This is a genomic window from Lentzea sp. NPDC004782 (genome assembly GCF_040609115.1).
Lineage (GTDB): Bacteria > Actinomycetota > Actinomycetes > Mycobacteriales > Pseudonocardiaceae > Lentzea.
In genome coordinates this window covers 14619-55354 of sequence record NZ_JBEXJN010000061.1, presented here as the reverse complement: position 1 = coordinate 55354, position 40736 = coordinate 14619, and the positions used below count along the sequence as shown (strand labels likewise).

The 40736-nt window shown below is 69.5% G+C and carries 35 protein-coding genes and 1 riboswitch; of the genes, 15 read left to right on the top strand and 20 right to left on the bottom strand.

Features of this window, described 5'->3' with window-relative positions:
* Positions 1–119: 119 nt before the first annotated feature.
* Together ABZV40_RS38210 and ABZV40_RS38205 are read right to left on the bottom strand one after the other, a co-directional pair.
* Positions 120–515: a subtilase-type protease inhibitor gene (locus tag ABZV40_RS38210; RefSeq protein WP_355453431.1), complete on the bottom strand. Its 396-nt coding sequence runs from the start codon at positions 513–515 to the stop codon at positions 120–122.
* A 113-nt stretch (positions 516–628) separates the two neighbouring features.
* A complete protein-coding gene (locus ABZV40_RS38205; RefSeq protein ID WP_355453428.1) occupies positions 629–1450 on the bottom strand; it encodes a MerR family transcriptional regulator in 822 nt (273 codons plus the stop codon).
* A 101-nt stretch (positions 1451–1551) separates the two neighbouring features.
* On the opposite strand from ABZV40_RS38205, the gene ABZV40_RS38200 reads away from it, so the two are divergent.
* The 3 genes from ABZV40_RS38200 (at position 1552) to ABZV40_RS38190 (ending at position 3469) form a co-directional block, all read left to right on the top strand.
* Complete coding sequence (locus ABZV40_RS38200) at positions 1552–2475, top strand: anti-sigma factor RsbA family regulatory protein (RefSeq protein WP_355453425.1); 924 nt, start codon at positions 1552–1554, stop codon at positions 2473–2475.
* Between the two features lie 138 nt (positions 2476–2613).
* Complete coding sequence (locus ABZV40_RS38195) at positions 2614–3039, top strand: DUF742 domain-containing protein (protein ID WP_355453422.1); 426 nt, start codon at positions 2614–2616, stop codon at positions 3037–3039.
* Positions 3040–3106: 67 nt separating this feature from the next.
* Positions 3107–3469 (top strand): lipopolysaccharide assembly protein LapA domain-containing protein, encoded by a 363-nt coding sequence (locus ABZV40_RS38190; protein WP_355453440.1) that lies wholly within the window; start codon positions 3107–3109, stop codon positions 3467–3469.
* Here ABZV40_RS38190 and ABZV40_RS38185 read toward each other — a convergent pair.
* Positions 3423–6047: a LuxR C-terminal-related transcriptional regulator gene (locus ABZV40_RS38185; RefSeq protein WP_355453419.1), complete on the bottom strand. Its 2625-nt coding sequence runs from the start codon at positions 6045–6047 to the stop codon at positions 3423–3425. The two genes, ABZV40_RS38190 and ABZV40_RS38185, sit on opposite strands and share 47 nt — an antisense overlap.
* A gap of 281 nt (positions 6048–6328) precedes the next feature.
* Between ABZV40_RS38185 and ABZV40_RS38180 the strand changes: the two genes are divergently transcribed.
* Together ABZV40_RS38180 and ABZV40_RS38175 are read left to right on the top strand one after the other, a co-directional pair.
* On the top strand, positions 6329–8911 hold the full coding sequence (locus ABZV40_RS38180) for an AAA family ATPase (protein ID WP_355453416.1): 2583 nt from the start codon (positions 6329–6331) through the stop codon (positions 8909–8911).
* A gap of 34 nt (positions 8912–8945) precedes the next feature.
* Positions 8946–9449, top strand: coding sequence for an EF-hand domain-containing protein (locus ABZV40_RS38175; protein ID WP_355453413.1), 504 nt, complete (start codon positions 8946–8948; stop codon positions 9447–9449).
* Between the two features lie 472 nt (positions 9450–9921).
* Here the strand turns inward: ABZV40_RS38175 and ABZV40_RS38170 are convergent, their stop codons facing one another.
* From ABZV40_RS38170 to ABZV40_RS38160, 3 genes are read right to left on the bottom strand one after another with little or no spacing between them, the layout of a single operon-like run.
* Positions 9922–10476 carry a hypothetical protein gene (locus ABZV40_RS38170; RefSeq protein WP_355453410.1) on the bottom strand — a complete coding sequence of 185 codons (555 nt, stop codon included), beginning with the start codon at positions 10474–10476 and terminating at the stop codon, positions 9922–9924.
* 10 nt (positions 10477–10486) lie between these two features.
* Positions 10487–11035, bottom strand: coding sequence for a GTP cyclohydrolase I FolE (gene folE, locus ABZV40_RS38165; protein ID WP_355453407.1), 549 nt, complete (start codon positions 11033–11035; stop codon positions 10487–10489).
* Complete coding sequence (locus tag ABZV40_RS38160; protein WP_355453404.1) at positions 11032–11412, bottom strand: DoxX family membrane protein; 381 nt, start codon at positions 11410–11412, stop codon at positions 11032–11034. Before ABZV40_RS38160 ends, folE begins: the two co-directional genes overlap by 4 nt.
* 78 nt (positions 11413–11490) lie before the next feature.
* Between ABZV40_RS38160 and ABZV40_RS38155 the strand changes: the two genes are divergently transcribed.
* Positions 11491–12144 (top strand): helix-turn-helix domain-containing protein, encoded by a 654-nt coding sequence (locus ABZV40_RS38155; RefSeq protein WP_355453401.1) that lies wholly within the window; start codon positions 11491–11493, stop codon positions 12142–12144.
* A 171-nt stretch (positions 12145–12315) separates the two neighbouring features.
* On the opposite strand, the gene cobN is transcribed toward ABZV40_RS38155, so the two are convergent.
* Positions 12316–15879: a cobaltochelatase subunit CobN gene (gene cobN, locus ABZV40_RS38150; protein ID WP_355453398.1), complete on the bottom strand. Its 3564-nt coding sequence runs from the start codon at positions 15877–15879 to the stop codon at positions 12316–12318.
* A 34-nt stretch (positions 15880–15913) separates the two neighbouring features.
* A riboswitch (cobalamin riboswitch) is annotated at positions 15914–16046 on the bottom strand.
* 8 nt (positions 16047–16054) lie between these two features.
* Between cobN and ABZV40_RS38145 the strand changes: the two genes are divergently transcribed.
* The 3 genes from ABZV40_RS38145 (at position 16055) to cobJ (ending at position 19549) form a co-directional block, all read left to right on the top strand.
* Positions 16055–17137: a hypothetical protein gene (locus ABZV40_RS38145; protein ID WP_355453395.1), complete on the top strand. Its 1083-nt coding sequence runs from the start codon at positions 16055–16057 to the stop codon at positions 17135–17137.
* Between the two features lie 331 nt (positions 17138–17468).
* Positions 17469–18089 carry a precorrin-8X methylmutase gene (locus tag ABZV40_RS38140; protein ID WP_355453392.1) on the top strand — a complete coding sequence of 207 codons (621 nt, stop codon included), beginning with the start codon at positions 17469–17471 and terminating at the stop codon, positions 18087–18089.
* A complete protein-coding gene (gene cobJ / locus ABZV40_RS38135) occupies positions 18086–19549 on the top strand; it encodes a precorrin-3B C(17)-methyltransferase (RefSeq protein ID WP_355453390.1) in 1464 nt (487 codons plus the stop codon). Before ABZV40_RS38140 ends, cobJ begins: the two co-directional genes overlap by 4 nt.
* On the opposite strand, the gene ABZV40_RS38130 is transcribed toward cobJ, so the two are convergent.
* Complete coding sequence (locus ABZV40_RS38130) at positions 19524–20705, bottom strand: MFS transporter (protein WP_355453387.1); 1182 nt, start codon at positions 20703–20705, stop codon at positions 19524–19526. The two genes, cobJ and ABZV40_RS38130, sit on opposite strands and share 26 nt — an antisense overlap.
* A gap of 448 nt (positions 20706–21153) precedes the next feature.
* Between ABZV40_RS38130 and ABZV40_RS38125 the strand changes: the two genes are divergently transcribed.
* The 3 genes from ABZV40_RS38125 to ABZV40_RS38115 all read left to right on the top strand — a co-directional run bounded on the left by ABZV40_RS38125 (position 21154) and on the right by ABZV40_RS38115 (position 26629).
* Positions 21154–22092, top strand: coding sequence for a LysR family transcriptional regulator (locus tag ABZV40_RS38125; RefSeq protein ID WP_355453384.1), 939 nt, complete (start codon positions 21154–21156; stop codon positions 22090–22092).
* Between the two features lie 149 nt (positions 22093–22241).
* Complete coding sequence (locus ABZV40_RS38120; protein WP_355453381.1) at positions 22242–24542, top strand: LuxR C-terminal-related transcriptional regulator; 2301 nt, start codon at positions 22242–22244, stop codon at positions 24540–24542.
* Complete coding sequence (locus ABZV40_RS38115) at positions 24542–26629, top strand: AAA family ATPase (protein WP_355453378.1); 2088 nt, start codon at positions 24542–24544, stop codon at positions 26627–26629. Before ABZV40_RS38120 ends, ABZV40_RS38115 begins: the two co-directional genes overlap by 1 nt.
* A gap of 13 nt (positions 26630–26642) precedes the next feature.
* Here the strand turns inward: ABZV40_RS38115 and ABZV40_RS38110 are convergent, their stop codons facing one another.
* The gene (locus ABZV40_RS38110) at positions 26643–26810 is read right to left on the bottom strand and encodes a hypothetical protein (RefSeq protein ID WP_355453375.1); all 168 of its coding nucleotides are present in this window, start codon (positions 26808–26810) and stop codon (positions 26643–26645) included.
* 310 nt (positions 26811–27120) lie between these two features.
* Positions 27121–27291 carry a hypothetical protein gene (locus ABZV40_RS38105; RefSeq protein WP_355453372.1) on the bottom strand — a complete coding sequence of 57 codons (171 nt, stop codon included), beginning with the start codon at positions 27289–27291 and terminating at the stop codon, positions 27121–27123.
* A gap of 246 nt (positions 27292–27537) precedes the next feature.
* On the opposite strand from ABZV40_RS38105, the gene ABZV40_RS38100 reads away from it, so the two are divergent.
* Entirely contained in the window at positions 27538–27882 is a 345-nt protein-coding gene (locus ABZV40_RS38100; protein WP_355453369.1) for a hypothetical protein, read from the top strand.
* Between the two features lie 16 nt (positions 27883–27898).
* On the opposite strand, the gene ABZV40_RS38095 is transcribed toward ABZV40_RS38100, so the two are convergent.
* Genes ABZV40_RS38095 through ABZV40_RS38070 form a run of 6 tightly spaced genes read right to left on the bottom strand, consistent with a single transcriptional unit; the run spans position 27899 to position 35377 of the window.
* Complete coding sequence (locus ABZV40_RS38095) at positions 27899–28606, bottom strand: cobalt-precorrin-6A reductase (protein WP_355453366.1); 708 nt, start codon at positions 28604–28606, stop codon at positions 27899–27901.
* Entirely contained in the window at positions 28603–29343 is a 741-nt protein-coding gene (gene cobM / locus ABZV40_RS38090) for a precorrin-4 C(11)-methyltransferase (protein WP_355453363.1), read from the bottom strand. The genes ABZV40_RS38095 and cobM overlap by 4 nt, the downstream gene beginning before the upstream one ends.
* Positions 29340–30485 carry a precorrin-6y C5,15-methyltransferase (decarboxylating) subunit CbiE gene (gene cbiE, locus ABZV40_RS38085; protein ID WP_355453360.1) on the bottom strand — a complete coding sequence of 382 codons (1146 nt, stop codon included), beginning with the start codon at positions 30483–30485 and terminating at the stop codon, positions 29340–29342. Before cbiE ends, cobM begins: the two co-directional genes overlap by 4 nt.
* Positions 30466–30846 (bottom strand): PPOX class F420-dependent oxidoreductase, encoded by a 381-nt coding sequence (locus ABZV40_RS38080; RefSeq protein ID WP_355453357.1) that lies wholly within the window; start codon positions 30844–30846, stop codon positions 30466–30468. Before ABZV40_RS38080 ends, cbiE begins: the two co-directional genes overlap by 20 nt.
* 8 nt (positions 30847–30854) lie before the next feature.
* Positions 30855–33071, bottom strand: a complete 2217-nt coding sequence (locus ABZV40_RS38075) for a P-loop NTPase fold protein (protein WP_355453354.1) — start codon at positions 33069–33071, stop codon at positions 30855–30857.
* Positions 33072–33103: 32 nt separating this feature from the next.
* Positions 33104–35377 carry a chitobiase/beta-hexosaminidase C-terminal domain-containing protein gene (locus tag ABZV40_RS38070; protein ID WP_355453437.1) on the bottom strand — a complete coding sequence of 758 codons (2274 nt, stop codon included), beginning with the start codon at positions 35375–35377 and terminating at the stop codon, positions 33104–33106.
* Positions 35378–35500: 123 nt separating this feature from the next.
* Between ABZV40_RS38070 and ABZV40_RS38065 the strand changes: the two genes are divergently transcribed.
* A complete protein-coding gene (locus ABZV40_RS38065) occupies positions 35501–36316 on the top strand; it encodes a helix-turn-helix transcriptional regulator (protein ID WP_355453351.1) in 816 nt (271 codons plus the stop codon).
* Between the two features lie 56 nt (positions 36317–36372).
* Positions 36373–36471 carry a DUF397 domain-containing protein gene (locus ABZV40_RS38060; protein ID WP_355453434.1) on the top strand — a complete coding sequence of 33 codons (99 nt, stop codon included), beginning with the start codon at positions 36373–36375 and terminating at the stop codon, positions 36469–36471.
* Here ABZV40_RS38060 and ABZV40_RS38055 read toward each other — a convergent pair.
* From ABZV40_RS38055 to ABZV40_RS38040, 4 genes are read right to left on the bottom strand one after another with little or no spacing between them, the layout of a single operon-like run.
* Complete coding sequence (locus tag ABZV40_RS38055) at positions 36449–38113, bottom strand: aminotransferase class V-fold PLP-dependent enzyme (protein ID WP_355453348.1); 1665 nt, start codon at positions 38111–38113, stop codon at positions 36449–36451. The genes ABZV40_RS38060 and ABZV40_RS38055 overlap by 23 nt on opposite strands.
* Position 38114: 1 nt before the next feature.
* Positions 38115–38879, bottom strand: a complete 765-nt coding sequence (locus ABZV40_RS38050) for an amino acid ABC transporter ATP-binding protein (RefSeq protein ID WP_355453345.1) — start codon at positions 38877–38879, stop codon at positions 38115–38117.
* On the bottom strand, positions 38860–39663 hold the full coding sequence (locus ABZV40_RS38045; protein ID WP_355453342.1) for an amino acid ABC transporter permease: 804 nt from the start codon (positions 39661–39663) through the stop codon (positions 38860–38862). The genes ABZV40_RS38050 and ABZV40_RS38045 overlap by 20 nt, the downstream gene beginning before the upstream one ends.
* Positions 39653–40555: an ABC transporter substrate-binding protein gene (locus tag ABZV40_RS38040; RefSeq protein WP_355453339.1), complete on the bottom strand. Its 903-nt coding sequence runs from the start codon at positions 40553–40555 to the stop codon at positions 39653–39655. Before ABZV40_RS38040 ends, ABZV40_RS38045 begins: the two co-directional genes overlap by 11 nt.
* Between the last annotated feature and the right edge of the window lie 181 nt (positions 40556–40736).

The window sequence follows — 40736 nt, the reverse complement described above, 5'->3', positions numbered from 1 at the left end:
GGGCGACACGCCCCCCCCCCTACCCCCCCGCCCGGCCGTCGTGCCCATCCCTCGATCAAGGGCGCCTACATCCACCTGGAGTGGATGAAGGCGCCCTTCATCGACCTCGGGCGCGGGCGCTAGGGAAGCTCGGGGACGAACACCGATCCGGTCGCGCGGATCAGCTCGCACGTGTTCGGGAACGTGTGCTCGTACGAGATCTGACGGCCCCGCCAGGTGCCCGTCGCCGTCACGGTGACGGGCTGGTAGATGTCGGTGCACAACAGCGTCGGCTCGCCGGGCAGCGCCGTGAGGTCGCCGTGGGCGGCCTCGATCTCGGCGCACGCGGCGTCGGGGTTCGGGTGGTCACCGCCGTCCGGGTCGCACGTGAGCGTGTGCACGGTCGCGGGGGCCTGACCCTCCGGGGTGACGGTCGTGGTCAGCTCGCCTTCGGCCGCCGCGGCGGTCCCGGCCAGCGGGAACGCGAGGCCGGCACAGGCGAGTGCGGACAGGATCACGATTCGCTTGCTGTTCATGCCTTTCGGCTTCCCCCGCACCCCGGAGAGCCAACATATTCCGGGCCGCGTGACCACCGCCCACCCCCGCGGTCAAGTCCACATCGGACGGACGGTGGCCCCTCAGTGCCGGTCTACGGCCTGGTGATCTCCAGCTGCAGCTCGGTCACCCAGTCGGCGGGGTCACCGTGGCCGTAGTTGAGGTACACCTCGCGGGCGAACCCGTGCTGCTGGTACCCGTGCGCCTCGATCCACGCCGCGACGGCCTGGTAGGTGGCGTGGACGTCGTCCATCGGCCCGCGGTGCACGATCGTCGCCGCCTCGGCCAGCGCCGGCAGGTCCACGACCTCGAAGTCGTAGGAGTCCGACGGCTCGACCGACACCGTCACGCCGGCCTGCACGAGCACCTGGTCGCCCTCGGCCGGCTCGTAGGTGGCGATCCCGTAGCCGGTGATCTCCACCCCGGCGCGCTCCATTCGCGCGAGCAGTTCCGGGTACAAAGGCTGGATGACCGGACCGATGTCCTCCGGCCCGTAAGAAGCCGCAGTCGCGGTCAGACGAGCAATTCGGGCAGTGGGAACAGGCTTCACAACGATCTCGTCGGTGGGCATGGCGCCTTCCCTTTCAATGGCGCGGAGACGTGCCTCGACGCGGCGCAACCGCGACTCGTCCGCAAGAATCTGCTGCCGCAGCTCGGCGCGCCGGAACGTTAGCATTCCGTGCAGCTGCTCGGCGGAAACCTTTTCGTCGAGCACGATTCCCACCTGGTCGAGCGTGAGACCGAGGTCCTTCAGCGCGACCAGCCGGTTGAGCCGCTGCAGTTGCGCGGCGGTGTAGAAGCGGTAGCCCGACGACGGGTCCACGTGGGCCGGCGGGAGCAACCCGACCGCGTCGTAGTGGCGCAGCATCCGCACCGACACGCGCCCCAGATGGGCGAAGTCTCCGATGGTGAACATGACTGCTCCTGTGTAGGGGCTGACACGGTGTGAGGGTCAAGAAATGATGGTTTGAGCAACGCGCCGGGTGCGCATCCTGGGGCGTTGACGAGAGGTGGCACATGACGTTCGCGCATCCCGCGTTGTTCTACTCCGATGAGGACTCCTACATCGACGGGACCGTCCCGTTCGTCGTGGAAGGGCTCGCGAACGCCGAGCCGGTGGCCATCGCGGTGCCCAGCTCGAACCTGCGGCTGCTCAAGGAGGCGCTGAGCGGGTTCGCGCACCTCATCACGTTCATCGACATGGCGGACACCGGCCGCAACCCCGGCCGGATCATCCCCGAGCTGCGCGTCTTCGCCGACCGGCACCGCGGGCCCGTGCGGATCATCAGCGAACCGGTGTGGGACCACCGCACCGAGGTCGAGTACCCCGCCTGCGCCCTGCACGAGGCGCTGGTCAACTACGCGTTCAGCGGCCGTGACCTCAGCATTCTCTGCCCCTACAACACGTCGGTGCTGGGCCACGACGTGCTGGCCGACGCCGAGAAGACCCACCCGGTCGTGATCGACGCGGGCGGCCACCGCCCCAGCGACCACTTCCACCCCGCGCGGGTCGTCGTCGCCGCGCACTCGCTGCCGTTGGCGACCCCGCAGGACGCGGCGAGCACGTCGGTCGGTGCCGGCGCGATGGCGGCGGTGCGGGCGTTCGCCCGCGAGCAGGCGCTGAAGCTGGGCCTGGCGCAGGAACGCCTGGACGACTTCGCGCTCGCGGTCACCGAGCTCGCGACCAACAGCGTGCGGCACGGCGGCGGGGAGAGCACGGTCCGGGTCTGGGCGGAAAGAGAAAGTATTGTTTGCCAAGTCAACGACAACGGCCACATCACCGATGTTCTGGCCGGACGCACGCCTGTTCACGCAAACGATCCAGGTGGTCGCGGTCTGTTGCTGGTGAACCGTTTGGCCGACCTCGTGCGCACCCAAACGACGTCGTCGGGGACCGCGATCCAGGTCAGATTCGATCTGAGGAACAAAAAGGCAACGTGATCGACATACATTCGGGCGTTCTCGTTATAGCTTGAGCACGTGCACGACGAGGAAGCGACGGAAATCGGTTACACGGGGGCCCGTTTCGGGTCTCCGAAGATCCGGAGACGGCTGCGTGACGAGCGAACCCAGGACTCGGTGACGCAACAACTGCCTCGTCAGGAACCGTTGCGCCAACGCCCGCCGGAACCGCCGCCGGAGTGGCCGATGCAGGAAGAAGACGACGCACCACCCGCCCACACACGGGACAGCGCTCTCGTTCGCCCGTACGCGCGCACCGGCGGCCGCACCGCGGCCCGCCACGATCTCCGCCTCGAAACGCTGCTGTCGACCGACGAAGAACGGCTCCACCACGCGAACAACGACCAGGCGGCGATGATGCGGCTGTGCCTGCAACCGCGGTCGGTCGCCGAGATCTCCGCGCTCATGAAGATCCCGCTGGGTGTCACGCGCGTGCTGCTGAGCGACCTGATCACGCTCGGCCTGGTCGCCGTGCACGAGCCGGGCGACAAGCCGAACATGGCGCTGCTCGAACGTGTTCTGGCAGGCCTGCGCCGGTTGTAGCCGGTGGCGGCCACCCGTTCGCCAACAAGCGCGATCACGCCGGGTCGCCGATAATCAACCCGTGGCGATGCCGAACGACGAGACGTCCGAACCGATCACGAAGCCCGTGCCCGCACCAGGAGGCGGGGCCGCACCGAGGAAGCCGCGGCCCACCAGGATCAGCGGCGCCTGGGTGGCCGTGCTGGTCGCGATCGTCGTGCTGATCTTCCTGCTCGTGTTCATCCTGCAGAACGGCGACAACACGACCATCCACTTCCTGTGGGGCCAGGCCAGCCTGCCGCTCGGCGTGGCGCTGCTGCTCGGCGCGATCGGCGGCGCGCTGCTGGTCGCGGTCGTCGGCGCGGCCCGCATCCTGCAGCTGCGGCGTCAGGCGAAGCGGGCGATCACTGATCGTCCCTCGACCTCATCACCAGCTCGACGCGAGAGCTGATCCCGAGCTTGCGGAAGATCTTGCGCAGGTGGAAGTTCACCGTGTGCGGTGACATGAACAACTGCGTCGAGATCTGCCGGTTCGTCTGACCTTTCGCCACCAGGTTCGCGATCGCCCGTTCGGTGTCGTCCAAACTGGACCATCCGGACGCAGGGCGCACCGGCGCGGCCCGCCGGCGCCGGCCGAGCTTGCGCAACCGTCCGAGCACCCGCGCGCTGTCCCGTGACGCGCCGATCTCCCGGTAGAGCCCGAGCGCGTTCTCCAGTGCTTTCACCGACGCCGCGCGGTCGCTCGACTCCGTCAGCATGACGCCCAGGTCCTCGGCCGCGTTCGCCCGCGCCCACAGGTCCCGGTGCTGCTGCGAAGCCCGTTCCACCAACGAGGTGTCGCCGTCGAGCAGTCCTCGCGCGTGCAGCGCGGCCGCCGCCACCGCGCGGAATCCCGGGTTCTCCTCGGCGAGTCGCTCCACGCGGTCCACCACGGCCTTGGCCAGCCGTTCGTCGCCCGCCTCCAGGGCTCGCCGCACGAACCACCCGGCCGCGCGGGGTTCCTCGGCGAACAGCCCGGACGTCACCAGCCCCGGATACTCGTCCGTCAGCAGCTCCAACGCCTTGTCCAGCCCGAAACCCACGTACGACACGAGCACGTCGGCCCACTGGTAGTAGGCGCGCGAGAAGAGGATCCCGTCGGCCGGGAACTGGCCGCGGTAGCGCTCGACGTGCTCGATCGCGGCCGGAAGATCGCCGGTGTGCAGCGCGACCTTCGCGAGCACCGCCAGCGCCGGTGCCATCAGCGCGGTGTGCCCGGTCTCCTCCGCCGCGGACAGCGCGGTGCGCGCCTCGACCGCCGCTTCCTCGATCCGCCCGGCCTGCAACAGGATCCGTGCCTGCACGACCGAGGTCATCAGTTCCTTGGTGACCACCGACGACGGTCCGCTGCGTGCCCGCCGCACCACGCTGTCGGCCTCGGAGAACTCGCGCAGCCCCGAGTACAGCGTCGCCAGCAGCAGTTGCGGGTAGGCGCACAGGTCGTACGAGGTGACGGACTGCGCGGCCTCGCGCGCCAGTTCCAGTGCCGCGCCGGGCTGTCCGGTGTCCCGCGCGATCGCCGCCAGCACCGCGAGCGCGGTGGCCAGCACGTCGTCCGGCGAACCGGTGTGCGCGCGCACGACCGCCTCGGCCAGTTCCTCCGCCCGTCGCCGGTCGTGGCCGAGCAACGCCATCATCCGGGTGATCTCCACCCACGGCACGAGTTCCGGCCGCAGATCCGGCTCGGCGAGCAGCACCTCGGAGATCTCCACCGACTCGGCGTGCTGCGCGCCCAGCAACGTCGTGGTCGCCACGCAGTGCCGCAGCTCGGCGGCCGGTGCCGGGGAGACCTGACGGGACAACGCGTCCTGCGCGAGCGCTTGCGCGGCCGTGAGCCTGCCCGCCGCGGTCAGCGCCCGCACCGCCACGACCGTGCGCTGCACCAGGGAGGCGGACGCCTGGTCGGTGAGTTCGAGCGCCCGCACCGCGAGCTCGGCCGCGGCCTGCGGAGCGTTCCACAGCAAGGCTTTCGCTGCCGCCACCAGTCCGTCGATCGACCGCACGTCACCGCGCTGGGCGCCGTGCAGGAGGTGCTGGGCGGCGGTGACCGCGGAATCCCCGCGCCCCAGCAACATCTCGCCGGCCTCGCGGTGCAGCGCCCGCCGCACGGGTGCCGGCACGGAGTCGGCGACGAGCCGCCAGACCAGCTCGTGCCGGAACGCCAGCTTGTCGTCCAGCGACGTCAGCACACCGGCGCCGATGGCCTCGTCCAGTGCGGGCAACAGGATCGCGGTGCTGGACGCCAGCATCTCCGCGAGGTCACCGGGTTCGAAGCGCGGCCCGAGCACCGACGCCACCTGCAGCACGTGCCTCGCCTTGCCGCTCAACGAGCTGACGCGGTCGCGCAGCAACGCCTCGGTCCGCCGAGGCGAGCGGTCACCGCGCAACGACGCGTGTCCGCCGGAGACCTGGACCTGACCGTCTTCGCTCAGCGCGGTGAGAAGACCGATGAGTGCGGCGGGATTGCCCCGGGCGGTCGACGCCAGCGCGCGGAGATCGTGGTCGGGAGCTCCGCCGACGAGATCGGCGACGAGGTCCGCGACCACGTCGTCGGCCAACGGGCGAAGCTCGATCCGCACGGCACCGCGGGCCGCCGCGGCGGCGTACAGGCGGTCCGCGCCCTCACCGCACCGGCGGGCGAGCAGCCAGACGACCTTCTCGCGGGCGGCAGCGGGTAGCAGTGCGCGCAGAGCGGCCAGGGTTCCCGGCTCGGCCAGGTGGAGATCGTCGAGCACGACGAGCGTCGGCCCCTGCGGCCCCCGTTCGGCCAGGCGGGCCAGCAGAAAGGGCTGATCGAGCTCGTCCTCCGCCGTGGCGACCTCGAAACCGCGGCGCGCGGCGAGGGCGGCGGCTTCGGCCAGCAACCGCGTCTTGCCGGTTCCCGCCGCGCCGTCGACCAACACCACTCCGGTGCCCGCGTCCAGCACACCGCTCAGGAGCTCGTGTTCTCCCTCGCGGCCGCGGAACACCCCGTTCCGATTCCCCGACACCATTTTTCCTTTCGCTCCGCGGCGGCGGAGAACAAGCACTGCCCTACCACGACGACCCGCGTGCCGACCAGCCCCGAGGCAGCAGCACTGGACCATCCGGATGACCACGTGAGGCCGTCTCCCGGCTGCCGCTACCCATTCGAGTAGCAGCCCGGCGGATCATACGGGTTGCATCCCCTGCTGAGACGCCCATAGCGCAGGAACCTTTACCTGGGCAAGTGGCGCGGTTTCTCCTAGCATCAATTCCGCTGATCCATTCACCCGCAGATTCTGGAGAGATCTTGGGAAACCGGCGGAAAGCGTGGTGTGCCGGAATCAGCGACCAGGTGACGCCGGGCACGACCACCGTGCTGGAAGGCGCGCCCGGTACCGGCAAGACCGCGGCGCTCGACGACCTCGCCGCGCACTGGGAATCCTCCGGCAGGAACGTCGTGCGAGCGCGAGGGAGTGCGCTGGAGGGCGATCTGCCGTTCGGGATCGTGGCCCAGCTCTTCGACCTGACCGACCCCGCACTCGTGCCGCCGGAGGCTCTCGGCGCGCTCCGGCTGACCGCGCCGGCCGCCGACTTCGCCGTCCTGCACGGCGTGTACCGGCTGGCCGCGGCACTGGCGGGGACGTCGGGGCTGCTCATCGCGGTGGACGACGTGCAGTGGGCGGACGCCGCGTCGTTGCGCTGGCTCGCCTACCTGGCGTTGCGGGTCCAACGTCTGCCCATCGCGCTCGTGCTGGCCGTGGGTGAGCGGTGTGATGATCCTGCTTATGGCGAGATCATCGCGACGTGTCGTCGTGTGGTGCTCGGCAACATGTCGTGGGACGCGGTGCGTGCTCACGTCTCGTCAACGCTCGGCGTGCCGGCTCCCGAGTTCGTGACCGCCTGTCTGGACGCGACCGGCGGCAACCCGTCGATCGTGACGCGCCTGGTGCAGGCGCTGGCGGAGGACGGGGTACCGCCGACCGCCGAGGCCGCGTGGCAGGTCGTGCAACGCGGCGCGGAGGTGCGCGGCGAGGTCGTGGCCGCCCGGCTGCGGCGTCGTCCGGCCGCCGTCGTCACCACCGCGCACTGCCTGGCGGTGCTGGGACCGTCACCGCATCCCGGCGTGCTGGCGGAGCTGACCCGGCTGAGCCCGGTCGAGCTGGCCGAGGCGATGCGAACGGTGCAGCTGTTCGGCGTGACCGGGCCCGCGGTTCTCGACGACCTGCCCGCGTCCGCGCGGGCTGCTTTGCATCTGCGGGCCGCACAGGCGTTGCGTGCGCACGGCGCGTCCGACCGGGCCGTGGCCGAGCAGCTGCTGGAGACCTCGCCGGGGCTGGAGCCGTGGGCGGCCGAGGTGCTGGACCGGGCGGCGCAGGAGGCGGTGAACCGCGGCGACACGTCCGGCGCCGCGCGGTTGCTGTGGCGGGCGTTGCGCGAACCGGTGGCGAACCCGGCACGGGCGTTGCGGCTGCTGGGAGTGGCCGAGCTGGTGGGAGACCTGCCCGGCGCGACGTCCCGGCTGCGGGAGGCCTATCAGTCCGATGTGGACGACTCCGAGTCCGCGGTGGCGTTGTCCTACGCGCTGCACGCCGAGGGGAAACCCGCCGAACTGACGTCCCTGCTGGCGAATTCTTCGCCGTGGGCGCAGGCGCATCTGGCCGTGCACGGGCTGGCGTGGCAGGAAGCCGTGCCCGTGTCGGCTTCCCTTGGCACCCCCGCCGGGGTTCTGCACCACGTGATGGTCGGCGACATCAGCGCCGAGGAGGCCGTTGCGCTGGTGTCGACCGGGACCACGACGTCCGCGCTGGCGTCCGCGATGGTCCTGAACCTGGCCGACGCGCTGGATTCGGCGCTGACCGTGCTGGACGACGTGGACCGCGCCCAGGCACCGGCGTTGCGCGCGCTGACGTACGTGATGCGCGCGAACGTCCAGCGCCGCAAGGGAGATCTCGCCTCCGCCCGCGCCGACCTCACGCTGGCGGGTGATCACCTGCGCCAGGACCGGCGGTGGCACGCGATCTCCGCCTGGCACGCCGCGCTGGTCGCCGACATCCTGCTCGAAGAGAGCCGTCTGGACGAGGCGGACGCCCTGATCTCCGAAGCCTCGACCGACGAAGCCCGGCGTGTGTGGTCTTTCGGCGGACTGCTGACCGTTCGCGGACGGATGCTCACCGCGCGAGGCGACGATCACGAAGCGCTGGAAGCCTTTCTGGCCGCCGGACGGCACTGCGCCTCGTGGCCCTACCGCAATCCCGCGGCACTGGCGTGGCGTTCCGGCGCCGCACTGGCCTGCGCGGCGCTGGGCGACGGCGAACGCGCCCGTGAGCTCGCCTTGGAAGAAGTGGCTCTGGCACGCGCCTGGGGTGCTCCACGGGCGTTGGGCATGGCGTTGCGCGCGGCGGGCCGGGTCACCGCCGGTGCGGCCGGGCGGACGCTGCTGGAAGAAGCCGTGCGGGTGCTGCGGTCCTCCCCCGCCCGTCTGGAACTGGCGCGCGCGCTGGTCGATCTCGGTGTGGTGTCACGACGTCAGGGCGACGCCGCTGCTGCACGCGCGTGTCTGCGTGACGCGCTCGATCTCGCGCAGAAGTGCGGCTCGTCCGCGATGGCCGCACGGGCTCACTCCGAGCTGGTGGCGACCGGCGCCGGACCCCGCCGCCTGCGCCAGACCGGCCCGACCGCGCTCACCCCGACCGAGCACCAGGTGGCGGCGCTCGCGGCCCGAGGACGGTCCGACGAGGAGATCGCCTCGACTTTGCTGATGCCCGCGGACGCCGTCGAGGTCGTGCTGTCCGGCACCTACCGCAAGCTCGGCGTCTCCGGCCGGCTGCAGCTGTCCGAGGCGCTCGACGCCGGACCGCCGACGGTTGGTTCGGACCCGTTCGGCCGATAGTTTCCGTTGCACCGTTCGGCCTATTGTGGCGCGCATGGCCAGTGACCTGCAAAGACGCAAGGTGACAGTGGTGTTCGGAGCCATGGACGCCAACGGGGACGGTTATCTGACCGAGAGCGATTTCCGTGCGCTCACCGCCCGCTGGGTGTCGTTGCGCGGCGGTGACGAGGAGCTGCTGTCCAGCGTGATGATGGGCTGGTGGGCGACGCTCACCGCCATCGCGGGCAGGGACGAGGTGACCATCGACAACGTCCTGAGCATCGTGGACGCGCTCCCGAAAACCCCGGAGGCGGTCACCGACACCGCCGACGCGATGTTCGCCGCCGTCGACGAGAACCGGGACGACTACATCTCCTCCGACGAGTACCGGACGATGATCGCCGCCTGGCTGGGCCACGACGGCGTCACCGACTTCGCCGCGCTCGACTCCGACGGCGACGGCAGGTTGTCGCGCGAGGAGTTCGCCCGGCTGTGGCTGGAGTTCTGGGCCGGCGACGACGCCTCGGCGGCCGGCACCTACGTGTTCGGCCCGGTCTGAACCGCGCCCCGCAACGCCCTTGGAGATCGATGAAGGGCTCCTTCATCCACCTGGCGTGCAATGCCAGGAACTTGAGCGGCTCCGGGAGCGCGATCTACGAGGCTCGCGAAGGTCACGCTGGTGGCCAGTCGGCCGGGAAGCTTCCGGCCAGTGGCTCTTGATCGCGAACTGACGCACGGACGCGCACCTCGAACGCGTGGTCGAGGCCGACTCGAATCCGCGCCAGTTGATCTTTATGAAGGGAACCTCTATCCACCTGGAGTGGATGAAAGAGCCCTTCATAAAGATCAACACTTGCGGATATGTCCGGCATGTCCGATGGGATCGCTCCCACGGGTCAGGCTGCTCCACAGCACCACATGACAGGCCGCTGGATCGAGAATCCATGGGTTCCTCATCGACGCGCGCTTGAGTTCCTGGCATTGCACCTCAGGTGGATGAAGGAGCCCTTCATCGATCTCGACGGCCCGGTCTAGCGGATCACCGCGAGCCGGCCGGTCCTCGGCTCGCCGTCCTGGTGCCAGAACCCCGTGACGAGGCCGACCGCGTCTTCCGGCGGGCCGTCCGCGACGATCCGCCGGTCCACGTCGATCCTCACCGCACCCGGGACGAGCGGCCCCGGCCGGCGCAGCACACCGCGCGCCCCGGCCGCATCGAACCCCGTACGGGCAGCCGGTTCCGCCTCCCCGCCGGTGGCGACCAGGTCCAGGATCGCGGTGATCCAGACCGGGTCGGTCACGGCGTCGTAGATCCACCGCGTCCCGAGCACGCTGTGCTCGGCCGTCCTGACGAGCGAGCCACCGGCCAGCGGTGCGTGCCGGTACGTCAGCGGCACGTGGTAGACCGCCTGGCCGTCGTGGAGCAGATGCGTCTCCACGCCGACCTCGCCCGCCGGGTCCTCGAACCGGAAGAACCCGGTCGGCCGCAACGCACCCGTCCCTGAGTACCACGGCTGGTCCGCGACCCACGCGGGCAGGAACTCGCGGAAGTGCGGGGTGAGCGTGGCACCGGCGTGGATTTTCCCCATGCCTCGCAGGCTACGCGTGCACGAGGGTGAAGAACTCCTGCCGGGACGCGGGGTCCTTGCGCAGCACGCCCTGCAACGCCGACGTGACGGTGCGGGATCCGTTGACCCGCACACCGCGCAACGCCATGCACATGTGCTCGGCCTCGATCACCACGCCGACTCCCTTGGGGCGCAGGTGTTCCTGCAACCAGTCGGCGACCTGCTTGGTGAGCCGTTCCTGCACCTGCAGGTCACGCGCGAACATCTCCACGACCCGTGCGAGCTTCGACAGCCCGAGGATCCGTTCGCCCGGCAGGTAACCGACGTGCGCGACGCCGTGGAACGGCAGCATGTGGTGTTCGCACAACGACTGCACGGGGATTCCGCGCGCCAGCACCAGCTCGTCGTAGCCCTCGTCGTTGGGGAACGTCGTCAGGTTGAACGAGCGGGGCGTCAGCAGCTCGGTGTACGCCTCGGCGACGCGGCGCGGCGTGTCGGCCAGGTGCACCGAGTACGGGTCCTTGCCCAGTGCCTTCAACAGGTCCGCGACCGCCTGCCGCGCCGCCTCGGTGTCGATCATGCGCGCACCGCGAGCCTGGACAGCGCGAGCGCCGCGACCAGCAGGCCGAAGTCGCGCAACGCGATGTCGTAGTAGCCGGACAGGGTCAGCAGGTTGACGATGATCCCGAACAGCCAGGCCGCGACGACGAGCCCGCCCCACTTCGGTCGCAGCGCCACGAGCACGCCGGCCACGATCTCGATCACGCCGACGATGTACATGGCCGTCTGCGGGGTGCCCGGCACGATCGAGTCGATCCACGGCGCCAGGTACCGCGGCCAGTCGACGAGCAGGTTGAAGAACTTGTCCAGCCCGAACAGGATCGGCGCCACCGTGAACACCGTGCGCAGCAGCACGAACGCCTGAGTGGCCGGGTCCGTGCGCGTCATGACCGCCATGACTCCTCCTTCTAACGACAACTTGCGTTAACGTTAGAGCTGGGTGCCGATTATCGTCAACTGGAGTAGGTTTTAGAGATGGCCGACCCCGTCGCCGCCGTCGCGGCCCTCGACGAGCCGAACCGCCGCAAGCTCTACGACTTCGTGGTGCGGCAGACCGCGCCCATCAGCAAGGACGAGGCCTCCGAGGCCATCGGCCTGCCGCGCACGACCGCGGCGTTCCACCTCGACAAGCTGGTCGAGATGGGCCTGCTGGACGTCCTGCACGAACGCCGCTCAGGCCGCACCGGTCCGGGCGCCGGCCGCCCGGCGAAGCTCTACCGGCGTTCCGGCGAGCAGATCGAGGTGTCGCTGCCCGACCGGCGGTACGAGGCCGCGAGCCACCTGCTCACGGACGCGCTCCTGGAAGCCGAGAGCACGGGCGAGCCCGCGCGCGAGATCCTCAACCGGCGCGCCTACGAGTGGGGCGCGGATCTGGCCGCGCAGGCCTCGGGCGAGGTGACGAAGGCGTTGGAGGACTTCGGATTCGAGCCGCGCGACGACGGCGGCACGATCCTGCTGGGCAACTGCCCGTTCCACAGCCTGGCCCAGAAGCACACCCAGCTGGTGTGCGGGATGAACCTCTGTCTGATCGGCGGCCTGCTGGACGGCATCGGGGCCCGCACGCACACCGCCGCCCTGGCCCCCTCCCCAGACCACTGCTGCGTCCGCCTGACCCCCACCTCCACCTAGCTCGGCCGCACGCGGGGCCCTTCCGTGCGCTCCTGGAGTACGAAAGCTCCCCGCGTGCTCAAAAAGCCCACCCAATCGTGTTTCCGCCGGGGAACGCGGGGGCCCCGCGTTCCCCGGAAGGAAACGCGGGGCCCCCGCGTGCGGAAAGAATCAGCTGAAAGAGTGAGGCGGTCAGGCGCCGTCTTCCAGGTCGCCCTCGGTTTCGAGGTAGGCGGCGCGGAGGGCGTCCAAGGTGGACGGCTCCGGGTGTTCCCACATCTTGCGGTCCGCGGCTTCGAGAAGGCGTTCCGCGATGCCGTGCAACGCCCACGGGTTCGAGGTCTGCAGGAACTTGCGGGTCTCCGGGTCGAGCACGTACGTCTCGGTCAGCTTCTCGTACATCCAGTCCGCGACCACGCCGGTCGTGGCGTCGTACCCGAACAGGTACTCGACCGTGGCCTGCAGCTCGAAGGCGCCCTTGTACCCGTGCTGCCGCATCGCCCCGACCCAGCGCGGGTTCACCACGCGGGCGCGGAAGATCCGCGAGGTCTCCTCGGTCAGCGTGCGGGTGCGGACGGCCTCCGGACGCGTGCTGTCACCGACGTAGGCCGCGGGTGCCTTGCCCGTCAGCGCCTTCACCATCGTGACCATGCCGCCGTGGTACTGGAAGTAGTCGTCCGAGTCGGCGATGTCGTGCTCGCGGGTGTCGATGTTCTTGGCCGCCACCGCGATCCGCCGGTACGCCGACTCCATGTCCTGCCGCGCCGCCACGCCGTCGACGCCGCGCCCGTACGCGTAGCCGCCCCACACCGCGTAGACCTCGGCGATGTCGGACGAGTCGCGCCAGTTGCGGCTGTCGATCAACGGCAGCACGCCCGCGCCGTACGCGCCCGGTTTGGAACCGAAGATCCGCAGCGTGGCCCTGCGCCGGTCGCCGTGCTCTTCCAGGTCCTTCAGCATGTGCGCGCGCACGAAGTTCTGCTCCGCGGGCTCGTCCAGCGCGGCCACCAGCTGCACGGCATCGTCCAAAAGGGACACGACGTGCGGGAAGGCGTCGCGGAAGAACCCGGAGATCCGGACCGTCACGTCGATGCGCGGCCGCTCCAGTTCCTCCAGCGGAACGACTTCGAGGCCGGTGACCCGGCGCGACTGGTCGTCCCACACCGGCCGCACGCCCAGGAGCGCGAACACCTCGGCGATGTCGTCACCGGCCGTGCGCATCGCCGACGTGCCCCACACCGACAGGCCTACCGACGGCGGCCACTCGCCGTCGTTCTCGTCCCGGTACCTCGCGAGCAACGAGTCGGCCATCGCCTGGCCGGTCTCCCACGCGAGCCGCGACGGGACGGCCTTCGGGTCGACCGAGTAGAAGTTGCGGCCGGTCGGCAGCACGTTCACCAGGCCGCGCAACGGTGATCCGGACGGCCCGGCCGGGATGTACCCGCCGTCCAGCGCGTGCAGCACGTTCGTCATCTCGTCGGTGGTGCGCGCCAGCCGCGGGACCACCTCGACGGCCGCGAACTCCAGGATCTTCCGCACGTCGGCCGACTCGTGCAGCGTCGAGGCCACGGCCGGGTCCCAGCCCGCGTCCTCCATCGCCTGGACGAGCGCGCGAGCCTGTTCCTCAACGGCGTCAACGTCTTCACGGGCCGTGCCGACGAGCCCGAGCGCCTCCCGCAGGCCCGGCAGCGCGGCGACCTGACCGCCCCACATCTGCCGTGCCTGCAGCATCGCGAGCACGAGGTTGACCCGGACCGAGCCGGTCGGCGCCTGGCCGAGGACGTGCAGCCCGTCGCGGATCTGCACGTCCTTGACCTCGCACAGCCAGCCGTCGACGTGCAGCAGGAACTCGTCGAACTCGGCGTCGTGCGGCCGGTCGTCCAGGCCGAGGTCGTGGTCGAGCTTCGCGGCCTGGATCAACGTCCAGATCTGCGCCCGGATCGCCGGCAGCTTGGCCGGGTCCATCGCGGAGATGTTGCCGTACTCGTCGAGCAGCTGCTCCAGCCGTGCGATGTCGCCGTAGCTGTCGGCGCGGGCCATCGGCGGCACGAGGTGGTCGACCAGCGTGGCGTGCGCGCGCCGCTTCGCCTGCGTGCCCTCACCGGGGTCGTTGACGAGGAACGGGTAGATCAGCGGCAGGTCGCCGAGCGCCGCGTCGGTGCCGCAGGACGCCGACATGCCGACGGTCTTGCCGGGCAACCACTCCAGGTTGCCGTGCTTGCCGACGTGCACGACCGCGTCCGCGCCGAACTCCGCCTCGATCCACCGGTAGGCCGCGAGGTAGTGGTGCGACGGCGGCAGGTCCGGGTCGTGGTAGATCGCGATCGGGTTCTCGCCGAACCCGCGCGGCGGCTGCACGATCACCACGACGTTGCCCGACCGCAGCGCCGCCAGCACGATCTCGCCCTCGCGAGACTTGGAGTGGTCGACGAACAACGAGCCGGGCGCCTCGCCCCAGTGCTCTTCCATCGACTCGCGGAAGTCCTCCGGCAGCGTCTCGTAGTACGCCCGGTAGTCCGCCGCCGCGATGCGCACGGGGTTGCTCTCGAACTGCTCCTGCGTCAGCCAGTCCGCGTCCTGCCCACCGGCGGCGATCAACGCGTGGATCAGCGCGTCGCCGTCCAGCTCGTCGACGCCGGGCAGCTCGGTGCCGATGTCGTACCCGTGCTCCCGCATGGCCTTCAGCAACCGCACGGTCGACGCCGGCGTGTCCAGGCCGACGGCGTTGCCGATGCGGGAGTGCTTGGTCGGGTACGCCGACAGCATCACCGCGATCTTGCGGTCCTCCACCGGGATGTGCCGCAGCTTCCCGTGCCGGACCGCGATCCCGGCGACGCGCAGCGCCCGTTCGGGATCCGCCACGTACACCGTGAGCCCGTCCTCGTCGATCTCCTTGAACGAGAAGGGAACCGTGATGATCCGACCGTCGAACTCGGGGATCGCCACCTGCGTCGCGGTGTCCAAAGGGGACAGTCCGTCGTCGTTCTCGTCCCACGACTCGCGGCTCGACGTGAGGCACAACCCCTGCAGGATCGGCACGTCCAGCGCGGCGAGCGCGCCGACGTCCCACGCGTCGTCGTCGCCACCGGCACTCGCCTTGGCGGGGTTCGTGCCACCCGCCGCGAGCACCGTGACGACCAGCGCGTCGGCCTGGCGGAGCGTGTCGAGCAGTTCGGGCTCGGCGGTGCGCAGGGACGAGCAGTAGACGGGCAGCGGCTTCCCGCCCTTGGCCTCGATCGCGTCGCACAACGCGTGCACGAACGCCGTGTTGCCCGCGACGTGGTGCGCCCGGTAGTAGAGCACCGCCACCGTCGGGCCTTCGTTCGACGGCTCGCGCTCCAGCACACCCCAGGTCGGCGTGGCCTGCGGCGGGGCGAACCCGTGCCCGGTCAGCAGAATCGTGTCTTCGAGGAACTTGTGCAGCTCGGCGAGGTTCGCGGCACCACCGTGCGCGAGGTAGAGGTGCGCCTCGGCGCACACGCCACCGGGCACCGTCGACAGCTCCATCAGCGCCGCGTCCGGCTGCTGCTCACCGCCCAGCACCACCACGGGCAGGCCGCCGGCCAGCAGCCAGTCGAGCCCTTCCTCCCACATCCGGCGCCCACCGAGAATGCGCACCACGACCAGGTTGACGTCCTGGACCAGCGCCGGCAGGTCGTCGGCCGCGAGTCGCGCGGGGTTGCCGAGCCGGTACTCGGCACCACTCGCCCGAGCCGACAGCAGGTCGGTGTCGGAGGTCGACAGCAGCAGGATCACGCAGGCTCCATCCCTCGTGGGGTCCTCGCCCCAGGTTGCGGGTGACAGGCGAAGCGGAGTTCCTGACTCCCAGCTGCCGCTGGTCACAGTGGCGGGACCGCGCCGGATTCACACCGGCTTCCTCCTGCGCTTCGTCGTTCGGGCTCACCCTAACCGGCGGGTTACAGTCCGACCTATGCGTACTCACCCGGATGCCTGCCCAGGCGCCGTCGAGCTGCACCAGGCGGCCGACGGCGGACTCGCGCGCATCCGGGTCCCGGGCGGCACTCTTTCCGCTGCTCAGTGGGACGTGGTCCGGGTTGCGGCGCTGGAACTCGGGAACGGCTCGCTGGAGCTGACCTCGCGGGCGAACCTCCAGATCAGAGGCCTCGCGGACGGCGCCGAGCTGGGTTCACGCCTGCGTGCGGCCGGTCTGCTGCCCTCTGACACGCACGAACGCATCCGCAACATCATCGCCGCACCGCTGGAGGACAACCAGGCGCTGGTCGACGCACTGGACGAGGCCCTGTGCGCGGACCCGGAACTGGCCTCGCTACCAGGGCGTTTCCTCGTCACGGTCGGGTTGCCGGTGAGCGGCTCGGGCGGCGACTTCGGGCTGGTGGACGACGTGCTGCTGCTCGCCGGTACCGATACCGGTGTGCGCGTCACCGACCCCGTCGACGCCGTCGTCACGGCCGCCCGCCTCTTCCAGCAGCTGCGCGGCCCGGCCTGGCGCCTGTCCGAAGTGGACGGCGGTGTGCGAAAGATCACCGAGCACTTCGGCGCCACCGACGTCCCGCGCATCACCCCGGCTGTGACACCGGTCGCACCTTCCGCGGTGACGCCGGGCGTGCCGCTGGGCCGCCTCGACGCCCACCAGCTCCCCGGCGTCCCGGTCCGGCTGACCCCGTGGCGCAGCCTGGTCGTGCCGCCGGGAACCGACACGTCCGGCCTGATCACCGATCCCGCCTCGCCCTGGCACGGCGTGAGCGCCTGCACCGGCCGCCCCGGCTGCGCCAAGTCGCTGTCCGACGTGCGCGCCGACGTGTACGCCTGGCTCGCCCGCCCGGAATTGTCAGACCTGCCTGAGACGATTGGAGTGGGGACCCGATCCCCCCAGGGGGCCCTCCAATCGGGATCGATTCCGCAGCGCCCGGTGCACTGGTCGGGCTGTGCCCGCCGCTGCGGCCGCCCCGTCGGCGATGTGATCGAGTTCGTCGCGATCGGCGACGGCTACCGCCGCATTGCCGGCACCGCCCGCGACGAGGAGATCAGGTGACCTCCACCTGCCTCGCACTCCTGTGTCACGGCCGTGTGCGACGGGGCGAGCCCGTGCCGTCTGCCGTCAGGCCCGCAGGCATCGCCCGAGCTGTCGCGGGCCGCGGCTCGGCACCACCGCTCGATCTCGACCGGCGAACGGCCTTCGTGTTGCGGGAAGTCATGCCGGGCGTTGCGATGCGCACGCGCCGTTGCCGTCGCCGCCTTGAGCGAGGTCTTGCTCCACACCAGGCGGACACAGCCGAACGACAAGACGGCCCGTGTGCAGGCCGTTCGCACAACGCACATCCAACCGGGAGCGACATGTCTGACCACGTCCGTCGGAGGTCTTGGTGACGGAGTACATCAAGGACGGCGCGGAGATCTACCGCAAGTCGTTCGCCACCATCCGCGCGGAGTCGGACCTCACCAGGTTCCCAGCGGACGTCGCCCAGGTGGTCGTCCGCATGATCCACGCGTGCGGCATGACGGACCTGCCGGGCGACGTCGCCTTCTCCCCCGACGTCGTCCGCAACGCACGCGTTGCCCTCCGCAACGGCGCCCCGATCCTGTGCGACGCCAACATGGTCGCGTCCGGCGTGACGCGCCGCCGCCTGCCGAAGGACAACGAAGTCCTCTGCCTCCTCCAGGATCCGCGCACGCCCGACCTCGCGAAGGCTATCGGCAACACCCGCAGCGCCGCCGCCCTGGAGCTCCTCCAGGACCGGTTCGAGGGCGCCGTGATCGCCATCGGCAACGCCCCCACCGCGCTGTTCCACCTGATCGACCTGATCGACGCAGGGGCTCCGCGACCGGCCGCCGTCCTGGGCATCCCGGTGGGTTTCATCGGCGCGGCAGAGTCCAAGGAAGCTTTGGCCGCAACGGATCTGGAGCACCTGGTGGTGCACGGGCGGCGCGGCGGCAGTGCCATGACGGCGGCGGCTATCAACGCGATTGCGAGTGAAGAAGAGTGACGGGCAAGCTCTACGGCGTCGGTCTGGGTCCTGGCGACCCGGAACTCGTGACGGTCAAGGCCGCGCGACTCATCGGGGAAGCCGACGTGGTCGCGTTCCACAGCGCCCGCCACGGCCGCAGTGTCGCGAAAACCATCGCGGAGCCCTACTTCCGCAGCCAAGATGATCCAAATCCGCAGATCCTCGAACAGCTGGTCTACCCGGTCACCACCGAGGACACCGACGACTACCAGGGCGAGATCGACCAGTTCTACGAGGAAGCGGCCGGAAGACTCGCCGCGCACCTCGACGCCGGGCGCAACGTCGTCGTCCTGGCCGCGGGCGACCCGTTCTTCTACGGCTCCTACATGCACATGCACAAACGCCTGAAAGACCGCTACGAGTGGGAAGTGGTCCCCGGCGTCACGAGCGTCAGCGGCGCGAGCGCGGTCCTCGGCACCCCGCTGGTCGAACGCGACGAGGTCCTCACGATCCTGCCCGGCACGCTCCCACCGGCAGAACTGGCCGAACGCCTGAAGAACACCGACTCGGCCGCGATCCTCAAGCTGGGCAGGACTTTCGGCAACGTCAAGCAGGCCCTCGAAGACGCGAACCGGCTGGACAGCGCCTGGTACGTCGAACGCGCCACCACGGGCCGCCAGCGCACGTCGCCGCTGGCCGACGTCGACCCGGACACCGTCCCGTACTTCTCCCTGGCCCTGCTGCCCAGCCACTCCAAGCCCACGCCCGAAAAGGGCCACGTCACGGTCGTCGGCCTCGGCCCGGGAGCACGGGCCTGGCTCACCCCGGAAGCCAAGCTGGCCCTGGAGTCCGCGGACGACCTGGTCGGTTACACCACCTACCTCAACCGCGTCCCGGACCGCCCCGGCCAGACGAAGCACGCCTCCCACAACCAGGTCGAGTCGGAACGCGCGGCCTTCGCCCTGGACCTGGCCCGCAAGGGCAGGCGCGTGGCGGTCGTGTCGTCGGGCGACCCCGGCGTGTTCGCCATGGCCACCGCGGTCCTGGAAGTCGCCGCGGAAACCCGGGACGTCCCGGTGCGGATCCTCCCCGGCGTCACCGCCGCGAACGCCGTGGCGGCCAAGGCGGGCGCGCCGCTCGGCCACGACTACGCGGTGATCTCGCTGAGCGACCGGCTCAAGCCGTGGGACGTCATCGCCGAACGCCTCACCGCCGCCGCCAAGGCCGACCTGGTGATCGCGATCTACAACCCGGCGTCGAAGGCCCGCGCGCACCAGGTCGCGGACATGCGGGACCTGCTGCTGCAGCACCGTTCCCCGGACACGCCGATCGTCGTGGGACGTGACGTGGGCGGCCCAGAGGAGGAGATCCGCGTCGGCACCCTGAAGTCGCTGGACCCGGACACGATCGACATGCGCTGCCTGCTGATCATCGGCTCGTCCCAGACCGTGGTGACCGAGGAAGGCGTGGTCTTCACGCCCCGGCGCTATCCGTCCTGAGCAGCGACGGAGTCGCCAGCAGCAACAGCCCGGAAAGGGTGATCGCGGCGAGCGGGCTGGTGAGCGTGGCCAGGCCGCCCCAGATCACCATCAGGGCGGCCTGCACGAGTTTGCTGCTGACGCTCCACGTCGTGAGCACCTGCGCGGCGCGATCCGCGGGCGTGCGCTGAAGGCGTTCGGTCGCGAGGATCGGGTTGAACACGCCCATGCACGTGATCAGCAGCCCTTCGACGACGATCACGGTGAGCAGTCCCGCGACGCCGGGCTGGACCAGCGCCAGCCCGAGCGGGAAGAACGACCGCAGCCAGCCGGAGACGACCATCACCCGATGCCTGCCGTAGCGCGCGCAGAGCGGTGCGGACAGGCGCGCGCCGACGAAGCCGCCGAGCGCGGGGACGCCGAACGCCAGACCGTACTGCCAGGCCGGGAAGTGGTACTCGCCCAGCAACAGCACGGTCAGCACCGGCGCGGTGGCCATGATCAGGCCGCTCACCAGGATCGCGTTGAGGAACAGCCGCCGCAACGCGCGGTCGCCGAGGATGAACCGCCAGCCGGACAGCAACCCGGAGGCCCGCGACGCCTCGGGTGAAGCGACGTCGCTGCCCCGGATGCGCAGAATCCCGAGCGCGGACAACAGGTAGCTGACAGCGTCGGCGAGCACGGTGACGACCGGGCCGAGCACCCCGACGAGCGCTCCGCCCAGCGGCGGACCGGCCGCGATCGCCACCCAGCTCGTGCCCTCGAACCTCCCGTTCGCGACGAGCAGCCGGTCTCCGTGCACGAGGTGCTTCAGGTACGCGCCGGACGCGGCGGTGAAGGCGATGCTCGCGGTTCCGGACACGACCGAGACGGCCAGCAGCTGACCGAACGACAGCGCGTCGCAGAAGTACGCGAGCGGAATGCTCGCCATGGCGAGGAACCTGAGCAGGTCCATCGCGATCATCACCGGACGCTTGGCCCTGCGCTCGACCCACGGCCCGGACGGCAACGCGACCACCGCCGCGACGGCGAGCCCTGCCGCTTCCAGCAACGACACTGCGAATGCGGTGGAGTGCAACACCTGGACCGCGATGAGCGGGAACGCCCCGAACGCGATCCACGTGCCGTAAGTGCTGACGGCATATGCCGACCACAACCATCGGAAGCTGCGCCCCATGTGCCGCATCACATCGCCCGCACCGCGGCAAGATCAAACAACCGCCTCCCGGCGAGCCACAACGATCGGTTGGACGTGCGCCCGGCTCTGATGGCGTCTGCAGGTACCGAGGCTCTTCCATCCTGTCGTGCCCGGCCAAGCGCAACCTTTGACGTGGATGAAGGGCTCATTCATCCACCTGGTGTGGATGAAGGGCGCCTTCATCCACGTCACCACGCGCCGGGCGAGGCCTGATCGCACAGTGCATGGCAGTGCGGCAGACCTGGTACGCCCGGCGGGAGCGGCGAACCCGACCGCGATGAACGGCGCATTGCGTCGCCGCTTAAGTTCCTGGCATTGCACGTCAGGTGGATGAAGGCGCCCTTCATCCACCTGAGGTCGATGAAGGCGCCCTTCATCCACGGCGCAAGCGCTCCTGACGGCCACAACAGGTGCCTAGGCTCGTGCCATGGACACCGAGGCAGTGCGATCGTTCGTCCGCGCGGCCGAGCTCGGGCAGCTGCAGCACGCGGCCGACGAGCTGGGCGTGACGCAGCAGGCCGTCTCGAAGCGGATCGCCACTCTGGAACGGCGGCTCGGCGTCCAGCTGTTCACCCGCACCGCCCGCGGTGTCGCGCTGACCGCGGACGGTCTGGCGTTCCTGCCGCACGCGCGCGGCATCGTCACGGGCGTCGACCGCGCCATCACCGCGATCACGCCGGGCGCCCCGCGGATCGACGTGCTCGGCTTCCGCAGCGCGCAGGCCGTTGTGCTGCACGAGTACTGGCGGTCGCGTCCCGGTATCCACCTCGACGTGGTGACCCTCAGGGAGAACGACCCGCGCGCGGTGGTCGCCGCCATCCAGGCGGGCGAGGTCGACGCGTCGTTCCGCACGATCACCGACCCGGCCGCGCTGCCGCCCGGCGTGCGCATGATCCACGCGTTCGACTCACCGCTCGAACTTCTCGTCGGCCCGAGGCATCCGCTGGCGTCGGCGAGCACGCTGACGCCGGCCCAGCTGCGCGGGCACCGGATCTGGGTGCCGGGAATCGCGCCCCGCAGCGAGTGGGCGGACTTCTACGACCAGCTCGTGACCGCCTTCGACCTGCGTGTCGACGGTGCGGGCCCGCACTTCGGCGACGAGGTGCTGCTCGGCACCCTCGCGGAGTCCGCTGACGTGGCCACGTTGGTCGGCGCACGCGACCGATATCTCTGGCCGACGGACTACGACCTGCGGCGCATCCCGATCGCGGACCCGGTGCTCGTCTACCCGATCTCGTTGCTGTTGCCGGAGAACGCGCACCCCGGGTTGCGGCCGATCATCGACCACGTCCGGAACCTCGCACCGCTCACCGGGAAGGCCTGGCGTCCGTTCCGGCAACCGTCCACCGGCCGATCAGCCGTCTGACCAGTGGTCCATACGGATCATGTATATCGGCATTTGACGTGATGGCTCGGTCTGGGTTCGATTGACCCCGAAAGTCGACCTGCAACCGTGGTCGCAGGGATGAAGGTGTCATGTCGCTCACCGCTCCGGGCGAGGCAGGGAATCTGCCCGTGGAGTTGACCAGTTTCGTCGACCGCCGGCGGGAGGTGACCGAGGCCAAGCGGGTCTTGTCGGTCTCTCGTCTGGTGACCCTGTGCGGAGTCGGCGGGATAGGCAAGTCCCGGCTCGCGTTGCGAGTGGCCGCGCAGGTGCGGCGGTCGTTCGCCGACGGGGTGTGGCTGGTCGAGCTGGGAGAGCTGTTCGATCCGGAGCTGGTGGCGCACGCCGTGGCCACCGCTCTGGGGCTGCGGGAGCACGCCACCGCGGGGCAGGACCGGTCGGCGGCCTCACCGGTCACGCTGCTGACCGAGTACCTGGCCGCACGACAGGTCCTTCTGGTGCTGGACAACTGCGAGCACCTGGTGGACCCGGTCGCGAAGCTGGTCGACGCGCTGTTGCGGGCCTGCCCGAAGTTGCGGGTGCTGACCACCAGCCGGCAGGGGCTGGGCGTCTGCGGGGAGGTCACGCTGCCGGTGCCGCCTCTGCCGGTGCCGGACCTGCGGCAGCCGCCCACCCTGCGAGGGCTGCCCCAGGTCGCGGCGGTGGCGCTGTTCGTCGAGCGGGCCGTGGCGGTGGTGCCGGGGTTCTGCCTCACCGCGGAGAACGTGGACGCGGTCGCACAGATCTGCCGCCGGGTGGAGGGACTGCCGCTGGCGATCGAACTCGCGGCGGCGCGGCTGGCGGCGCTGGGGCCGGAGGAGATCCTGAACCGGATGTCCGACCTGTTCCGGCTGTTGGGTGCCGGCCCGCGCAGCGCGCCGGCGCGGCAGCGGACCCTGCGGGCCAGCATCGGGTGGAGCTACGACCTGTGCACGAGTGCGGAACAGCGGCTCTGGGCTCGGTTGACGGTGTTCGCCGGTGGCTTCGAGCTGGCCGCGGCAGAAGGCGTCTGCGCCGGGAACAGCCTGGCGGCGGAGGACGTGCTCGATCTGGTGACCTCCCTGGTGAACAAGTCGATCCTGATCCGGCAGGACGGTGGCACCGTGCGCTACCGGATGCTGGACACCCTCCGCGAGTACGGCCACGACAAGCTGCGGGAGTCCGGCCAGGAAACCGCGCTGCGCCGACGGCATCGAGACTGGTACGCCGAGCTGGTGGCGGGCGCGGAGGCCGAGTGGATCAGTGCCCGGCAGGTGGACTGGTACGCCCGCCTGGAGCGGGAGTACCCGAACCTGCGGGCCGCACTGGAGTTCTGCCTCACCGAACCCGGCGAGGGCGGGGTCGGCCTGCGGATGGCCACGTCCCTGTTCCCGTACTGGTTCGGCCGAGGGCAGCTCAGCGAGGGCAGGTACTGGCTCGACCACGCCCTGGCCCAGACGCCTCGCGCCTGCGTGGACCGGGCACGGGCCCTCTACGCGGACAGCATGCTGGCCGGACAGCAGAACGACGTCACGGCCGCCGCGGCCCTGGTGGACGAGGGGCAGGAGGTCGCGAAGCAGCTGGCCGACGTCTCGACGCACGCGTTGTTCACGCTCGCCGCCGGATACGTGGCGGGGTCTCGCGGGGACCTGCCCCGGTCGATCGCGCTGCTGGACACGGTCCTCGAGACGTTCCGCACCGGGAACGACCTCCCTCGGCTGCTCGACGCCCTCTTCGCCCTGGCCGTGTACAGCGGGGTGCGGGGAGACGCGGCGCGAGCGCTGGCCTGCCACGAGGAGGTGCTGGCGATCACCGAACCCCGCGGGGAGGTCTGGTACCGGTCGCTGTCCCTGTGGGCCCTCGGCCTGGCGGTCTGGCAGCAGGGCGACTCCCGGCGAGCGGCCGAACTGGTGCGGGAGAGCCTGAGTCTCAAGCGCTCGATCGAGGACCTGCTCGGCATCGCCTGGTGCCTGGAGGCCCTGGCCTGGATCGCGGCCGACGCACCGGATCCGCGGCACGCCGCGAACCTCCTCGGCGCCGCGCACACGCTCTGGCACACCCTCGGTGCGTCCCCTGCCACGGTCCGGCACATGCTCGCCTACCACGACGAGTGCGAACAGCGGACTCGGCGCGCGCTGGGCGAGCAGTCCTTCCAGATCGCTTTCCAGCGCGGCACGGGCCTGGCTCTGGCTGACGCCATCGCGTGCGCCCTGAACGAGAAACCCCAGGGGCTGCCGGCCCCCTCCGGCGCCGCGGCGAAGCTGACCCGGCGCGAGCAGGAGGTTGCCGAGTTGGTCGCCCAGGGCATGACCAACAAGCAGATCGCCGCCCGGTTGGTGATCGCCCAGCGCACCGCCGAGGGCCACGTCGAGAACATCCTGGCGAAACTCGGGCTGACCACCCGCATCCAACTGGCCACGTGGGTGACCGAACAACAGGAGAGCCGAGCCTGATGACGGCTGACGTCGGACAGAGGCGGACGGCGGGCAACCTGCCGGCCGACGTGACGAGTTTCGTGGGCCGGCGGCAGGCCACGGCAGAAGTGCGGCACGTGCTGTCCACAGCCCGGTTGGTGACCTTGACCGGGGTAGGTGGCGTGGGCAAGTCCCGGCTGGCCCTGCACGTGGGACGCACGGTTCGCCGGAGGTTTCCGGACGGGGTGTGGCTGGTGGAACTGGCCGCACTCGGCGATCCGGCGCTGGTGGAGCAGACCATCGCGGCCGCGCTGGGACTGCGCGATCACTCGCGGCGGGATCCGGTGAGTGTGCTCACCTCGTTCCTGGCGGACAAGCGCCTGCTGCTGATCCTGGACAACTGCGAGCACGTGCTGGACGGTTGCGGCCGGCTGGTGGCCCGGCTGCTCAAGGCCGCGCCGGAGTTGTCCGTGCTGGCCACCAGCAGGGAACCGCTCGGTGTTCCCGGTGAGCACCGCTGGCCCGTCCCACCGCTGTCCCTGCCCTCCAGCGAGGCCGAAGCGCCGGCGCCTCCCTGCGACGCGCTGACGTTGTTCGCCGACAGGGCGGCCACGGCCGCTCCGGGTTTCGTGCTGAACGAGGACAACGCACCGGAGGTGGCGCGGCTGTGCCGGCAGCTGGACGGACTGCCGCTGGCGATCGAGCTGGCCGCGGTCCGGCTGCGCGCGTTGCCGGTGGAGGAGTTGCTGTCCCTGCTGGAAGACCGGTTCGCGCTGTTGAAGGGCGGAACCCCTGCGGCCCTGCCACGCCATCACACCCTGCGGACGACGGTCGACTGGAGCTTCGAGCTGTGCTCGGGGCCGGAACGGCTGCTCTGGGCCAGGTGTTCGGTGTTCGCCGGGGACTTCGACCTGGACGCGGCCGAACAGGTGTGCGCCGGTCCGGGGCTGGCCCACGACGAGGTCTTCGAGGCGGTGACCGGCCTGATCGACAAGTCGGTTCTGGTCCGGGAAGAGCGCGCCACCGGGGTGCGCTACCGGATCCTGGAGACCATCCGCCAGTACGGCCGGGAACGGCTGGCCGAGACCGGTGACACGGCCGGCCTGCGGCTCCGGCACCGCGACTACTACCTGCACCTGGCCGAGCAGGCCGACGCGGACGCGAGCGGCCCGCGCCAGCCCGAGTGGGCCGAGCGGTTGCGGGTCGAGCGGGCCAACCTCTTCGCGGCACTGGACCACTGCCTGACGGTGCCGGGACAGGAGCGGAGCGGCCTGCGGTTGAGCGCGGCCCTGTGGTTCTACTGGGTCGCCTGCGGGTTCGTCCGCGACGGCCGGTACTGGCTCGACCGGGCCCTGGTGTCCAGCCCGGAACCCAGCCGGGACCGCGCACGAGCACTGTGGATCAACGGGTGGATCGCCGGCCTGCAGGGCGACTACCAGATCAGCCAGGCGCTGCTGGAGGAAGGCCGGGACCTGGCCCTGGCGCTGGGTGACGACACCGCGCTGACCTACGCGTCCCAGCACCTCGGCTGGGCGCGAATGGCGGCCGGCGATCCGCAGGCGCTCCCGCTCCTCGATCACGTGCTGGCTCGCCACTGGGCATCGGCCGGGTGGAGCGCACCCGCGGTGATCATCTATCCGATACAGATCTTCGCCGCCGGGATGGCGGGCGACACCGGTCGTGCCATGGACCTGCTCGACGAGTGCCGGAACATCTGCGCGTCGCTGGGCGAACGCTGGGCCTTGTCGTGGGCGTTGAACGCGGTCGGCATCGTGTGGCTGACAGCGGGCAACCTGCGGCAAGCGGCAGTTCACCTGGGTGAGTGCCTCCGCGTCAAACGTGACGTGACCGACCAGCTGGGCTACCCGTTCGGGGTGGATCTCCTGTCGTGGGTCGCTGCCGCGGAGGGCGACTGGACTCGGGCGGCCGTGCTGCAGGGGGCGGCGGACAAGATGTGGGAGCCGATCGGCAGACCGCTGTTCGGTTTCGACCTCCTGCTCGACCAGAGGCAGAGCTGGCGGACACGAACTCGCGAAGCACTCGGGGAAAGCGCCCACCAGGACGCCCTCCAGCGGGGTGCCCGCATGACCCCGGAACAGGCCATTGCCTGCGCACTGGGCGAATAGCCCCCAGGCCTGTTCAGCTCAGCCGGGCAAGCGCTTCCGGCACCGTCGACACGACGTCCGCGGCCGGCAGCGGCGGCCGGCGCACGATCACGACCGGAATCCCGCGCGACCGCATCAACCCCAGCTCACCGTCCACAGTGAACGGCCCACACGACATCAGTACCTCGATCCGTTGCGCCATCGGCGTTTCGGCGGTTCGACCATCCGTGCCAGAAACCACTGCGGGCACGAAGCGAACTCGGCGAGGTCCTGCCGCCCGGTGGTGAGGAGCCACTACCCGTCCTGAGCAGTGAGGTGGATGAAGGGCGCCTTCATAAACCTGGGGTGGATGAAGGAGCCCTTCATCCACCACGACAAGGGCTCAGTTCCAACTCTTGATCGAATCGCCAACCTCGCAACCTGGTTGACGGCCGAGCGACTTTGCCGGCGCCCTGCACCTCACCAGACGAGCTGCGAACACGAATTCCGGCTACCTGCCGAGCTGGATCAGCTCACGTTGAGGGAGCGAGGATTTCGAAGCGTTCGACCATGGCGGTGAACAGCGCGTCGTCTTCCTCGGGCACCGACGAACCGCAGCCCAGAGCGAAGCGATCGGCGCCGCGGACAACGATGTACTGGCGGACCGCCCAGACCCGGCCCGCATCGTGCTTGGCGCAGTCCACAGGTCTGGTGCGCGCTCGTCCCAGCCCTGTGGAACGCGCTTGAAGTGCTTGTTCGCTGTCATCAGGCCCTCGGCATCACGGCACTGTCCCCCGGCAAGCAGCCCGTGACGGGCAGATGACCAGCGATCCGAGGAGTGAGATCCCCACAGGCAACACGACGCCGGCCGGATCGGATGTACATCAGGACAGGCACGACTGCTGATCAGATGTACGAGGTCAACACCAACAGGACCGAAAGGGACCTGCATGAGAACGAAGTTCTCCGCTTTGCCGGCACTGCTGGTCACCACGCTGTTCGTTCTGCCGCCCGCCTTCACCCCGCGGAACGAGGGCTTCGACGTCAACGTCTACAACGGGACGGGGCGCTGGATGATGGTCAGCGAGGTCGGACACGACCAGGCCCCCGGAGGCAACTGGCGCCGGCTGCGGCCGGGCCGCTGGTCGCGGTCCTACACCGGCATCGACGACGTCGACCAGCTCCAGGTGCCGGGATGCGGACTGCTCTCTCAGGGGCGCTGGTACCCCGCCGGCACCTGGGCGCACGTCCACGGCTGGACACCGGTGGTCTACGTGTGCAGCGTGACCTGCTGAGGCGAACTCGACGCGCTCACCGAGACGACCTGGCGTTCTCCAGCCAGATGGCGGCTTCCTCCACGGTTCGCACCACCTCGGCGGGCGGAAGCGGTGGCCGCCGCACGATCACGACCGGGATCCCCAGCTGCTCAGCCGCTTCGAGCTTGGCCGACGTCATCGACCCGCCGCTGTCCTTGGTGACCAGCACGTCGATCTCCCGCGACCGCATCAGCGAAAACTCACCGTCCACAGTGAACGGACCACGCGACAGCAGCACCTCGATCCGTTGCGGCATCGGAGGTTCCGGCGGCTCGACCATCCGTGCCAGGAACCACTGCGGACACGCGGCGAACTCCGCGAGATCCTGCCGCCCGGTGGTGAGGAAGATCCGCTCACCGGGCAGATTCCGCGCAGCCTCCGCGACACCGTCCACCCACAGCCATCCGTCCCGAGGGGTGAACCCGGGCCGTCGCAGGATCAGGAACGGCACACCGACCCGCCCACAGGCTTCGAAGGCGTTGGCCGTGATCTGCCGCGCGAACGGGTGCGTGGCGTCCACGACCGCGTGGATGTCGTTGTCCCGCAACCACTGCGCGAGCCCGTCCACCCCGCCGAACCCGCCGATGCGCACCTCGCCCCTGGGCAACCGGGGATTGGTCACGCGACCGGCGAGCGACGACACCGCCTCGACGTGCCGCGCCAGTTCGCGCGCCTCCCCCGTCCCTCCCAGTATGAGGATCATCGAACGCGAGTGGCCGAGTACAGGTGGCTGTCGGGGAACTGCGTGGCCCCCAGCGTCCGCCCCACGACGATCACCGCGGTCCGCTTGATCCCGGCGGCCTCGACCTGCGCGGCGATGTCGTCCAACGTCCCTCGCAACACCACTTCGTCCGCCCGCGAGGCGTAGGCGACCACCGCGACCGGACAGTCCAGCCCGTAGTTCGGCACCAGCTCGGCAACCACGTCGGAAATCCGCTGCACGGCAAGGTGCAACACCATCGTCGCGTGACTGCGACCCAACGTGTCCAGGTCCTCACCGTCAGGCATCGGCGTGGCGCGCTGGGAAGTCCGCGTGAGGATCACCGTCTGTCCCACCCCGGGCACAGTCAGTTCACGCTGCAACGACGCCGCCGCAGCCGCGAACGCCGGCACGCCGGGCGTCACGTCGTAGTCGATCCCCAGTGCGTCCAACCGGCGCATCTGCTCGGCCATCGCGCTGAACACCGCTGGGTCGCCGGAGTGCAACCGAGCCACGTCCAGCCCCTCGGCGGAAGCCGAGGCGAGCTCGGCGACGATCTCGTCCAACGTCAGCGACGCGGTGTCGACGAGCCGTGCCCCCGCGGGGCAGAAGTCCAGCAGCTCCACCGGCACCAGCGCACCCGCGTACAGGCACACCGGCGAAGCGGCGATCAGGTCCCGCCCGCGCACGGTGATCAGATCAGCGGCCCCCGGACCGGCGCCGATGAAGTGCACGGTCACTTGGTCACGCTCCAGGTCGTCACCGGCAGGTGCGGCCGCCACCCGGTGAACTTGCCGACCGCCGACCCGCGGTTCACCGCGATCCGCACGAGGTCACCGCCGAGCCGCGCGTACCACTGCGCCACCACGGCCTCCGACTCCAGCGTCACGGCGTTCACGACGAGCCGGCCGCCGGCCCCGAGCGCGTCCCAGCAGGTCTGCACCACGCCGGGGACCGTCAGCCCGCCGCCGATGAAGATCGCGTCCGGCTTCTCCAGCCCCTCCAACGCGACGGGCGCCCGTCCGATGTGGACCTCGACCCCCGGTACGCCCAGCGTTGCCGCGTTGCGCTGGATCCGTTCAGCGCGCACCGCGTCCTGCTCCACCGCGATCGCACGGCACGTCGGATGCGTCCGCGCCCACTCGATCGCGATGGATCCCGACCCGGCACCGACGTCCCACAGCACCTGTCCGGGCAACGGTGCCAACGTCGACAGCGAAATAGCCCGCACCTCACGTTTGGTCAACTGGCCATCAGTCTCGTACGCGTCGTCCGGCAACCCCGGCACCCGTGAATAGGCGTGCCCGGTGTACTCGGCAGCGATGACGCACAGCGGATCCGCTTTCTCCCCGGACCACTGGTAGACCCGCTCGGCGGGCCCACCCAACTGTTCGAGCACTGTAATCGGCCCAGCCAGTTCCGCAACGGTTTGCGGGTCACCACCCAATACCAAAATCCGGCGCCCCGGCGTCAGCGCGGGCCGCAGCAGGTCAGGCGACCGCCCGACCAGCGACACGACCTCGACCTCGTTCAACGCCCACCCGAGCCGCGCACAGGCCAGCGACACCGACGACGGGTGCGGGATCACCGTGACCCGCGAGCCCAGCAATCGCACCAAAGTGGTGCCGATTCCGTGGAACATGGGATCGCCCGATGCCAGCACGCAGACGTCCCGGTACTTCTCGAACAGCCCCGGCAGAGCGGGAACCAGGGGCGACGGCCACGCGACGCGCTCGAAATCGCCAGGTACGAGATCGAGCTGCCGCCGGCTTCCCATCAGTACACGTGACCGGGAAACCGCCTGCTGCGCTGCGGGCGAGAGCCCGTCCCACCCGTCGGCTCCGATGCCGACAACGACGACGTCAGAGGGTTCCGGTGACACGCCGCACCTGAATCTCGATCACCACACGTGTCGGGTTGACCCGAGGCTGCCGGTACCGCACGGCATACCGCCGCACCGCCTCCTCCACGGCCTCCGGCTCGTCCCGCACCACCGCGGGACCCTCCAACGTGGACCACCGCCCACCGTCCACCTGGCACACCGCCGCGTACCCGGCCCGCCGCACGTGCTTGACCTTCCACGACCCGCCGTCCGTGATGATCCGCGCCACGCCGGCCTCCAGGTCGAGCGTCACCCCGACCGGCACGACGTGCGGCGTCCCGTCCGGACGAACGGTCGACAGCGTGCACAGGTGCCGCTCGGTCCAGAACTCGGCGAACTCGGCGCCCCGCTCGATCGACATGCCTTGAATCATGCACAAGCGGCGGTCGTGAACGAAAATCGCCGCACCAGCGGCAGCCATTTCCGGTACGCGGAAAGATCGTCCGGCACGGACAGGTCGCCGACGAGCCGATCCATCTCCTGCCGCCAGTCCCGCCCGCTCTCGATGGCGTCGAAAAGCGCGTCGCACTGGCCCGACCGGCCGACCAGCACGGCCAGCAGCACCAGCACGACCTTGTAGTCGACATTCAGGAACGCGTCCGTCTCCGAAGGTGCCATCCGGGCCTTGACCAGCCGATAAAGGTTCACCAAACGCTTGGCGGCACGCGGTGTGCGCACCAGCGGCGACAGCTGTTCGAGGTACAGCAGCTCCGGCCCGCTGAACCGCATGCCGCGCGGCGTCAGGTCGTAGGACGCGCCGGGTGTCTCCTCGACCGGCTCGCGCCGGCCGGAGAGGAGGACGGGCACCCCGGCCCGCAGGGCATCGGCCGGCGTGACGTGCGTCGCCTCCCCGGCCTCCTCCGCCAGGTCGGACACCAGCCGCCGGAACCCCGGCCCGTCCATCGGCCTCAGCGCGAACGACACCTGGAAGATCTTCTCCAGGTAGTCGACGGGGTCGTCCAGCATCTCGGTGTAGTGCTCCTTCAACGCCCGCAGCAACCACCGCGCGTCCACGCCGACGACCACCACGAACACCGGTTGCGCGAGCAGCAGGTGCACCGCCTCCAGCACTTTGATCACGACGGGCGGTGGGCACCGGTCCAGGTCGTCGATGTACAGCACGATCCGTTCCGGCCCGGCCGCGGAGTGGGCCAGGATCGCCGCGAACATCTCCAGGTCCTTGCGCACCAGTGACACCACGCCCAGGTGCTGCCGGTAGTCGCCGTCGCGGGTCCGCGCGTACTCGGTGACGTCCGGAGCGAGCTCGCCGATCGACCGTTCCAGCCCCTCGATCTCCTCGTCGAGCTCGGCGAGCCGGGAGTCCAGCGGGTCCTCGCGGTCCTTGAGCTCGCGGAACCACGTCACCGCCTTCGCCGCGCGGGCCAGCACCGGTGTCGCGGCAGCCACCGACGCGGCGAGCACCAGCGGCCATTTCACCGAAACGAAGAACAGCCCGGCCACCACCAACACGCCCAGCACGAGCGTGACAACAGCCGCCCGATCCCGGCGAACCTGCCCCCACACGAACTCCGGCACCTTCACACCGGGCGCGACGAACGTCAGATCCCCCTCGCTGAGCTGCTTCGACAGCTTCCGCCGCGCCGACCCGAGCGTCTTCTGCTGCCTGGCCGCGACCGCCATCCGTTCCAGCCGGACCGTCGCCAGCCGATCGGCCAGCGACGTCTTCTCCTTGCGCTGCTCGGCGAACTCGTCCGCGATCCGCTCCAGGTCGTGCGTCGACCCGTCGGCGAGGTTGTCGAAGATGTGCGTCGCGAGCGACGCCCACAGGTCCGCCTCGACGTAGTGCCACGCGTTGAACCTGATCTGCCGCACCGACGCGCAGTACACCGAGTGGTCCGCCGCGGCCGACCGCCGCGCCAGGTCGTCGATCCGCGCCTCCATCTGCCGCATGAAGAAGCTCTTGCCGCTGCCCCAGTTGCCGAACAGCCCGATCGACAGCGGCGGCTTGATCAACCGCGAGGCCGCCAGGTCGGCGAGCATCTCGACGTCCGCGGCGATGCCCAGCCGATCCACGCCCTCGTCGACGTCCGGCCGGTAGCCCGCGTGCGTCCGGATGGGTCCGAGCTCGCGCACCTGGCTCAGGAACTCCGGCACGGTGTCCACCTCTGGCAACCCGGGGTAGAGCCGGCGCACCGTCTCCTTCTCGTCATCGCTGAGGTAGATCGACACCCGCACGACCACCGCGTCATGCGCCCACAACGGCGGCAGCTCTCTCGTGTTGACCGACGTGAACACGATGATCCATCGTGGTGTGCTCAGATCCATGTGCGCAGGCGCCGAGCCCCAGTCGATCCACAGCACCGAGTCCGGGATGGCCGCCTCGCCCTCCGCGGGGCTGACGACGATGGGCTTGTCCGGAAGCATCCGCAACAACGCCTCGTAGACGGCCCTGCGCGCACCGGCGCCGCCCGGCTCGGTCTGCACGACCACCACCCCGGGCCGGCGCAGCGCGCGGTCGAGCAGGATATCGACATCGCGCGGCAGGTAGACGCTGGGAGAACCGCTCGGCTCCCTCAGCAACCTCGTCCGGTCGACGTCCCGCACCCAAGGAAGATCATCCGCCACACCGACGATTGTGGCGGATGATCCCCCGGCGACTACGGGTAGTTGACGACGTTCACCGGCACCGTGCCCGAAGGCGTCACCGCCCCCACGTCGTTGACCACGTGGGTGATCGTTCCCCGGTAGTTCAACGACACGGTCAGCAGGTCGTGCAGCCGCACGCCCGACCGGTTCGGCACCTCGAACGCGTGCTCGGCCCGCACCGACGGGTTGGTGTCGAAGAAGCAGTAACTGCCCAGCCCCCACGCCTCGTGCGTGGTGACGTTGTCGCCGACCTTGTAGGCCGCGTACCCGGTGACCCCGTTGGGCGCCATCCACGAGGCCTGGTTGGGCACGTCGTACGGCATCTCGTTCTGGAAGAAGATCGTCCGTCCGCCCTGCCCGTTCCAGATCACCTGGTACTTCTGGTAGTGCTCCACGAACAACCCGGTGGCCAGCACGTTGTTGCCGTTGACGAGCACACCGGTGTCACCGACCGCCTCGTTCCACCCGTACGTGCCGGCGTTGCCGTGGTCGGCCCGCCACGCCCAGGTGTGGTCGATGATCGTGTTGCTGCTGTTCACGACCAGGCTGGTGGTCGCCTTGCCCGCCACCGCCCCGCCGACCCGGAAGAACACGTCCTGCAACGTCGTCGGGTTGCCCGCGTGCGACGCCGACGAGCCCGACGGTCCCACGGTCAGCAACGCGTCCGAACGAGTGGTCCCCGCGTCGAACAGGAGACCCTTGATCCGCACGCCGTCGACATCAGCGACCTGCATGGCGTTGACCCCGTTGTCCGGCACGATCGTCGCGTACCCGATGCCGAGCACGACGGTGTTCGGCCGGGTCACCTGCAGCGTCTGGTTCACGTGGTAGATGCCGGGCGTGAAGAACAGGTCACACCCCTGCGCCAGCGCCGCGTTGATCGTCGAAGCCGTGTCACCGGCCTTGACGACGTAGAACTGGCTCATCGGCACCGACGTGCCCGGCGTGCCACCGTTGAGCCACGACGCCCCGGAAGCGTTGGTGCGCAAGGACGGCAGGAACACCCGATACTTCCCGCTCTCGAAGTAGAGGTAGGGAACGTCGCGCGAGACAGGCGTCGTCGCCAGCGTGGTCTCGGGCGGCGAGGGGAACGTGTTGGCCGGCGCTCCGGGAGTTCCGGAGAACACCATGTTCCACACACCGCCATCCCAACTGCCGTAGTTGGAATCACGCGTGTACCACTGCTGCTGCGAGATGGACGCCGTCTGCCCCGACACCCGCGTATCGGCTGTGTAGCCACCACTCGCGTACCCGTAGGAAGCCGGGTAAAGCGCCAAGTTGCCGCGCACGTCCATGCGGCGGAACGGAGCCGCCTGCGCCACGGCCCACCGGTCGGTGCCGCTGCTCGGGTTGACCGCCATGTTCTCGGCCGACCGCCAGAAGTTCTGCAGCGCAACACCCTTGTCCGACTCGTTGAACGCGTCGACCGTGATGTCACCGTTGATCACGACGTCACCTGGGTTGCGCCCAAGGCCCGCAACGGACGTGTAGTAGCCCACGTCGTCATGGATGTTGTACGTGCCGGGTTTGAACAGGTGCGCGACCCGGCGCGGCGCCATCTGTGCCGTGAGCGTGTCCTTCTGCGCGTTGAAGTCCGCGTCGAGCTGCGACTGGATGCTCGCGGCGGACATCGACGGGTCGAAGATCCGCGTGTTCGGCCCGAAGTCCGGGTTGTCGGACTGAACACAACCCTGCTGCGTGCCGATCGTGTAGGTCGCGCTCGCCACCGCCGAGTTCGTGAGACCGGACTTGATCCCGATCGCGTTCACGGTCCTGGTGCCGGGAACGGAGATCGGCCCGGTGTACACCGGAGAACTCGCCGTGGGCGTGGAACCGTCCACTGTGTACCGGATGGACGCCCCGGCGGTGGCCGTCGAGATCGTCACGGTCTGCGCGGACGTGTAGGACCCGCCCGGCGGGCTGAACGTCGGCGTGGCGACCTGCGCGGGCGCGCTGCCGTGCGTGTACGTGAAGTGCGGCGTGTCGTACTGCGGGCCGCTCTTCTCGTAGGTGAACCAGTACTCGATCTGCGTGCCGGACGACAGCGACCCGACAGTCTTCTGCCAGGTCCCGGCGTTGTTGGTCATCCGGAAGTTCTGCTGGGGGATGTTGGTGATCAGGTAGTGCACGTCGACGTAGAGGGCAGGGGTCGTCGGCGTGAAGTCGATCCTCGCCTGAGTGGAGTCCAGCGCCGTCACGGATTGCGTGTAGTCCTCGGCCGCGGACGCGGCATTGGACGACGCCAGTGACGACAGGGCAGTCGCTGCGGCGGCCAGGCAGGCCAGCCATCTCACCTTTGAGAGCGCTCTCACACACGGAACGGTAAGCGGCCGGAGACTTTTGAACAAGCGACGTTTTCACCCGAACGAGCGGCTTCTTGTTTTGGATTCAAGCCATAGCGTCGACCCATGACTGCTTCCACCGCGTACAGCCGGGACCTGGGAGACGAGCTCCGCCGACTCCGCGAGACCTGCACTGGTCTCAACGGCCACCAGTTGGCCAAGAAGCTCGGCTGGGACCCCAGCAAGGTCTCGACCATGGAGCACGGCAAGTACCGCGCGAGCGAGATCGACTTGATCCAGTACTTGTCCATGTGCGGCAAGGACATCGACTTCGTGACGGAGTTCAAGCGCCGCTACCAGTACGCGTTCGACGAGTACATCGTGCAGTCGTCCGGCAACCTTCGGACGGTCGGGATGGCCGAGTCCACAGCCAGCGCGATCACCAGCTACGACACGATGCTCGTGCCGGGCCTCTTTCAGACGACGGAGTACGCCGAGGAGGTCTACTACGCGAACGGATCGGTCGCGGAGGAGCGGATTCCCGAACTCGTGCAGTGCCGAACGGACCGCCAGGCAATCCTGGAGCGACACAATCGGCCGGATTGCGTGTTTTACATCCATGAGCTAGCGCTGCAGCAGCCGATGGGCAGCGACGCGGTGATGCAAGCCCAGTACGAACGGCTGCTCTCTAAAGCACACATGATCCGAATCGTGCCCGCCGAGGTGACCGTGATGTCGGCTGGCTTCATGCTGTGGGAGTACGAGAAGTCCCGGCCGGTCGCTTACAGCGAGTCGGAGTTCGCCCGCGTGTTCGTCCAGGATCTCGGTGCGATCGCCAAGGCCAGGCAGTACTTCAAGCAACTGGAGAAGGTCGCCCTCGACAGGGAGCGGACGCGCAGCAGGCTTCGGCAGTACCTCCGCCAGCCTGTCGGAGCTGGATGATTCCCTTCCTGAGGTAAGCGCGCACGCAGCGTCCTCAGTCATCGCGAGCTCAAACGCTGTCAACCGTCCGGGAGTCGAAGAACGCGAGCGGCGACGTCCTCGCGTTCTCGGCCCCTGCCTGGACAACGCTGATCAGGTCCCTCGGCTCTCGTTGAGGTAGTTGTAGATCGTGTAGCGGGTGACCTCCAGGACGCCCGCCAGATGGTCGACCGAGTCCCGGATGAGGAAGAACCCCGCCTCGTCCAGGACTCGCACGACCTGCGACTTGTGCACCTTCTTCATCAGCTCGACCGGCACGCCCACGTCGGCGATGGCCTTCTCGACCAGCACCCGTTGCAGCGTGTCCACGTCCTGCGGAAACGACTCGACCGGCCCGGACGCCTCGTGCGCCGCCAGCTTGTTGACGCACAAGCACCCCACGGCCACACCGTTCGCATCGCGCACGAAGGTGGTCGACGACCAGATGGCCCGCCCGTCCGGCGCATAGGTCTCGTAGCCCGGCATGTCGGTGGTCGTCCCGCGCCGCACGAGCCCCAGCAACAGGTCGGTCATCGGCCCGCCCACCTGCCGCCCGGTCAGCGACCCGGCGATCGCGATGATCGAGTTCGGCAGCCGGGACAGGTCGTGCACCACGACCTCGGTGTCCGGACCCAACGCGGACGCGAGGCTGTCGACCGTCGGCACCAGCGCCGACAACGCGGCCGGAACCGGCGACGAAACACCCCCGGACAACGACTTCAGCGCGGCCCGCACGCGTTCGAGCGTCCCGCGCGTGGTCGTGGCGTGCGGCGACAACCGCACGTGCTCCGGCCGCACGGTCGCCGTGACGCCGAAGGCGTTCAGGGCCTCCCCCACCACCGAAGCAGCCTCGGGCATGGTGAACGCGAGGATCCCCGCCCGCCGCTCCCGCGCGGACACGATCTTGCCACCGCACGACAGCACGATCTCCTCCAGCTCGGAGACCACCTCTGACACGGCCGCGTCCAGGGCACCCACCCCGGCCAGCTCGACCAGTTCCAGCGCCTCGGCAAACGCGCCCGACACCACCGGTGAGAGGTTCGTGATGTTCCAGGACGCGGCATCCGGCGCGGGCTCGTGCACGGAGTCGTCGAACAGGCCCGCGTCGACCGCACCCGTCCACCCGGACAAAACAGGCCTGAGCCGCTCCAACGCCCGGTTCGACAACACCACGAACCCGGTGCTCCACCCGGCGCGCAACCACTTCTGCCCGCCCACGACCAGCACGTCGGCGAGCTCCCACGGCTCGTCGACCACACCGAAGCCCTGGATGCCGTCCACGATCAGCAACCGGTCGCCGACGACCTCGCGCAAGGAAGCCAGATCAGCCCGGTAACCGGTGCGGAAGTCCACAGCGGACACCGACAGCGCGGACACCTCCGGCGTCAGGCGCGTCGCGACAGCCGCCGGCGCCACCGGTCCGTCCAGCACCACCGACGGCAGCCCGGCCCGCACCCACGGGTAGGTGTTGGACGGGAACTCCGACGCCGAGTACATGACCGTCCCGGACAGCCCGAACGCCGCCTGGAACAGTCCGATCGACGTGTTCGGCACCAGAGCGACGTGATCGGTGTCGGAGCGGCACAGCCGGGCGACGGCGGCCTTCACCCGTTGTTCCTCGCGCATCAATGTGTCCACTGTGGACGGACCGGCCAGCGAGGCCTGTTCCATCAGCCGCGAGGTGGCCGTGACGACCGCCAGGGACGGCGGGCCGAAGCGGGCGAAGTCGAGGTACCCCTCCGGTTCGCGGAACTGGGCGAGGTACGAGGTGTCGATCAACTTAGAGCACCTTTGCGAGGAACTGTTGCGTGCGCGGCTGTTGTGGATTGTCCAGCACGTCCGCCGGTGTGCCGCTCTCCACCACGGCGCCGTCGACGAGGAACACCACGCGGTCGGCGACCGAGCGGGCGAAACCGATCTCGTGAGTGACCACGATCATCGTCATGCCGTCGCGGGCCAGCGAGGTCATCACGTCGAGCACCTCGCCGACCAGTTCGGGGTCCAACGCGGACGTGGGCTCGTCGAACAGCATCAGCTTGGGCTTCATCGCCAGAGCGCGCGCGATCGCAACACGTTGCTGCTGGCCACCGGACAGCTGGGCCGGGTACGCCTCCGCCTTCTCGGCCAGCCCGACCCGTTCCAGCAACGCCAGCGCCTCCGCGCGCACCTCGCCGCGGTCGCGCCGCAGCACCTGGACCGGACCTTCCATGACGTTCTCCAGCGCCGTGCGGTGCGGGAAGAGGTTGAAGCGCTGGAACACCATGCCGATGTCCCGCCGCTGGTGGGCGGCCTCGCGTTCGCGCAGCTCGTGGAGCTTCCCGCCGTGAGCGCGGAACCCGACCGGCACGCCGTCGACCCAGATCCGGCCGGCGTCGATGGTCTCCAGGTGGTTCACGCACCGCAGGAACGTCGACTTCCCCGCGCCGGACGGCCCGAGCAGGCAGACGACCTCGCCGCGCTCGACCTCCAGGTCGATGCCCTTCAGCACTTCGGTGTGGCCGAACGACTTGCGGACCCCTACCGCCTCAACGAGGGCCATACGCACGCTCCAGGTAGTGCTGCCCGACCGACGCGAGGGACACCAGCACGAGGTACCAGGCCGCAGCGGCGAACAGGGTTTCCATGATCTCCAGGTTGCGCGAGGAGATGTTGTTCGCGGCGTGGATCAGCTCCAGGAAGGCGATCACCGACGCCATCGAGGTGCCCTTGATCATGTTGATGAAGTTGTTGCCGGTCGGCGGGATGATCACGCGCATCGCCTGCGGCAGCACGACCCTTCTGAGCGTGGTCATGGGCGTCATGCCGATCGACTTCGCCGCCTCGGTCTGACCGGCGTCCACGCTGCTCAGGCCCGCGCGGACGATCTCGGCCATGTAGGCGCTCTCGTTGAGCCCCAGGCCGAGCAGTGCCGCGACGAACGCGGTCATGACCACGTTCGTCGGCACGGTGAAGAGCATCGGGATGCTGATGTTCTTGAACACCAGCGCGAGGTTGAACCAGATCAGGATCTGCAGCAGCACCGGCAGCCCGCGGAACAGCCAGATGTAGCCGACCGCGAACCAGCGTGCGACGGGGTTCGCGCTCAGCCTCATCAACGCGATCACCACGCCCAGCACGATCGCGCCGCCCTGCGCGGCGACCGCGAGCACGATGGTGTTCAGCAGGCCTTCGAGCATCACGGGGTGCGTGAAGAACCCCGGCACGTCCTCCCACTGGATCTGCGCCTCGGCCATCGCCCAGCCGAGACCGGCGACGACCAGCACGATCGCGGCGCCGCTGAGCCACCGGCCCGGGTGACGCAGCGGCACCACCTCAAGATCACTTGCCATTGATCGCGGCCTTGGTGATCGCCCCCTGCTTGATGTCCCAGGTGGTGAGGATCTTGGTGTAGGTGCCGTCGTCGATCAGCGCCTGCAACGCGCCCTTGATCGCCTCGGACAGCTTGGCGTTCTTCTTGTTGACGCCGATGCCGTACGGGCCGCCGTTGATCGGCGGGAGCTGGACGACCTCGAAGTACTTCCCGTCACCGGCGGTCTTCGCGACGTACACGGCGGTCGGCAGGTCGTTGAGGATGGCGGCGACGCGGCCGGTGCGCAGCTGGTTCTGGTTGCCGGTGTCGCTGTCGGTGACGCTGAGCTCGACCTTGAGCTTGCCCGCCGCGACGCACTTCTCGCTCTGCTGCTTGGCGAACTGCTCCTGAGAGCTGCCGAGGTTCACCGCCACACCCTTGCCGCACAGGTCGTCCGGGCCTTTGACCTGGGACGGGTTGCCCTTCTGCACCATGATCGTGATGCCGGACGTGAAGTAGTCGACGAAGTCGATCTTCTGCTGACGCTCGGCGGTGTCGTTCATCGCCGCCATGGTGACGTCCACGCGCCCGGTCTCCAGGCTCGTGATCAGCGAGCTGAACGCCATGTCGCTGTGCTCGGCCTTGAGCCCGAGCTTGGCCGCGATCGCCCTGATCAGGTCGACCTCCGACCCCAGCGGCGTCTTGCCGTCCTGGTCGTAGAAGTTGTTCGGCGGGTTCTGGATGTTCGACCCGACCCGGAGCTTCCCGGCCGACGCGATCTCGGCGGGCACCAGCACGGCGAGCTTGTCGTCCTTCTGGACGCCGGACAGGTCCGACGACGGCGGGGTGCTCGTCTGCGTGGTGTCAGACGTGCCTCCGCAGGCAGCAAGCGTTGCGACGAGCAACGAGGTCACGAGCAGGCGCGGCATCATGGCCGGGACCGTACAACGCCCAGTTGAAGCCGTCCACAAAAAGTTGAAGCCCGCCCGGACGGCCCCGCCAAGCGCCACCCCAGGTGGATGTATGGGGGCCCTATACACCGCAGCTGGGTGTAGACGCCCATAATCCAACCCAAAAACATTGGGAAATGCCCCAACCCCCGGGAGCGGTTGG

What these genes read in the sequence shown, in the direction of transcription:
- ABZV40_RS38190 (WP_355453440.1), top strand. Translation starts at nt 3,107, where the DNA reads ATGCCGAACGACGAGACGTCCGAACCGATCACGAAGCCCGTGCCCGCA.
- ABZV40_RS38080 (WP_355453357.1), bottom strand. Translation starts at nt 30,846, where the DNA reads ATGTCGATCGAGCGGGGCGCCGAGTTCGCCGAGTTCTGGACCGAGCGG.
- ABZV40_RS38210 (WP_355453431.1), bottom strand. Translation starts at nt 515, where the DNA reads ATGAACAGCAAGCGAATCGTGATCCTGTCCGCACTCGCCTGTGCCGGC.
- ABZV40_RS38110 (WP_355453375.1), bottom strand. Translation starts at nt 26,810, where the DNA reads ATGGCGCAACGGATCGAGGTACTGATGTCGTGTGGGCCGTTCACTGTG.
- ABZV40_RS38170 (WP_355453410.1), bottom strand. Translation starts at nt 10,476, where the DNA reads ATGGGGAAAATCCACGCCGGTGCCACGCTCACCCCGCACTTCCGCGAG.
- ABZV40_RS38095 (WP_355453366.1), bottom strand. Translation starts at nt 28,606, where the DNA reads ATGATCCTCATACTGGGAGGGACGGGGGAGGCGCGCGAACTGGCGCGG.
- ABZV40_RS38115 (WP_355453378.1), top strand. Translation starts at nt 24,542, where the DNA reads ATGACGGCTGACGTCGGACAGAGGCGGACGGCGGGCAACCTGCCGGCC.
- ABZV40_RS38155 (WP_355453401.1), top strand. Translation starts at nt 11,491, where the DNA reads ATGGCCGACCCCGTCGCCGCCGTCGCGGCCCTCGACGAGCCGAACCGC.
- ABZV40_RS38145 (WP_355453395.1), top strand. Translation starts at nt 16,055, where the DNA reads ATGCGTACTCACCCGGATGCCTGCCCAGGCGCCGTCGAGCTGCACCAG.
- folE (WP_355453407.1), bottom strand. Translation starts at nt 11,035, where the DNA reads ATGATCGACACCGAGGCGGCGCGGCAGGCGGTCGCGGACCTGTTGAAG.
- ABZV40_RS38175 (WP_355453413.1), top strand. Translation starts at nt 8,946, where the DNA reads ATGGCCAGTGACCTGCAAAGACGCAAGGTGACAGTGGTGTTCGGAGCC.
- ABZV40_RS38125 (WP_355453384.1), top strand. Translation starts at nt 21,154, where the DNA reads ATGGACACCGAGGCAGTGCGATCGTTCGTCCGCGCGGCCGAGCTCGGG.
- ABZV40_RS38045 (WP_355453342.1), bottom strand. Translation starts at nt 39,663, where the DNA reads ATGGCAAGTGATCTTGAGGTGGTGCCGCTGCGTCACCCGGGCCGGTGG.
- ABZV40_RS38065 (WP_355453351.1), top strand. Translation starts at nt 35,501, where the DNA reads ATGACTGCTTCCACCGCGTACAGCCGGGACCTGGGAGACGAGCTCCGC.
- ABZV40_RS38160 (WP_355453404.1), bottom strand. Translation starts at nt 11,412, where the DNA reads ATGGCGGTCATGACGCGCACGGACCCGGCCACTCAGGCGTTCGTGCTG.
- ABZV40_RS38200 (WP_355453425.1), top strand. Translation starts at nt 1,552, where the DNA reads ATGACGTTCGCGCATCCCGCGTTGTTCTACTCCGATGAGGACTCCTAC.
- ABZV40_RS38205 (WP_355453428.1), bottom strand. Translation starts at nt 1,450, where the DNA reads ATGTTCACCATCGGAGACTTCGCCCATCTGGGGCGCGTGTCGGTGCGG.
- ABZV40_RS38130 (WP_355453387.1), bottom strand. Translation starts at nt 20,705, where the DNA reads ATGGGGCGCAGCTTCCGATGGTTGTGGTCGGCATATGCCGTCAGCACT.
- ABZV40_RS38100 (WP_355453369.1), top strand. Translation starts at nt 27,538, where the DNA reads ATGAGAACGAAGTTCTCCGCTTTGCCGGCACTGCTGGTCACCACGCTG.
- ABZV40_RS38040 (WP_355453339.1), bottom strand. Translation starts at nt 40,555, where the DNA reads ATGATGCCGCGCCTGCTCGTGACCTCGTTGCTCGTCGCAACGCTTGCT.